Below are 56614 nucleotides of genomic sequence, written 5' to 3'. Positions count from 1 at the left end.
TACATTAAACTGAAGCCAGCTGAGTTAGCTAGCGTACCGTACATTAAACTGAAGCCAGCTGAGTTAGCTAGCGTACCTTACATCAAACTGAAGCCTGCTTCCCAAATCGCTTAAGGCAACCGCTATGCTGACTAAAATCAGAAAAATACTCGGCTTGGCTAAGCAACAACGGAAAAAAGCTGAGTTGCCTCAAGGTTTAATCGAACTAGAAGTTGTCAATGCCAAAGGTTGGTGGAATTAGGTTGTACCTGTTAGATGCGCTTACGCAATACAAAAGGGAGCAAAGCTCCCTTTTTGACATCTACCAGTTGCACAAACGCTGCAACAGGCTAAAAACATCAGCTACGCTTCTAGCTTGAGCAAGTCACCACAAGACTTTCTTAGCAATCCAGCACAACGCCAAAGCCCAAGTAAAGCCACCAGTATTGCACCACTGAGAGGGGCTAACCACCACCATAAGTAATGTGCCGACACTTGCAGTTCAAAGATCTGTGTTTTCAAAATCCATAATGCAAATTCAGCAACGGTTACTGCTAGTACGCCAGCAACGCCGCCGAGAATGGCAAATTCGAGTGTAGTCGCCCAACGAAGTAGTCCACCGGAGGCACCGAAAGTTCTCAGCACTGCCAGTTCTTTCTGGCGACTCGCCATGCCCGCTTCAGTCTGTGCGATCATCACCAATGCACTCGCCAAAATAACCATCACCAACACTAATGTCAGCGCCAACGACACCTGCGAAACGATGCCACGCAACTGTTCCATCATGGCGCCGATATCAATAATCGATACCGTTGGAAATTGTTTGATCAGCGCCAGCACCACATGCTTTTGCTCGTCGGCCAAATGGAAACTCGCCATCGAGGTAAACATAAACGGGGCCAATGCTTCTTTGGAGAAAATCATAAAGAAGTTAGGTTGTAATGTTTCCCATTGCACCGAACGGATACTGGCAACTTTTACATCAACCGCTTGGTTATCGATGATAAAGGTTAACTTGTCTCCCAGCGAAATGCCTAAACGCTCTGCGACGCCTGACTCGACAGACACTTCATCCGCACTCTGATTAAAGTGCCCTTCTAAAATGTCGTTGTTTGGCGGTAAAGTGTCTCGCCAGGTCAGATTGAGTTCACGCGAGATCCCTAATCTGCCGCGCTCGCCCTGCTCTTGCTGCTCGCGGGTAATCACTTCTTCATCATTGATGGCACTTAATCGACCACGGATCACCGGATAGATATCCGTTGCAACAATTTGATGGCTATCCATAAACGCCTGTAACGGCTCAACTTCTTCAGGGGCGATATTGACTAAGAAATAATTGGGCGCATCTTCAGGCAGCTGTTTTTGCCACTCATTGAGCAGATCTTGACGTAACGCCAAAATCGTTAGTAACAACACTAATGCGCTGGAAAAACCAACCAACTGGATTGAGTTTTGCCGCGCGCGCCGACGCAACCCCGCCAGCGCTAACGACACAGGGCTGGTCGTTTTCATACCCACCGAACGACCTAAGCGGATCAGCAGATACCCCATCAACACCAACAACAAGCCCAATAACACCACACTCGCTACGACGGTTAACGTCAGTGTTAACGAACGCGAGTACATCCAGCCCAGTAACGCCATTGCGGCCAAACTGAGTAGTGGATGTAACCAATTAGCAAACTTGGACGTTTCTAAGTCGCGTTGTAATACACGCAGCGGCGGAATGGCGAGCAACTTCATCAACGGGAAGGCAGAAAACATCAACGCACTGATAAAACCCGTCGCAATGCCCAGCAGCACTGGACGCCAAAGCGGCGCTTCGTATGCCGCAATTTCAGCAGGTAATGCGGGCGTGATCGCCATATCAAGTAGAAAACCGCCAAATAGTCCGAGTACCACGCCAACACATGTCACCAACAGTAGATGCATACCAAACAGTGAGCGGATCTGTTTTGCCGATGCCCCAAAGGTTTTTAACATGGCAACTACGTCGTAGTGACGTTGGCAATAACGTTGGGCTGCAATACCAATTGCCGCGCACGCTAAAGCAATCCCCAACAAACTAGCTAACAGTAGAAAACGTTCCGCACGATTTACCGCTGATGCTATTGGAGAATCGCCAGATTGCACATCAACCCAGCGTTGTGAATTACTCAGCAGCGGCTTGGCATACTCTTCAAACGCGGTTAACGCATTCGCATCACCAGCAAATTGATACAGATAAGTCACCCGACTTCCCGGCTGCACTACGCCGGTAGCAGGCACGTCATCCAAACGCATCATCACCACCGGTGACGAAGCAAACAGGTTAAAGCCACCATCGGGCAGGCGCAAAATTTCGGCGGCCATTGTTAGCCTACTGTTACCTAACTCCACTTGCTGTGGCGAATTGAGTAATCCCGCCAGACGCGTCTCATACCAAAGCTGCCCATGCTGTAGGATTTGCCCCTCACCAGCAGCTAACTCCACTTTACCTTTGAGTGGATAGTGCTCATCTACCGCACGTACGGTCACTAATTGAAACGCTTCGCCCGCGTACACCATCGAGTTAAACTGCAAGCTGCGCGACAATTGCAGCCCAAGCTGCTCACTCTGAGTGAGAATTTTCTCGTCTAGTGGCTGCGGTGAGTTGATGATGCGATCTGCGGCGATAAACTTGGCCGCTTGACCGTTGATTGCCACCTGCAATCGCTCACTCACTCGCGCTAAGCCGGTGACAGACAGCACCGCTAACGTCAGCGCCAGAATAATCAGCAATAGTTGTCCTTGCTTTAATTCGCGATTAAATAGCCGCCAAGCTAATTGCCATTCCATCAGCTTACCTCCTGCTCCTGCGGCGCCAGTTCAAATAGCTGACCATCGGCCATCTCAAGTTGGCGCTGACAACGCTTGGCTAATTGCAAATCGTGTGTCACTAGCACCAAGGTGGTGGCGCTTTCGCGGTTCATGGTAAATAGCATGTCTGCGACACGATCGGCGTTGTGCTTATCAAGATTTCCGGTTGGTTCATCGGCAAACAGCACTTTGGGCTCCGCGATAAACGCCCGGGCAATCGCCACTCGCTGCTGCTCACCACCGGACAATTGCTTAGGCAAGTGCCCCAAGCGGTGTGCAAGCCCGACCCGATTAAGCATCTGTTCCGCTTTGGCGCGCGCATCTTTGATGCCGGCCAATTCAGCGGGGAGCATGACGTTTTCTAACGCCGTAAGCGTGTCAACCAACATAAATGATTGGAAGATAAAACTGATTTTCTGCTTACGCAGCGCGGCCTTTTGCTCTTCATCTAAGCCAACCAATGATACGCCGTCTAAACTGATTTCACCTTCGCTTGGCGAATCTAACGCGGCTAACAAACCCAGCAGGGTTGACTTACCCGAGCCAGACGGCCCTAAGATAGCGACGCTTTCACCATGCTTGACATCCATATTGATGCCTTTCAGGATAGTCAGCTCACCTTCCTGTGTTGTTACTGTCTTAATCAGTTGGGAAACTTTTATGGCACTGTTGTTCAAAATCGCTTCCTTATGTTTTCGTCCTGTGGCGCTATTACCACTGTGTTTGGTGATGGTGTCTGTCTCTAGCCATGCTGCCACAATGTTGATTGTGGGCGATAGCCTTGGCGCAAGTTATGGCCTGAATGAAAAAGATGGCTGGGTTGAAGGGCTTCGTAAAGCTCTTCCTGAGCATACATTAGTCAACGGTTCGGTAAGCGGTGAAACCTCCGCAGGAGGTCTTAGGCGACTACCAGCATTGCTTGACTCTGCTGCACCTGACATCGTTTTAATAGAACTTGGTGGAAATGATGGGTTAAGAGGCTTTCCACCGCAACAGCTACAAAACAATCTTACAAAAATGATCGCCTTGGCTAAGCAATCTGGCGCACAAGTTATGCTCTCCGAAGTCATGGTGCCACCGAACTATGGCCCGCGCTATGAAAAAGCGTTTATGAATGTGTATCAGACACTTGCGCAAGATAGCGAAGTCACGTTAATTCCATTTTTTATGAAAGAAATTGCGCCCCATCCAGAGCTGATGCAACGGGATGGCATCCACCCCAACAAACAAGCTCAACCCAAAATCACCGAGTTTATGCTGCCTTACGTTGAAAAAGCGCTTAACAGCGTGAGTGCAAACACGGTAAATCACCCTAACCAGCAACAATTAAGCGCGAATTAAAAATTACAGCCATTTGTGGTAAATCTGCATTGGTCGCCCTAACAGCTCGCTCATTCCCATAACATGCATATGTAATTTTTGAGCGAGCTTAGCAGAACCAATATTATCCGGATCGATAAGTGCAATAACATCTTGGCAATGACAATAGTCTGGCATCACAGCTAACACTGCCAATGCCGCTTCATAGCCAATACCTTTGCCCCAATAAGGTTTGAAGTACCGATAACCAAGTTCCACCTTGTCAAAATCGGGGAGATATTTAGGCCCACAAAAACCAATCACTTCGCCATTCTGTTTATGTTCAACAGCCCAGCGGCCAAACCCCTGTTGCCGATAATCTTCTAAGATAACTTCGCGTAAGATTTTCTCAGCCTCCACAACACTGGCTGATGGTTTACCCGGAATAAACTGCATGATCTCTGGACAAGAATTAAGCGCATATAAGCTAGCAGCATCGCGTATTTCAAACTCGCGGATGACTAATCTTCCGGTTTCACAAATTATCACCAGATCTCCTTTCCATTAGAAAAATTAATACAAAGTAAAAGATACATGAAAAAATATCTCTCATAAATCATGCGCTAATCTATGTTTTCGAATAAGACTCAGGACTACAATACGCACAAAGTTTAACCGCCCCCTTGGAGTCAATATGTCACAGTCAAAACTTTATGTACCGCTTTCAACGCGTACCAACCAATATATCAGCGCTGACCTTAAATTGACCGACGAACTGTTGGCAAATTACACCGATGTCAGCCAATGCTACAAACAAATTGCCGAAGAATTTTTTAAGCTGACAGATGTGCACCAGTTATTCAATGTGCACGTTATTGCTAACGATAAATTGCCAGTAGTGCGTTTTCATACAGAGGCCTACACGCTGCAAACCGCTGAGCAGATCCTGTTTTTCTACGACCCAGAACATCACGAAGCACAGAACCTGTTCTTTGATGCCAACTATCGTGCCCGCAAACTGCGCTTTCTGTTCCTTGCTACTGGCAACGATATTCGCGCCAACGCCGCCGCATTCCACAATAACGTGCGCATGGTAATGAATAAGCTGATGGCGGTACTGCCAAAACAATCGCAGCCGTTAAAAGTGCGTGATCACCAACAGATGTCATATGACCTGTTCGCAGCAGCGAAAGGTAGCGCTGAAACCTATGGCTACAAACTGCGTAATATCTACATGCGTTACAAATCACGCGGCTGTGAACTACCTGCTGACTACACGTCTACCGCACACGTAAAAGTGACGTTGCCATTGTCACGTCAATTAAAACAACGTTTACAAGCCGAAGCACACACAACCCAAGGCCTGTACCAATATTTGCAAGATCATTTCCTCACCGCAGTTAACCAACGTCATCTGAAACATGTGGCGATGGTAGGAAACGGTTTAACACCATTGGTGCGTAACAGTAAGTTTGAAAAACTGGGGAAAACCGCGGAAACACAGCACATTGGCTTTAATCCACAAGATAACGAGCCACAATTTCAAGCGTATTGGGACGGCAACCACATGGTGGAAGCGGTAGATTTTATCTTAGTGGCGACTCAGCAAGATTATGCCGAGCCAGGTTACTGCCGCTATATGAACCAAGTAGAAGCAGCATTAAAAGACTTTGCTAAATCTATTGGTTTGGAACCTAAAAAACAGGTGCTGACGGTTCGTTTCTATCAACACATCAGCTACTTGCTCTAAATTATTCCAACTCTCGCCATTGCAACATGTGGTGATTTAGAGTGAAAAGCAAAAGGCCAGTGAAATACTGGCCTTTCTATTACGCACACGATGAGTGCGATTACACTGAGCGGTTACGCGATATCAAACTATCTAAACAACTGTTCACCAATACTGACGCGCTATGTCCCAGTTTATCCGCCAGCTTCTTCTTAATTTGGTACTGCACTTTCACTACTTTGCGCTCACCCGCAAGCCGCATTAACAAATCATCGCTGGTGCCGATTTGATCAATTAAGCCTAAATCAAGTGCTTGTTGACCGAACCAATGTTCGCCGGTCGCCACTTTGTCTAATTCAAGCGTTGGACGATATTGACTAACAAACCCTTTAAACAATTGATGAGTCTGTTCCAACTCTTCACGGAATTTCTCGCGGCCTTCGTCAGTGTTTTCACCAAACATGGTTATCGTACGCTTGAATTGACCCGCGGTGTGCTGCTCGTAATCGATGTCATGTTTACGCAACAACCGGTTGAAGTTTGGCAACTGCGCCACCACACCAATTGAGCCAACAATCGCAAATGGCGCGGCAATGATGGTGTTAGCCACGCAGGCCATCATATAACCGCCGCTGGCAGCGACTTTATCTACGCAAATGGTCAGCGGAATATTGGCTTCACGGAAACGAACTAATTGGCTTGAGGCCAAACCATAGCCGTGCACCATACCGCCGCCACTTTCTACATTGACCACGACTTCATCATCTGGTGTGGCAATCGCTAACACCGCGGAGATCTCTTTACGCAGCGAGGCCACTTCAGCCGCCTCAATGCCGCCTTTAAAGTCCATCACAAATACACGTTGATTTGGCGTATCAGCTTTAGCTTTTTGTTTGTCAGCCGCTTTTTGTGCCTTTTCATATTGCTTAAACGCTTTCTTATCCATTAATTCAGCATTCAAGTGATGTTTTAGCGAATCAAGTTCATCAGATAAATCAGACAAACGCAGTTCACCTTTTTCAGACTTAGGCTTAACGGCGGCACCGACAATGATTGCCACAACAATAGCAACAGCCACGACTACCGTCGCCACCTTGGCAAAAAACAGCCCATATTCGTATAAAAATTCCAATGTTTTTATCCTGTTACTTAAGGCATAGAGGGTCTAATGGTCCGCCATTCTAGCAACTGTTACAGCGGATAAGAAAACTATTTCTGCGGACAAGGCCGGTTGAAAAGTAAATCGCCATAAGTCAGTCCAAATCGATAGAGAATCGCCATGAATAATTATGGTAATATGCCGCGAAATTTGATCTGGTTAACATATTGGAATCCCATGACTCGCACATTTATTCCGGGCAAAGATGAAGCCCTCGAAGTGTCCATCAACACCATGCAACAACGTTTGGTGAACTTAGGCTTTGACATTGAAGAGGCCTCTTGGCTGAATCCCGTACCGAACGTATGGTCAGTGCACATTCGCGACAAACAATCTCCAGCCTGTTTTACCAACGGTAAAGGTGCCAGCAAAGATGCGGCACTAGCGAGTGCATTGGGTGAATATTTTGAACGATTAGCTTGTAACTACTTTTTCGCTGACTTCTACATGGGTGAAAAAATAGCTAATAGCGAGTTTGTACACTATCCCAACGAAAAGTGGTTTCCAATTGCTGAAGGCTGGCCAGCGGGCTTGATGGATGATTACCTGAAAGAACATTACGATCCAGAGCAAGATGTGGCGATGTCACAACTGGTGGATGTGCAATCCTCTAACGAAGCACGCGGCGTTTGCGCCCTGCCGTTCGAGCGCCAATCAGATGGTCAACAGGTTTATATTCCAATGAACATCGTTGGCAACTTGTATGTGAGTAACGGCATGTCTGCTGGTAACACTAAGACAGAAGCGCGTACCCAAGCGCTGTCAGAGTGTTTTGAACGTTACGTGAAAAACCGCATCATTGCAGAGTGTATTTCACTGCCAGAAATTCCAGCGGAAGTATTAGCTCGCTACCCAAAAGTGGTTGAAGCGATTGCCAAGTTAGAAGCCGAAGGCTTCCCTATCACCTGCTTTGACGCCTCTTTAGGCGGCGAGTATCCAGTGATCTGCGTGACCCTGTTTAACCCAGTTAACGGTGGTTGTTTCGCATCATTCGGCGCTCATCCACGTTTTGGTGTGGCATTAGAGCGTACCGTAACTGAACTGTTGCAAGGTCGCGGCCTGAAAGATCTCGATATCTTCCCTACTCCTTCATTTAACAATGACGAAGTGGCCGACCACACCAACATTGAAACCCACTTTATCGATTCATCAGGTTTGGTCTCTTGGGATCTATTCAAGCAAGACAGTGATTATCCATTTGCAGATTGGGACTTCTCAGGCTCGACTCAAGAAGAATTTAGCTTCCTGCTGGAAAAATTCCGCCAGTTAGGCGCCGACGTCTATATCGCTGACTATGAACACCTTGCCACTTACGCCTGCCGTGTATTGGTACCAGGTTATTCAGAGATCTACCCAGCCGACGATTTGCATTTTGCCAACAACAACCGCGGTACAGCATTGCGTCGTTTAATGGATAAATGGCTCAGCGGCGACGCCGACAGCGAACTGGCAGCAACCATTCTCGAAGAAGTTGATGCACTCAATGTCGATGAGTTCCAACCATTAGATCAGTTACTTGGCATTGCGGTAGACAACAACAGCCCTTGGTCAACGCTGCGTATCGGCGAACTGCGTTGTTTGTTGGCGTTGGCTTTAGGTGAATTGGAAGACGCATTAGATTGGGCACAGTGGACGGTAGACTTTAATGCCTATGGTATTACAGCGGATCGCCAACCACGTTTGCGTTTCTACCACGCTGTGCTGGCTATTTTGCAAGCGCAGGAACAAGAATTGGACTTGGAACAGTATCTGCCGCAGTTCAAGCGTATGTTCACTGCAACGCATTTGGATGCTGCATTAGCGCACATCAACCAACAGGCTTATGGCTACGATCTACACTTAGCTAACGGCATTACCGGCTTTACTAAACATCAATCGTTGATTGCTGCTTATGACAAGTTACAACGTGCCAAAGCGGCTCATGGTAACTGGCCGAAGTAAACGTATGAATTAGAAACAAAAAAACCGGCAAAAAGCCGGTTTTTTGTAGTTTGATATTTACTTAGCTGATACAGCAGTGTTGACAGGCGCTGATTCAGTTTTGGTCGCTGGCACTTCTTGAGGATCGCGAGCACCAGAGAGTTTCTCAGTACCTAACAATCCCAGTCCAACGAAGAAGGCTCCACCAACGATATTACCCAAAGTCACTGGGATCAGGTTGGCCGAAATCACATGAGCAATATTCAGCGATTCCAGCACTTCGGCAGTATAACCATGCGCCAACAGTACATCTGTAGGAATAACTTCTTTAAATACTAAGCCCAACGGCAGCATGAACATATTGGCGATACTGTGCTCAAAACCTGTGGCAACGAACAGCGCGACCGGCAGGATGATCAGCATAGCTTTAGTGCCGGTATCTTTTGCAATGTACGCCAACCACACACCCAAACACACCATGATGTTACACAACACACCTAAGAAAAAGGCTTGGCTCCAAGTGTGATGCAGTTTATGCAGTGAAATACCAATCACATTGATACCCCACTCACCACCGGCCACTAAATTAACCCCCGCACCAGTCACCAAAGCAACTAAGATAAGCGCACCAACCGCATTACCTAAGTAAACTTCTACCCAGCATTTTAGGGTACGTGACCATGGTACACGGCCATGAACACAAGCAACGGTAGTCAGTACGGTACTGGTAAACAACTCCATGCCGAATAGCACAACCAAGATCAAACCTAAGCTAAATACTGCGCCGCCGACGAGGTGAACCATGCCCCAGTGTGCTTCTTTAGTTCCAGTCGTCACCGTCACATAAAATACGAAAGCCAATCCAATAAAAAAGCCGCCGTAAAGCGCTTGCGCAAAACGATGCAGCGAGTTTTTATTGACTTTGCTTTCGCCACTATTGATGGCGTTTTGCAAATGTTCAGAGAACTGTTTCATTTTTACTACCTCTTCAGAGCGTCAGCCGACTACCGGGGGCAAATACTCACTATCACCACCAATACAGAAACCGGCATGCCTAACGAAAAATAATGTTAAAAATTAAGAAACATCTGATTTACACACTGAAATTGCAAAACTACATCACCGTCAAGATCTATTTGGCACTCGAACCTAAAAAAAATCAATAAACACGCTGCAAGATGCTAGCTAGATCTCACTTCCAATGGAGTTTTTCGTTTTGCTCAATGCGTTATTCCTTGCACATGATCGGTTGATCACGCGCAAGCGAAAGTTGAAAAATCAGAGACCACATCGACCCCACCACACTCCAATCTATTTGAACGCTGCATATTTGGCCGTTTAGTCTCATAGAACTACCGACAGTCATAACATTAGCGATTACGAAACTACGATCACAGTTTTTGACCACATTCCTTACTAGGATGAATTGTCAGCTAGTAATGTGAGCGGTTAACACACTTGCCCTGTATTAACCCAATGCCAAAAGAACTACGCGATTCGCATCAAATAGATGAAGCGTCAATGTAAAGACATTAATAATCGATTTGGATTTGTATTATTTTACGATAGGTTTAACTTTATTAGCAATTGCTACAATAAGTTAGATGTAATTTAACTACAATTTTTACGAACAACTGGTTAATTACTCAACGGACCTAGCTCTTATAGCTGGCAAAATTGATACCTCAGTAACAATTTTGCCAATAAGTAGTATAAATAGTCCGGTTTAGGTGTGGCACGGCAACAGATTATGCTAATATCTTTATGGACAATTGGTCTTACCAATTCTGATTGCAGTGTTTATCGTGGCATACAATCGGAATGATGCAGATTGAACGGCAATTACATCCCGGTTTCATCAATCAAGCGAATCGGGGTTTCTGCTAAATAAGGGGTTAACGGCCCGTACAAACAGTCAGGCCCAGTAATCCCGCCCACTTTATCAACGAAAAGGTGAAGTACGATGACCGAAACAACTGATCTGTTCCAAAAAGCATGGGAAGGGTTTGTTCCTGGTGACTGGAAAACTGAAGTCAACGTTCGTGATTTTATCCAGAAGAACTACACTCCTTACGAGGGTGACGAAGCATTCTTAGCAGGTCCTACCGCTGCCACCACCACTTTGTGGGACAAAGTGATGGAAGGCATTAAGCTGGAAAACAGCACACACGCCCCAGTAGACTTCGACACCGACAAAGTCTCTACCATTGATTCTCACGACGCCGGTTATATTCAAAAAGATTTAGAAACCATCGTAGGTTTACAAACAGAAGCGCCACTGAAACGCGCTTTGTTACCTAACGGCGGTATTCGCATGATTGAAGGCTCATGCAAAGCCTATGACCGTCAATTAGATCCACAACTGGACTACATCTATTCCGAACTGCGTAAAACTCACAACCAAGGTGTGTTTGACGTTTACACTCCAGAAATTCTGGCATGTCGTAAATCAGGCGTATTAACTGGTTTGCCAGATGCATACGGCCGCGGTCGTATCATTGGTGACTACCGTCGTATCGCGTTGTACGGTATCGACTACCTGATGAAAGACAAATTCGCTCAATTCGGTTCACTGCAAGCGCAGATGGAAGCCGGCGAAGACTTACAAGCTGTAATTCAGTTACGTGAAGAAATTGCCGAACAACATCGTGCCTTAGGCCAAATGAAAAATATGGCCGCTAAATACGGTTTAGATATTTCTGGCCCAGCAACTAATGCCAAAGAAGCAATTCAATGGACTTACTTCGGCTACCTCGCCGCAGTGAAAAGCCAAAACGGCGCGGCAATGTCATTAGGCCGTACCTCTTCTTTCTTAGATGCCTACATTGAGCGCGATCTGAAAAACGGCGTAATCACTGAAGAACAAGCGCAAGAGATGATTGACCACTTCGTCATGAAACTGCGCATGGTACGTTTCCTGCGTACTCCTGAATATGATGAACTGTTCTCTGGCGACCCAATCTGGGCCACTGAGTCTATCGGTGGTATGGGGATTGACGGCCGTACACTGGTTACCAAAAACAGCTTCCGCTTCTTGCACACACTGTACAACATGGGCCCAAGCCCTGAACCAAACATCACTGTATTGTGGTCAGAAGCCTTACCAGAAGCCTTCAAAAAATTCTGTGCCAAAGTATCTATCGACACCAGCTCTATCCAGTATGAAAACGATGATTTGATGCGGCCTGATTTCGAATCAGACGACTATGGTATCGCCTGCTGCGTAAGCCCAATGGTCATTGGTAAACAGATGCAGTTCTTCGGTGCTCGAGCCAACTTGGCAAAAACCCTGTTGTATACAATCAACGGTGGTGTTGACGAAAAACTGAAAAAACAAGTCGGTCCTAAATGGGGTGCCATCACTGCTGACGTATTAGATTATGACGAAGTGATGACTCGCCTCGATAAAATGATGGGCTGGTTAGCTGACCAATACGTCACTGCATTGAACGTTATTCACTTCATGCACGACAAATACAGCTATGAAGCTGCACTGATGGCATTGCATGACCGCGACGTGCGCCGCACCATGGCTTGTGGTATCGCTGGTTTGTCTATCGCTGCCGACTCACTGTCAGCCATCAAATATGCCAAAGTGAAACCCGTACGTGATGCAGACGGTATCGCGGTAGATTTCGACATCGAAGGCGATTATCCAAAATTCGGTAACAACGATGCGCGCGTCGACGATATCGCATGTGACTTGGTTGAACGCTTTATGTCCAAGATCCGCGATAAGAAAATGTATCGTAACGCGATTCCAACTCAGTCAATTCTGACCATTACCTCTAACGTGGTTTATGGTAAGAAAACTGGTAACACACCTGACGGTCGTCGCGCAGGTGCGCCATTTGCACCAGGTGCAAACCCAATGCACGGCCGTGATGAAAAAGGCGCTATTGCATCTCTGACCTCAGTCGCTAAACTGCCGTTTGCTCACGCACAAGATGGTATCTCATACACCTTCTCTATCGTGCCAAACGCTCTGGGTAAAGATGATGGTGCTCGCCGTGGTAACTTGGCAGCACTGATGGATGGCTACTTTGCTCACAAACCTGGTCATGAAGGCGGTCAACACCTCAACGTGAACGTGATGAACCGTGAAATGTTGGAAGATGCGGTAGCTAATCCGGATAAATATCCACAATTAACTATCCGTGTATCTGGTTATGCAGTGCGCTTTAACTCACTGACTCCAGAACAACAACGGGATGTAATCACCCGTACTTTCACCAAATCCATTTAATCCCAAGGGCTGCAGTGATAACACTGCAGCCTTTATCTAGGAGAGTTGATGACAGTAGGTAGAATTCACTCAATTGAGTCTTTCGGCACCGTGGATGGTCCTGGTATTCGTTTTATCGCTTTTATGCAAGGATGCCTGATGCGGTGTAAATACTGTCACAACCGTGACACCTGGGATTTGGATGACGGTAAAGAGGTCACGGTAGCTGAGCTGATGGAACAAATCCTCAGCTACCGTTCTTTTTATGAAGCCAGTGGTGGCGGAGTAACTGCCAGCGGTGGTGAAGCAGTACTGCAAGCAGAGTTTGTGGCAGCATGGTTTAAAGCCTGCAAAGAAGCAGGATTTCACACCTGCCTCGATACCAACGGGTTTGTCCGCAAATACACCCCGGTTATCGATGAACTGCTCGACAATACCTCGTTAGTGATGCTCGACATAAAACAGATGGACGATGCCAAACACATCGATCTAACGAAAGTCAGCAATCACCGTACATTGCAGTTTGCAGAATATTTATCAAAACGCGGACAGAAAACTTGGATTCGCTACGTGGTTGTCGGTGGTTACACCGAAGACGAAGCCTCAGCAGAGCAATTGGCTGCATTTCTCGCGCCGATGCGCAATGTGGAAAAGGTAGAGCTTCTGCCCTACCACGAGTTAGGCAAACACAAGTGGGAAGCGCTCGGGGAAAAATACGAGCTTGATGGCGTCAGCCCTCCCAGCCGCGAAACCATGGAAAAGATACAAGCCGTATTTGCTGCACACGGCCTCAACGCCACTTTTTAAGCGTTAAAGTTCTTCCCAGAACTGTTTATCAAGGCGTTCGAAAGCCAATTTGAGTAGCAAAGCGATGTCCATATAACAGGCATTCATGCCAAGTGGACGACTACTGATCCCTAAGCCAGCCAGCTTAGCGTTCAGTTCATTACCCCAACCGAGTAGTGACACCGGCAATGGATGGCGAGCCCGCCAGCCTAACCACAACACTCCTTGCAGGGGCAAGCTAATAAAAAATAGCGTGGTAGCCAGTGCCTGTGGCAGATACGTCCAGCCCAGAAACAACAACTGTCCACCACCGGCTATCAGTGCTAGCAGGGGCAGCAGGTTTTTAGCCAGTTGTGTTGCGCGAATAACGCGATACTCAGGGAAAAAATACCCAAGCTGTGGCACCAATGGCCAGGTCCGCATATAACGCTGACCGTCCCTAAGGGTGTTGACGATATCAAGACTCAAATGGGCTCACCTGCTGAAATAGTTATTGCTTTTTACCATAGCACATTTACCGCTTTGCGCCCATATCGCGCCACGCCAGCAGTGTGCAAATACAGGTTCCATCGCAACGGTAGGAACCGGTCAGTTTACGGCAAAAGGTTAAATAAGATGTCAAATAAATTCGTGTTGGTTTTGAACTGTGGCAGCTCTTCATTGAAGTTTGCCGTGATGGATGCACTTACCGGGGAAGAACAAGTCTCTGGTCTTGCCGAGTGTTTTGGCTTAGAAGATTCCCGCATCAAATGGAAATACAACGGCGAGAAGCGTGAAGTTGCCTTAGGCGCTTATACTGCCCACCGCGAAGCAGTTGAGTTTATCGTTAAAGAGATCCTTGGTCCGTTGCCTGAACTGGCGGCACAGATTTTGGCGGTCGGTCACCGTATCGTACACGGCGGCGAAAAATTTACCCGCTCGGTCATCATTGATGACAGCGTTATCGACGGTATCGAAGAATGTGCCTCACTAGCACCATTGCACAACCCGGCACATCTCATCGGCATTCGCGCTGCTATTGCGTCATTCCCGAACCTGCCGCAAGTGGCCGTGTTTGATACCGCATTCCATCAAACCATGCCAGCCCATGCATATATCTATGCCCTGCCTTATAAACTCTATCGCGAGCACAGCATTCGTCGTTACGGTATGCATGGTACTAGCCACCTGTTTGTTAGCCGTGAAGCTGCCAAAGTGTTGAATAAACCGGTAGAAGACACCGCCATCATTTGCGCCCACCTCGGCAATGGTGCATCGGTCACTGCGGTAAAAGGCGGTAAGAGCGTGGACACCTCAATGGGCTTAACTCCACTTGAAGGCTTAGTGATGGGCACTCGCTGTGGCGATTTAGATCCATCCATCATCTACCACTTAGTGCACCAATTGGGCTACACCATCGATGAAGTCAACAACATGCTCAACAAACAAAGTGGTTTGTTGGGGATCTCTGAACTGACTAACGATTGTCGTGGCATTGAAGATGGTTATGCTGAAGGCCACAAAGGTTGTACTTTAGCGCTGGAAATTTTCTGCTATCGCTTAGCCAAATACATCGCCTCTTACACTGTGCCACTAGGCAGATTGGATGCCGTAGTATTTACCGGTGGTATTGGTGAAAACTCAGCATTAGTGCGTGAAAAAGTGCTGGATCATCTAAAAATCTTTAACTTCAACGTCGACGAGCAACGCAACTTAGCGGCTCGCTTCGGCCACGAAGGCATTATCACTAGCGACGACAGCACTGTGGCGATGGTGATCCCAACTAATGAAGAGTGGGTCATTGCCGAAGACGCGTTGCGCTTAATTCAGTAATTGCTAAAACCTTGACGACTGCCGCGGCGACAAATGTGCTCGCGGCAGTATAATGACGCAATCAACGACAGATTCACAAAGAGCTGACAATGGAAGCAGCTCATACAAGAGGTTGATATGTCCCGTAATATTATGTTGATCCCCATTGGCACAGGTGTTGGCCTGACGTCAATCAGCTTAGGGATGGTGCGCGCACTCGAACGCCATGGTGTAAAAGTGCAATTCTTTAAGCCCATCTCGCAAATGCGACCTAATGATAAAGGTCCAGAACGCTCGACCACCATTCTCAGCAAATCCCCTACTGTTAACCCGCTCGAACCTTTTGAGATGTCCCATGCAGAATCACTGATCCGCGCCGATCAGACTGATGTGTTAATGGAACAAATTGTGGCGCGGGCAGCGGATACAGCCAGCAACACTGAGACACTGATCATTGAAGGCTTAGTACATACTCGCAGTCACCATTTTGCCGATGACGTGAACTATGCCATCGCCAAAGCACTAGATGCTGATGTGATTTTCGTTGCTACCCCTGGTAACGACACGCCTAACGGTTTGATGAACCGCTTAGAGATTGCCTTCAACTCTTGGGGCGGCGCCAAAAACCGTCGTTTGATTGGTGCCATCGTCAATAAAATTGGCGCACCAGTAGACGATGATGGCCGTACACGGCCAGACTTATCTGAAGTATTTGACTCAGATCGAATCCAACGCAGCGACACAGCTGGCATGTTCCAACTGCCGGGTAAGAGTCCACTGCGCATTTTAGGTAGCGTGCCATACAACTTGGATTTGGTATCACCTCGCGCATCAGATCTTGCCAAACACTTAAGTGCACGCATCATCAACGCTGGTGAAATGCACACGCGTCGGCTACGCAAAGTGACGTTCTGCGCCCGCTCGCTGCCAAATATGGTAACTCACTTACAAACTGACTCACTGCTAGTTACCTCAGGTGATCGCTCTGATGTGATTGTTTCTGCCTGTTTAGCCGCGATGAACGGCGTAAAAATTGGTGCCTTGCTGCTGACGGGTAGCTATGAGCCAGAACCAGAGATCATGAAACTGTGCGAGCAAGCATTTGAAACGGGCGTGCCAGTATTCCTGATTGATAGCAATACTTGGCAGACTTCGCTTAATATTCAGCGCTTTGACCATGAAGTGCCGGTAGATGATGCCGTGCGTATCGAACTGGTACAAGACTATGTGGCTGGTCATATTGACCAAAGCTGGATTGAAAGCGTGACTGAAAATGCGGTTCGAGAAAATCGCTTATCTCCGCCCGCATTCCGTTACAAACTGACGCAACTGGCACGTGCTGCGAATAAACGCGTGGTACTGCCTGAAGGTGATGAGCCTCGTACCGTCAAAGCTGCCGCCATCTGCGCTGAACGCGGTATTGCCCACTGTGTGCTACTCGGTAAAAAAGACGAAATTCAACGTATTGCCTCACAACAAGGGTTGACCTTAGGCGAAGGTATTGAGATTGTCGATCCGGATGAAGTGCGCGAACGCTACGTTGCTCCTATGGTGGAATTGCGTCGTAATAAAGGCATGACAGAAGTGGTTGCCCGCGAGCAGCTGGAAGACAACATGGTACTTGGCACCATGATGTTGGCTGAAGACGAAGTAGACGGCATTGTGTCTGGTGCGGTGCATACCACCGCCAACACCATTCGCCCACCACTGCAGTTGATCAAAACCGCACCGGGTTCGAGCTTGGTTTCATCTATCTTCTTTATGCTGATGCCAGATCAAGTACTGGTTTATGGTGACTGTGCTATCAACCCTGACCCAGACGCCGAACAGTTAGCAGATATCGCGATCCAATCAGCAGAATCGGCTAAAGCATTTGGTATCGAACCACGCGTTGCCATGATCAGTTACTCAACAGGTAACTCAGGCACAGGTTCTGATGTCGATAAAGTGCGTGAAGCCACTCGAATTGCCAAAGAAAAACGCCCAGATTTAGTTATCGATGGCCCATTGCAGTACGATGCGGCCGTTATGCCAAATGTGGCGCGCTCAAAAGCACCTAACAGCCCAGTGGCGGGTAAAGCAACCGTGTTCGTCTTCCCAGACTTGAACACCGGCAACACCACCTACAAGGCGGTACAGCGTAGTGCTGACCTCATCAGTATTGGTCCAATGCTGCAAGGGATGCGTAAGCCGGTAAACGATCTGTCACGTGGCGCCTTGGTGGATGACATTGTCTACACCATCGCCCTGACCGCGATTCAAGCGACGCAAAACTAAGATTTGCTGCTAATTGCAACAAAGGCACCTTCGGGTGCCTTTGTTTTTGGAGACGCTCAATAAAAAGCATTTTTAACGGCACTTTTTGAGCACCATTTATTTAATACTAAATTCAGGATGTTAGCGAGTTCACCTAGAGTATTCAACAAAGTTGTCCACAGAAAATGTGGATAACCATCGAAGTTATCAAAGTGACTTATCAACGGCGGGATAAACTTGCGAAGTGCCGCCAAAACCAAGATACTCTAAGGCATCACTCATTTTCAACCATGTTATGAGATATCTAATACTACTCGCGTTATCGCTGACGATGTTAGGTTGCGGCGATGTGCAAGATGCGCCGATGTCACCTGAAGATGTCGCCAGAAACTTTTTGACCGCGATTTATGTGGATCGTGATGTCGAACAGGCGCTGCCCTATGTCACCCCACAAATCCAGAAAGTGATGAAAAGTTATCATATTGCCGCATCAGTACAGCGTTATATGATCGGCTTATCGATGACGGATGTCACCCTGACCGTTGAAGATATCGATATCGACTTTTTCCGCAAATTTTCTGATGAAACCACTGTAGTCATCAAGATGACCGGTAAAAAAGGTGGTCAAGATTGGATTGATGATCGCTCGCTGCGGCTTAAGAAAACCCGTCAGGGTTGGATTATTTCTGAGATTTTGCCCGATACAGGCAAAATCAACAAAGGTTCGTACTAACACGCTTATTTATATAGGTTATTCATGAAGCAATTCCTCGATTTTTTACCGTTAGTTATTTTTTTCGTTGTCTACAAGTTCTTTGATATCTATATCGCTAGCGGGGTGTTGGTAGCCGCCACCACATTGCAATTAATTGTCACCTATATCATCTATCGCAAGATCGAAAAGATGTTGCTGTTTACCTTCGCCATGGTCGCCGTTTTCGGCACCCTCACAGTGGTGTTTCACAACGACGCTTTCATTAAGTGGAAGGTCAGTATTATCAACTTGCTATTTGCTGCAGCGCTGGCAATAAGTCTATGGATGAAACAACCGCTGTTAAAACGCATGCTCGGTACCGAGTTCAAGGTGAAAGATGAAATCTGGGCCCGCATCACTTGGTATTGGGTCGGTTTCTTTATTCTATGCAGCGTAGCAAACCTCTACATTGCCTTTAACATGAGCCAAGAGCTGTGGGTGGATTTCAAGGTATTTGGTTTAACTGGTGCAACCTTGATTAACACCGTGCTTTCCGTCGCTTATCTGTTTAAGCATCTTCCAGAAGAACAACGTAAGGAATTCAAATAATGTGGTACATGATTTCATCGCAGGATGTTGAGAACTCATTGGAACAACGCATGGCGGTTCGCCCTGCTCACCTCGCTCGCCTGCAAACGCTCGCGGACGAAGGGCGCCTAAAACTTGCTGGCCCACATCCCGCGATTGATAGTCAAACACCGGGTGAAGCTGGCTTCACCGGGTCGCTGGTCGTGGCGGAGTTTGATTCATTGGAAGCCGCCCAAGCATGGGCTGACGCAGATCCATTTGTTACCGCGGGTGTTTACGCTAGCGTTGTTGTTAAACCTTTCCTGTATGTGCTGCCTTAAATGAAAATCGTTTCTTTCAATATCAACGGCATTCGCGCGCGTTTGCATCAGTTGCAAGCGCTAATTGATAGCCACTCACCAGACATTATCGGCTTGCAAGAGACTAAAGTGCACGACGAGATGTTCCCTGTCGCTGAAGTTGAAGCCATGGGCTACCAAGTGCATTACCACGGCGGCAAGGCGCACTACGGTGTGGCAATGCTCTCAAAGCTGCCAGCGGTGGAGATCCATAAAGGCTTTCCAACCGATGCTGACGATGCGCAACGTCGTTTGATCGTGGGCAAATTTCAGCAACCCAATGGCAAATTACTCACCGTAATTAACGGCTATTTCCCGCAAGGCGATAATATCGGTCATGAGGTGAAGTATCCCGCTAAACGTAAGTTTTATGCCGATTTGATGCAGTATCTAGCACATGATTTCTCGGCCGATGACGACATTGCCATTATTGGCGACATCAACATATCACCAGTCGACTTAGATATCGGTATTGGTGAAGTTAACGCTAAACGTTGGCTTAAAACGGGCAAATGTAGCTTTCAACCTGAAGAACGCGAATGGTTAGCTAAGCTGTTAGATTGGGGCTTGATTGATACTTTCCGTCAACTGCATCCACAACGTAGCGAACGCTATTCTTGGTTTGATTATCGCAGTAAAGGTTTTGATGAGAACCGCGGACTACGGATTGACGTAATTTTAGCAACTAAGTCACTGGCAGCGCGTCTGACTGAGTCTGATGTTGATTATGCGCTACGCGGAATCGATAAGCCTTCTGATCATGCGCCGATCTGGAGCTGCTTTAGCGACTAAGCTAATGGCTATAAAGCTCAAATTAAAAAGCCCGATGAATTCATCGGGCTTTTTACGTATTGCTAGTTCGGATTAGTTACAGCTTTGTACGACACTGCTGTTATTCACCATAATCGTTGCCGTACCTGCTGATGCCGTCGCCGCGAATGTCGCTACTTGAGCTTGCATTTCGGCAGTAGCTTGCGCCGCCATACCATCGGTCATACCGGGCACTTCTGCCGGGCTAACAATCGAGCTGTGGTGCCCTTTCGTAAAACGGACCACACCACTACCAACAGCGGTTCCGTCCACACAGGTCAATCCCAATGCGCTGATCAACGGTTCGGTGCCCGACAATGGGAAACCATCCACGCGATTTGGCAACGTTTGATCGCTCAAGTTACCTGCACCATCACCCACCACTTCAATCAAATGAACCGGTAAACCAGACGCCGCTAACTGTGCCGCTTGGTTGATAGGATCACCCGCTTCAATCGCTGTTTGTACCGCAAAGGCAAAGGTCGGAATAAACTGCTGATAAACGGTTTGCACCAATGCGTTGTACTCATCAGAGCCCTCTGCATAACCAGCCGTGTTTGCCGCTGCTACCAACTGTTTAAAGGTCTCAGATTGGGTCACATTAGTGAACAACACCGGACTAAATGCAGCTGAGCCTGCGAACGCGCCCGCTAAACCACCAGCAGGAACGACTAATGACGCCCCTTTCAACTCAAATGGATTTGCCAAGGTGTTACCGGTGGTTGGGTCTACCACGCCAGTGCTGGCATAGGTCGCAAAGTCTGTACCGACAATACCACCTAAGCTCATGCCTTGTGCTGTTACCTTAGTTGCATCAACTAAATCAGGTACTGTTGTCGCCAATTGGTTGATTGCTTGACGTAAACCTAACTCATCTACCGTCGCTTGATGGAAGTTATCGCGCACGGTCAGCGTGCTGGCAATATTGACAAATACCAATGGGGTGCCCGCAGCAAACGCATCAGGAGTGCCAACCACGCGGCCAAATGATGGGTCGGTGGCAGAAATCTCATACACACCATCTTTGTTTGCATCAAACGAACGCGCACCATGCAACGGCATATCAATCGCAATAACGGCTTGACCAGCGGCAGCATAAGCTCCTGCATAGGCCAGCGCCATCTCTTTACCCCCACCTAAACCATGCATTGCAATCGTCGTTGGCCAACCATTAGTTGGTGCAGTAAATGGGCGATTTTGTGCTGCATTGAATGCCGCTAACTTAGTAGCATTTGGCACACTCATCATCACTGGAACGTCTTCATAACCTTGCACAGCGGGCAATGGGTTATAGCGGGTCAAGTGGCGTGTTTTATCCACGGCAGTGCCATTGTCCATCAACCATTCGCGACCAGCTAACAGAGATGGGTTGCTCAGCGCTGCGCTAGGGTCAATGCCATAGTTTTGCGCTTGTGTGGTGTAGTTAGCCATGCTGAGTTGGCCAGTTTGCAGTGCTTGCAATACCGCCACTGGGCTATCACCTACTGCGACCCAATGCGTGTCAATGCCGGAACAAGCCGCAGATGAACAGCCGCCGTAAATTGGCAACCGTAAAGTACCCACATACAAATCGGCTAAATTAGCCAACACATAAGCGGTACCGCTGTCAGCAGTTAACCCTGCTGCTTGCGCGATAGTCATGCCTGTAGCTGTTGGTGCTTGTACCCACTGAGGAGCGTAAGCATCATTGGACAACATGGCTAACTTCACTGCTTCATAAACATTGCTGATCGACTGTGTGGTAAACATGCCGCTGTAAGTGACGCTAGTAAGATCCACACCATGCGTGCTCGCCATACCCTTTTCGTAACTGTTGATAACACGTTGTAGCCACAACGTTGATGCGGTATTGATTGGCGCAGTATTAACATCTTGACGATATACACTGTAGCTTTCAGACGGCATCACCGGCTCACCGGCACTATCAGTGATCAGATTGGTGGTGGCGTAGACATATGATGTATCAGGCTTTAACGGCTTTAATGGCACGATGGCGATGCTGTTACCGGAAGCGGCAGTAACAAAATCCACGCCCCACGTCAGCTCCGCACCAACACTACATGCACTGGCGGTTGGCAAGTCTTGGCAATCAGCGTCGCTGGACAATGGGCCAGCGTTAGTCGCTTCAAATACACGCACTGCACCGGGCTGAACAACAGAGGATGCCAATAAGGTACGAGCGACGCCGTCGTCACTGGCAAGCGCCACATCAATAGAGATCGGTTGGGTGGTTGACCAGCCATCTAATGCACCAATGGCGATCGTCGGATCGGTATAATCACCAGTGGCTTCATTCGGCATGGATAAGGTACCATCGAAACTGCCGTTTAACAGTAGGTCGTTTGGTACCGGAACTTGAGACGCGGTAGGATTAAATACCAGATGAGAATATGTCACTTGCTGAGCATTATCACCGCCATCGTTGTTGCTATCGCCACCACAGCCAGTTAAGGCGAGCACCGATGCCGCGATTGCACTCAAATAGAACTTTTTCATGTTTTACCCTTAGTCTTGTTGTAATAGTGTGTTCCATCGAAATTACAGCCTAGATACCCCAATATGCAGGCATTCGCATTAGCGGAACGCTAAATATTCATGTTCAAAGTTAATCCATGAATCGAAATTTATCTACATCACAATAACAAATGAATCTTAGTAAAAATATCGTTATTTATACGAGTGTTTAAAACCCGTGCAATATATTAGTAAAATAGCCGATATAAAAGGTTTTTCGCGTAAAAGGACCCAAATTACATGTTCGAATATCAGCCATCTCAGGCATTGCTCGCCAATAAAATCATTTTAATCACCGGGGCTGGGGATGGCATTGGTAAGCAAGCGGCGCTAAGTTACGCCGCTCACGGCGCGACAGTGGTCTTACTTGGTCGCACAGAGCAGAAACTGATTCAGGTTTACGATGAAATTGTCGCTAATGGTGGCGCCACACCAGCAATCATTACCTTGGATTTGCAAACAGCAACCACGGCGCAGTATGCCGAACTGGCACAGCTTGTTACGCACGAGTTTGGCCGCCTTGATGGCCTGCTTCATAATGCGAGTTTGCTGGGCAGTCTCGGGTTAATTGAGCAGATGGATATTGATTCGTTGGAAACCGTACTCAAAGTCAACGTCACCGCTCAAGCGGCACTCACGCAAGCGGTTATGCCGTTACTGCGCGCCGCACCAAGCGCCTCAATTATCTTTACCTCCAGCAGTGTTGGCCGTAAAGGCCGAGCCTTTTGGGGCGCCTACGCGATTTCTAAATTCGCCACCGAAGGAATGATGCAAACCCTTGCCGATGAACTTGAAGACAGTAATATTCGCACCAACAGCATTAATCCGGGCGGCACTCGCACCAGCATGCGTGCTAGCGCTTATCCCGCGGAAGATCCAATGACACTCAAAACACCAGCAGACATCATGCCGGTTTATCTCTATTTGATGGGTGATGATAGCCTTAACGACAATGGCAAAGCGTTCAACGCCCAGTAATCATCACGATGTTCGACACAGGAAACCTTATGCAACATTATCCAATTGGCACGCCCGGCACTCCTTGGGGCGATGCAGAAAAACAACAGTGGCGTGCCACACAAACCATTAAACGTAGCTACCAAACAGAAGTCGTTGAGAAAATTATCGCGCTGGCACCGCAGTTCGATATCGTGCAATACGGCGCCCTGAGTTATGACACCACGCGCTACCCACTATTTGCGTTAAAATCCCCCAATTGGGATAACAGCAAACCGAGTATTTTGGTCACAGGCGGAGTGCACGGCTACGAAACTAGCGGTGTACAAGGTGCATTGTTATTTGCTAAAAACTACGCAGCGGATTATTTTGCTGACTTTAATCTACTGATTGCACCGTGCGTTAGCCCTTGGGGTTATGAGGTGATTAACCGCTGGAATCCATTAGCGCTCGATCCTAACCGTAACTTCGTGGCAAACTCCCCTGCCGAAGAATCCGCGGCACTGATGCAGTTAGTTGCTGAGCAACAAGTGCAGTTTTTAGCGCATATAGACCTGCACGAAACCACCGATACCGATGAAACTGAGTTCCGTCCCGCGTTAGCCGCCCGCGATGGCAAATATATTGCTCCCGGCGAAATCCCAGATGGCTTTTATAACGTCGATGATAGCGCTAGCCCGCAGCCAGCATTCCACAAAGCGATTATCGACGCCGTTGCTAAGGTGACGCACATTGCTCCCGCCGACAAAGATGGCAACATTATCGGTTCACCAGTAGTGCAACCGGGCGTGATCGAATATGCGCTCAAACAGCTAGGCTTATGCGCCAGTATTACTGGTGCGGCCTACAGTTGCACCACTGAAGTGTATCCTGATAGCCCTAAAGCAACTGACGATATCTGTAATCAAGCGCAAGTGGCGGCGGTGAAAGGTGCGTTGGACTTTCTGCTGCAACGCTAAAGCTGATTGGGCGCTTACTGATAAGCGCCCTTTTTATTCGTTGGCGTGCTGTTATTGCCCAAGGTTGATACGCGCAAAGTAGATCGCCGTTTTGCCTTCATGGCTGGAGTAATAACTCACCAGTAGTTGTTCATCTCGCTGCACAATGCCAGCGTAACTGGTATCACCACCAGAGGGTAAGCTAAGCAGTTCAATGATGGTTTGCTTAACCGGGTCAACTTCAACGACCGCTGTTCGTACCCGTTGATCGTACAAGCGTACAATAGCAATCAAACGCTCGCCACATCGAACCATCGCCGGCCCACCGATGCGCTGATCTAATTCACACCAGTGCCATTCGGAATAAGGATAAACAGATTGGCCAAACAACGCATTACGTTGGCTATCCCACACAGGATCTCGGCGTAACAAGCACACCGCTTGATGCTGCTCAAACAACAAGGCAGATTCGTTAACATAACCATCTGCTTGCAGCGGCGCCAACAATGGCATAAACACCAACAACTTATCTGCATGCGGCAAGTCACTGCGATACAAACGGGTATCACCATCAGCCCCCGCGCGATAACCCACACCGTAAACGCCATCAGCAGCAACCGTTAGCCCCCACAACCAATAACCGCGCTCGCCAACTTCCGTCGTTTCACTCCAGTCGACGCCATTATCTGAGTACCACATCAACGACTGTAACGGCGTTTTATCATGCATTGCCGCCGCACCAAACACCCATAACCGACCGTTGGCGACTAACAGTTTGCCGTCTCTTAAATCCGCTATCGGCGAGGTGAAATGCGCCACACTTTGCCAATGTTCACCATCATCGTTGCTACTGAGTAATCTGAACGCACCATCAGGTGATATGTGTTCCGCACCTTCTCTAAACACGGTGTAAAGATGGCCGTTAAACTCACAAAGATCAGTAAACGCATTGTGATTTGCCTGATCCCATATGCGCTGGCAACTCAGCAGTTTCATGGTGTGCTCCGACGTTTTTTCCATTTATATAACACAAAAGGCCGCAAATGCGGCCTTTTGTTGGAACAAGCAGCGTCGTAACCTTAGCTACGGGTACGAGTTGGCGCTTTGCGGCCATTGCTCGCAGTGCCAGTGGTTTTGTGCTTACGCACCGCACGGCGCACCTTAGCGCTACGCACTTGAGCACGCGCCACACTGTGTTTGTCCATCCCCAGCAGTGAACGCTCTTCCGCTTGTAAACCAGCGATTTGACGCAGATAGTTTACTTGGTCAAGCGGCAACTCCAGCCAACCGCCGCGAGGCAAGGTTTTTGGCAACTCGATCATGCCATAGCGCACACGGATCAGGCGGCTAACTTGCACACTGACGGCTTCCCACAGACGACGTACTTCGCGGTTACGCCCTTCACGCAGCACCACGTGCCACCATTGGTTGATACCTTCACCACCTGCCGATTTGATCGCATCAAATTGAGCTGGACCATCTTCCAAGGTCACGCCGGTACGCAGTTGCTGTACGGTAGCGTCAGTCACTTCACCAAACGTACGTACGGCGTATTCACGCTCAACTTCGCTAGATGGGTGCATCAAACGGTTAGCCAGTTCACCGTCAGAGGTAAACAGCAACAGCCCTGAGGTGTTAATGTCTAAACGACCTACGGCAACCCAGCGGCTGTCTTTGGTACGTGGCAAACGGTCAAATACCGTTGGACGACCTTCAGGATCTTTACGGGAGCAGATCTCCCCTTCTGGTTTGTGATAAGCCAGCACACGACAAATCACTTCATCGGCTGACTTGAGCGATACCAGGCGGCCATCGATACGCACTTTGGCGTCGGCTTCGATACGGTCACCTAATGTGGCGATCTCGCCTTCGACACTCACCCGGCCTGCAGCAATCCATGCCTCCATCTCACGACGGGAGCCATGGCCTGCTCGGGCCAAGACTTTCTGCAATTTTTCACTCATGTAAAATTCACTTATTTGATAAATGTTTATCGGTTACTGCTTCCATCAAAAGATGATTGGCAAAGGGCGGAATCACTCAGCGGCCAAACAGCAGTAAGGCAGCCCGCGATTATACATGAGGAATGCTTGAGCTGATAGAAATTCGCTCAACGATGCATGAAAAAATCCTACAAAGTGGACAAGGCTTGGCGGAACAATCGTCATCAGCTGCTATTGAAGCGGCGTTTCTGATACTTCCGGCTCTTCTGGCACATTTTTCATGCCGGAGAATACCGCATCTAACGATTCGGCATCGGTCAGCGGTGGCAGATCACGCAAGGTGTCTAAGCCAAAATAGCCCAGAAACTCAGCCGTTGTGGCATAAAGTGATGGCCGACCGGGCACTTCTTTGTGACCAACGGCTTTAATCCAGCCGCGATCAGCCAGATTTTTAATGATTTGGCTGCTTACCGCCACACCGCGTACCGCTTCAATTTCGCCGCGTGTTACGGGTTGACGATAAGCAATAACCGCCAGCGTTTCTAAGGTGGCACGGCTGTATCGTGGTGCTTGTTCTTGCCATAAACTCTGCAGCGCAATACTCAAACTGTCGCGAGTTTGAAAGCGATAACCACCAGCAACTTTGACTAACTGCACGCCGCGTTCTTGGTAATCTACCACCAGTTCATCCACGACCGCTTTTAAGCGCTCGCGTGATACGGCATAGTCAGCCAGCACGGTTTCGCGCAGGGTTTTAAGCGTTACCGCCTTGCCTTGTACAAAAATTGCAGCTTCAACCAACTGTTTTAATTGTAGATTATTAATTTGCGCCACGGCGTCACATCCTAAAATGCTTTCAAATAAATTGGCGCAAACGGTTCGGTCTGCACCAACTCCACCAGCAACTCTTTGACCAATTCCATCAACGCTAGAAAACTCACCACCACACCAGCACGGCCTTCACTCAACTCAAATAACTCAGTAAATGGCGTGTAGTGCTCACTAGAAAGTTTCATCAAAATCTGGCTCATGCGTTCGCGGGTGGATAACTGCTCCTGCCGCACTTGATGGTCGCCACTGGCTTCGATACGTTTCAGCACTTCGCCAAACGCCAGCGCGATTTCACGTAAACTCACTGACGGCGGAATTTGCTTGGGGCGAATGTCGGGGGCAGGCACCGCGGTGGCAGCAAATACATCACGTTGCAATCGAGGGAGTTCGTCTAAGTTGACGGCGGCGTCTTTAATGGTTTCATAGGCTTTCAACTGACGGATCAATACCGCCCGCGGATCTTCCTCTTCTTCTTCCATTTCCAGCTCTGGCCGCGGCAACAGTAAGCGCGATTTAATTTCCGCTAGCGTGGCCGCCATCACCAAATAATCCGCCGCTAACTCGACCCGTGCGCCCTGCAACATCTCAATGTATTCCAGATATTGCGCGGTAATCTGCTGCAACGGCAAATCCACCACATCGAGTTTTTGTTTACGGATCAGATACAACAAGAGATCGAGTGGTCCCTCAAAGGCTTCCAAAAATACCGCTAGGGCTTCTGGCGGAATAAACAGATCCGCAGGCAGTTCGGTAAACGCTTCACCGCGCACCACTGCCAGAGGCAAACTTTGCTGTATTCCTTCACTCGATAACGTCATGCTGGCGTGGTGCTACCTTACAAAAATGGCGTAACGTCGCCAGAGCCTTCACGCAAAATGGTCATGCTGTCATCCGACATATCAATCACTGTCGTTGGCTTCTCGCCGAGATAACCACCACTCAAAATCGCGTCGACTTGGTGTTCCAATTCATCACGGATCTGCTCAGGATCGGATTCGGTAAAATCGTTGCCCGGCAGAATCAAACTGGTCGACATCAGCGGCTCTTCCAATGCTTCCAGCAGCGCCAGCGCAATCACGTTATTTGGCACACGAATACCAATAGTGCGTTTTTTCTCGTTTTGCAGACGACGCGGCACATCTTTGGTGGCTTTGAAAATAAACGTGTATGGCCCCGGCGTGTTATTTTTTAACACGCGAAACGCTTGGTTATCAACGCGGGCATAGGTAGATAGCTCGGACAAATCACGGCACATTAAGGTGTACTCGTGGTTTTCTCCCAGTTGTCGAATGCGTCCGATGCGGGTCATAGCGTTTTTATCGCCAATCATACAGCCCAACGCATAGCCGGAATCGGTCGGATACACAATCACGCCGCCGTTGCGCAAAATGCTTACCGCTTGGTTGATTAAACGGGGTTGAGGATTCACCTCATGTACATAAAAAAACTGACTCATAAATTTACCTTCCATTGCGGGGACTGCCACACCCACTGCAACCCTTTTGGACGTTTTAAATTACGCCCCAACTCCAGCCAACGGCCGGGAAAATGAAAATCGCTGCCGACAGAGGCATATAAGCCGCGCTGGTTTGCCAACGCGCCCAGTTGTACTAAATCGTCGGGAGACTGCTGCCCGAGCACGACTTCAATGGCGGTGCCGCCCGCTTCAGCAAAGTCGTTCACCAAGCGTTTTAACCACTTGCCACTTAATTGATAACCGCTCGGATGAGCCAGTACTGCAATGCCGCCCGCATTATGAATCAGGCTGATAGCCGTTGCCATATCGCCCCAATTATTTGGTACATATCCGGTTTTACCGCGGGCTAAATACCGTTTAAAGACTTTGCCGATATCATCGACGATGCCCTGTTCCACCAAGAAGCGGGCATAATGCGCGCGGCTAATAGCAGCCTCGCCTGCGAGCGCCTTGGCCCCCTCATATGCGCCAGCAATACCCGCCTTTTCGAGCCGAGTACCAATCTCTTTGGCACGGGCTTCTCGTAGTTCGCGTTGGTTTTCCATAAACGCCAGCAGCTCTGGCTGTTCGCGGTCAAAGCCTAACCCAACAATGTGAATGTCATAAGCGTGCCAGCGAGTAGAAATCTCCACGCCGTTGACTAACGTCAGTGGTGTTGCTTGCTGTTGATTGAAAGCGTGCGCTTCAGGCAAGCCTGCAACTGTATCGTGATCAGTAATCGCCAACACATCCACGCCCTGCGCCATGGCACGAGCCACAATGTCAGCGGGAGAAAGGTGACCATCTGATGCTGTCGAGTGACAGTGCAGATCTATTGATGTAAGTTCTGTGATCATGGCGATATTGTACTGGCATTCCATCACAAAAAGCGATGCTGACATGTGTAACACAATTAATTTTCAATATTTATACATTTGCCGTTGACATTCATGCCAGAGTCGGGTCTTCTATTAGCCACTAACTGAAAGGAAATTTTTGATTTATGTACGCTATTAACTTCGCTTCATTACACACTGTTTGGTGGTGGCACTTCCCTTAACGCGGGTGGTGTGAAGCGCTGTATATGTAAATCAGCAAAATTCAACGAGAAGCCCGCTTAATGCGGGCTTCTTCGTTTCTGCGACAGAAGTTCTCAGTAAGCAGGCAAAGCAACTAGCATCAACAGGATTGTGAAATGAACATCTCTCAGATTGCGCGAGTCCAATATCAACGACAAGCGATGACGTACCACGATGATCCGCTACGGCTATATCATCTGCTCACTGAAAACCGTCCTAATACCATGCTGTTAGAATCAGCCGAGATCGACAGCAAAGACAGCCTGAAAAGCATCATCCTGAGTCACGCAGCGTTAACCATCTCCTGCCTCGGTCAAACCGTCACCTTCAGCGCATTTACAAAAAATGGCGTGGCGTTACTGGGAGGCGTTGCCGATTTCTTCCAACCGCACGCCAAAGTCATTCGCCAACAACGTGAAGTGATTGTCACCTTCAAACATCCGAGTGGCCTGCTCGACGAAGATGCGCGTCTCAAAGCGTTATCGCCGTTAGAAGGGTTACGCTTGTTGCAGCGCGGCATCAAAATGCAGGGGGAGCAATGTTTTGAAGGCCTGCATTTGGGCGGCGTGTTAGGTTATGACCTCATCGCAGCAGTTGAGCCACTGCCGAAGGTGGAGCAAGCCGAAAACACCTGCCCCGACTACCTGTTCTATCTGGCTGAAACCTTGGTGATTGTTGACCATCAGCAGCACACTGCCGAAGTAGTTACCCATCAATTTACTGACAACGCCGAAGTTGCCGAGACGCTAAATACGCGTCGCCAAGAGATCATTAAGCTAGCACTTAGTCTACCTAAGATCCCTAGCTTGGTCGGCGTGAGAGAAGAACCGCAGGCCAGCGTCAGCAACGAAGAATATGCCGCGCAAGTGGAAACATTAAAAGAGCACATTCGCGCTGGCGATATCTTCCAAGTCGTACCTTCACGTTGTTTCAAAATGCCATGCCCAAACCCCATGGGCGCCTATCGTGCGCTGCGTATGACCAACCCAAGCCCCTACATGTTCTACATGCGCGCTGAAGACTTCACGCTATTTGGTGCATCGCCAGAAAGTGCCATCAAATATGAAGCGTCTACCAACCAAGTGGAGATGTATCCTATTGCTGGCACCCGCAAACGCGGTAAAGATGCCGATGGCAATATCGATGACGATTTGGATGGCCGTATCGAACTTGAGTTACGCCTCGATAAAAAAGAGCTATCTGAACACATCATGCTAGTCGATTTAGCCCGTAACGACATCGCCCGCATTTGCGAAAGCGGTACCCGCAAAGTGGCCGAGTTGCTGAAAGTTGACCGCTACTCACACGTGATGCATCTCGTGAGCCGCGTGACCGGCCAACTGCGTAAAGATCTCGATACCCTGCACGCCTACCAAGCCTGTATGAATATGGGCACGTTAGTGGGCGCGCCCAAGGTGCGAGCGGCACAACTCATTCGCGAAGTAGAACAAACTCGTCGTGGCAGTTACGGCGGCGCCGTGGGTTATATCAACGGCTTAGGTGATATGGATACCTGTATTGTTATCCGCTCAGCATTTGTGCGTGACAACAAAGCCTACATCCAAGCTGGTGCCGGTGTCGTTTACGATTCTGAGCCGATGTTAGAAGCCGAAGAAACGCGCCAAAAAGCGCAAGCAGTGATCAGCGCCATCAAGATGGGGGGCGGACTATGAAAATCTATCTACTCGATAACTTTGATTCCTTTACTTACAACTTAGTGGATCAATTTCGCAGCCTCGGATTCGACGTAGTAGTTTATCGTCATAACATCAACGCCGATTACTTAGCGGATTTAATGCTCAATGAACCCGGTAAAACGGCATTAGTATTGTCTCCAGGTCCGGGAGAACCGAAAGATGCTGGATCGATGATGGAGCTGATTGCCAAAGTTGCCGGCAAACTACCGATTCTAGGTATCTGCCTAGGCCATCAAGCATTAGTTGAACACTATGGCGGCAAAGTGAGCCGCGCACCACAGATCGTTCACGGTAAATCCAGCGCGGTAGAACACAATGGTAAAGGCGTATTTGCTGGCTTACCATCGCCGCTGCCCGTAGCCCGTTATCACTCATTGGTGGCCACAAAAGTGCCAGATTGTCTTGATGTGATTGCGACCTTTGAAGGGATGGCGATGGCGATTGAACACCGTGCGGATCGCGCCGTAGGTTTCCAATTCCATCCCGAGTCAATCCTGACCACCATGGGCAGCAAACTGCTAGTACAAACGTTGCAATATTTAACGCTGCCACAGGGAGAACAAGTGCATGTCTGATGTACAAACATTACTTGAACAGCTGTATCGTGGCGAGTCACTGAGCCGCGAACAAGCTCAACGCCTGTTTCAACCTTTGGTTGCAGGAGAATTGAATGAAATTACCATCAGCGCCCTGCTGACCGCGCTGAAAATCAAGGGCGAAACCATCGACGAGATCAGCGGTGCCGCCGATGCTCTGCTGGATGCCGCCAAGCCGTTTCCCGCCGCTGGCACCGGCGTGATTGATATTGTTGGCACCGGTGGAGATGGTTATAACACCATCAACATCTCAACCACGTCATGTTTTGTAGCTGCGGCCGCAGGCGCCAAAGTCGCCAAACATGGTAATCGTGGAGTATCGAGTAAATCAGGTGCGTCAGATCTATTGTCAGCCCTTGGCATCAATCTGACTATGGAGCCAGCAACCGCAGCACAGTGCCTAAATGATTTGGACATCAGTTTTCTGTTTGCACCGCATTATCATGGCGGTGTACGTTATGCGGTGCCGGTGCGCCAAGCATTGAAAACTCGTACCATCTTTAACGTGCTTGGGCCGTTGATTAACCCGTCAAAACCGGATTACATGCTGCTTGGCGTGTATAGCCCCGCATTGGTGACTCCGCTGGCAGGCGTGCTAAAAGCGCTTGGAGTAAAACGCGCCATCGTGGCTCACGGTAGCGGTTTGGATGAGATTGCCGTCCATGGCGAATCACTGCTAGCGGAGCTGAAAGATGGTGAAATTCGTGAATACCGCATGCAACCAGAGGATTTCGGCGTCGAACGCGCCGAGTTAGATCAACTGGTGGGTGGCACACCAGAAGACAACGCCGCCATCACCAAGCAGATTTTGGCTGGCACGGCCACAAGCGCGCAAATCAATGCCGTGGCGGTTAACGCTGGCACCGCGCTGTATGTCGCAGGTATCAGTGATACCATCCCTGCGGGGGTGGCACTCGCCAAACAAGTGATCGCCTCAGGCAAAGCCTTAAATTTAGTTGAACAGTTGGCGCAAGCGTCAAACCAAGGATAAGCGTCAATGAGTAACGTATTAACCAAAATTGTCGATACCAAAGCAGCCCATATTGAAAGTCTGAAAGCGCGTTTTCCAGAAGAAAGCCTTAACCCCAAAATCTCTACTCGCAGCCTATACCAAGCACTGAGTGGCGACAAAGCGGGCTTTATTTTGGAATGTAAAAAGGCCAGTCCTTCTAAAGGCCTCATCCGTGATGATTTTGATCCGATCGCCATCGCCGAGGTCTACAGTCATTACGCCAGCGCAGTATCTGTGCTCACCGACGAAGAGTTTTTCCAAGGCGATATGGCGTTTCTCCCGATGGTGCGGACGAAGGTCGACCAGCCAATCCTGTGCAAGGACTTTTTCGTTTCTCCTTATCAAGTCAAACTGGCCGCCCACCAAGGCGCCGATGCCATTTTGTTAATGCTGTCAGTATTGGATGATGAGCAATATCAACTACTCGCCGCCGAAGCTGCGAAATATCAGTTGGATACGCTGACCGAAATTTCCAACGAAGAAGAACTCGCGCGTGCTATCGCGCTGCAAGCACCGATTGTCGGCATCAACAACCGTAATCTGCGTGACTTGAGCACTCACATCGAAACCACCGAACGTTTAGCGCCACAATTGCCAGACGGCATGTTGGTGATCAGCGAATCTGGCATCTACACCCATCAAGATGTACGCCGTTTGAGCCCGTTGGTGAATGGCTTTTTGGTGGGAAGTTCATTGATGAGCGAAGATGATTTAGATTTGGCCTGCCGCAAACTGCTGTTGGGCCACCACAAAGTTTGTGGCTTAACACGCGCAGAAGATATTGCTGTCGCCGCCGATGCCGGTGCGATATACGGTGGCCTGATTTTCGCTGAAAAATCACCGCGAAAAGTCAGCATCGACCAAGCCAAAGCCCTAGCCGCTGCCAATAGTGCACGCCAACGCAAATTGCAATTGGTGGGCGTGTTTGTTAACGAACGCGCCGAAGTCATTGCCGAGCTAGCTGCCAGCTTAGATCTTGCCGCAGTGCAACTGCATGGCGAAGAAACTGAGCACGACATTACCGCTATCAAACAGGCACTCACCAAAGCGCGTTGCTTAAACACCGAGGTGTGGAAAGCGATTCCGGTTAGCACTGAAGCAACCACTGAGATCGCCGCAATCCCAGCCAACGCCGACCGCCTGCTGTTCGACAGTAAAAACGCCAGCGGTTTTGGGGGCACCGGTGCCCGCTTTGATTGGTCGCAATCATTACCATATAAAGCACAAGCGATGCTGGCGGGAGGTTTATCCGCCGCCAATGCTAAAGACGCGGCTAACGCTGGCTTTTACGGCTTAGATTTTAATTCTGGCGTGGAAACCGCCCCCGGCATCAAAGATGCGCCACAGATTATCGCCGCGCTGACGGCTGTCAGAGCGTAAAAAATTAGGCCGACGAAAACGGCCACAAAGGAAGTTATCATGAGTGAAATGCAACTTGATCCGTTTTTTGGCGAATTTGGCGGAGCTTATGCCCCACAAATTTTGATGCCAGCGTTAAAGCAGCTTGAAGCCGCATTTATTGACGCCCGCCAAGATCCAGAATTCATCAAAGAATTTAGCGATCTGCTCAGCAACTACGCTGGCCGTCCAACACCGCTAACGCTGACCCGCAACTTGTCACCGAATCCTAAGGTAAAAATTTACCTCAAACGCGAAGACTTGCTACACGGTGGCGCCCACAAAACCAACCAAGTGATTGGTCAAGCGCTGCTAGCCCAGCGCATGGGTAAAAAAGAGATCATCGCTGAAACCGGCGCCGGTCAACACGGTGTGGCTACTGCACTGGTTTGTGCCCTACTCGGCTTGAAATGCCGCATCTACATGGGTGCCAAAGACGTTGAACGTCAAAGCCCGAACGTATTCCGTATGCGCTTGATGGGTGCCGAAGTTATTCCGGTCACCTCAGGTTCATCCACCCTGAAAGATGCCTGTAACGAAGCGATGCGCGACTGGTCAGGCAGCTACGAACGAGCGCACTACCTGCTCGGCACCGCCGCGGGACCACATCCATTCCCGACCATTGTGCGCGAATTCCAAAAGATGATTGGCGAAGAAGCCAAGCAGCAAGTACTGGAAAAAGAAGGCCGTTTGCCGGATGCGGTTATCGCTTGTGTCGGCGGCGGCTCTAACGCTATCGGGATGTTCGCCGACTTCATTAAAGAAGAAAGCGTCAAGCTCATCGGTGTTGAACCTGCGGGTAAAGGCATTGAAACCGGTCATCACGGCGCACCGCTGCGCCACGGTAAACTCGGTATTTACCTCGGCATGCGCGCACCATTGATGCAAGATCCAGATGGTCAAATCGAAGAGTCTTACTCCATTTCTGCCGGGTTGGATTTCCCATCGGTTGGGCCACAACACGCCTATTTGTACAGCATCGGCCGCGCCCAATATGAATCCGCCACCGATGATGAAGCCTTAGCCGCGTTTGAAAAACTGGCGCACTGCGAAGGCATTATTCCGGCGTTGGAATCATCACACGCCCTCGCCTACGCGTTAAAATACGCCGCCGAATGCACCGAAGAGACCATTTTGGTGGTTAATCTTTCTGGCCGCGGCGACAAAGATATTTTCACTGTGTCTGATATTTTGGAAAAGCGTCAACAGGAGGCCAAATGAGCCGTTATCAGCAGTGTTTTGCCCGTTTAGCTGAACAAAAACGGGGCGCATTTGTGCCGTTCGTGACCATTGGTGATCCTGATTTAGCGCAGTCACTAGCCATTATCGAAACTTTGATTGCCAACGGTGCCGATTGCTTAGAGCTGGGTTTTCCGTTCTCCGATCCTTTAGCTGATGGCCCAGTGATCCAAGGCGCTAACTTGCGCTCACTGCACGCGGGCACCACCCCAAGCAAATGCTTCGAAATTATTGAAACCATTCGCGCCAAATATCCAGATACCCCAATCGGCTTGCTGCTGTATGCCAACTTGGTGTTTGCTAACGGCATCGACAACTTCTATCAGCGCGCTAAAGCCGCGGGGGTCGATTCGGTGTTGATTGCTGATGTGCCAGTTGAAATGTCCGCACCATTTGTTGCCGCCGCTAAAGCCGCTGGCATTGCGCCGATTTTTATCGCGCCGCCAAATGCAGATCACGATACGCTGGAGCAAGTCGCCAAAGCGGCTGAAGGTTACACCTATCTGCTGTCTCGTGCGGGGGTTACAGGTGCCGACAACGCTGCCGGTATGCCAGTTGATGAAGTGCTGAAAACCTTACAAGCATTTGATGCACCACCGCCACTGCTCGGTTTTGGTATCGCTAAACCTGAACAAGTAACAGCGGCGATTGCCTCAGGCGCAGCCGGGGTCATTTCAGGCTCGGCAGTCGTGAAAATCATCGAAGCTAATTTGGATGATAACACCGCCATGCTGGAGCAACTGGCCAAGTTTGTTGCCGACATGAAAGCGGCTAGCTAACGCACACCGCTGATTGACCAAAACGCCACAGTATTTGCAACTGTGGCGTTTTTTATTGCCCAATCATATGCGCTATGCGTCAGATGATTCAACGGCAACTTGCCGCTGCTTTAACACTTGGAACAAGCGGCCGATGCCAATTAGGGCCAATCCCAAGCCCAAGAAGCTCACAACCCGCCATGCGCCATCTAAATGGCCGATATCCGAGAGGAATACTTTCAACGCGGCCACACCCAACAGCGCTAACCCCAGTTTTTGCAGCAGCGCATGCTGCTGACGAATGCCCGTAAAGGTTAATGCACAACCGGCCAAAATCAGCGTTACTGAATAAGTGAGCCATTCCGCCATAGTGGTACCAAGCTCAACATTCAGCGAGCCCGGTTGCCAGAATTGACGAATCGACAAAACCAGCCAAATCCCCACTAAGCTGCCACCTATGGCATAGCGTGCCGATTTCAGTTGTTGCTCATCCACGGTCGGTATATTTGGCAACCAATTACGCTGCGTCGCTATCAGTAACAACACTCCTGGGATTAACCAACCTAACGCCAGCGGATTAATTACCGGCCAGTCAGCACCTGTGACACTGTCGCTCCATAGCGGCATAAACTGCAGATTGATCAGCAGTACACAAAATACCGCCGCTAGTTGCAGCACCTGACGGTAACCGAGATAAAATTTCTGCATCGCGGCGTGCTGGCAACGTTGTTGGCGGTAGCCATACACCACACACAAGCCCAATGCTTCAATTAACCAGAAACTACTGCTGACCAGGTCAATATCGCTAAACACCAGATAACTACCGGTGACCAGATAATGGCTTTCAATAAACAGCAATAGCGCCGCAATATGGATTAGCGCGCCTTCTAGCCAATCGGCCAACAGCAGCTTGGCCCGCTGAGCGATGCGCATGGCAAATGCCAACACCAACAATGGTGGAATGCAGGTGACCAAAGCTAACGACCACAGCGGCCATGAACCGATGTGCCAATCAGGCATGAACGGCAGCAAGGTCAAGCGCAGCAGCAATAACGATACCAACGCTTTAGGCACTAACGCATGCATCACAGGTAGCTGTTTGGCCGTTTGCCACACAATCACTAACACTTGTAGAGCGAGCAGTAAGCCAAAGGTTGGACCATCAAACCACAGCACCGAGTTAACCAGCAGTAATGCATGAATTGCGGCAGAAAAATCTGCCCGCAGACGGCCAATTTTCACCGCAGCGACAAACAACATCGCCATAACAACCGCACTGAGCAGTGAGCTTAACCACCACTGTTGCAGTAGATGGTTATGGGTATACACCAACAAACTGGCAATCAATAATTGCGGCCCGGCAATTAGCCACCAGTAACTCACCTTGTTGTTATCGGCGCGATTGGCTAAATACGCTTGCGCCATAGTGAGTAGCCACCAAACGGCCATGATCCCCACCAATAAGGGTAGCGCAATATGATGGTGCACTAGCTGATATTGCGAGCTTGCCAACACAAAAGTGAACCACGCCGCCAACGCTGGCGCATGGTAACGATGGCGTTGCGGCATGAGCATGGGTTGCCATAGCAACAGCGCCAAGATCAGCAACACAATTCCCGTTGAGAAATTGCCACTAGGTAGCAGTTGCATGTTGCTACTGAGCAACAACATCATGCTTAACAACAACGGCGCAAAATAACTCTGGAAGCCACGACAAATAATGGTTGTGCCGCGCAATGTCCAGCCTTGTACTGGCACGGTACTCAACAAATAGGCACTTAGCGGATAGAAGATGATCATCCACCACTGAATATCCGTCCCAAAGACGGTGATCAGTGCCATCCACAGCATATGACCAGTAAATACGCCCCATAAAAGCCACGGCAATTGGCAGCGTTTGAGCACATATAAACCGACAGCCGACACAGCACTGACATAGCACGACAGCGTAAAGTAAGCACCTGAACCAGAAGACAACCACAATGGCGCAAGATAGCCACCAATCAAGCCCAACACCGCCATTAAACTGCCGTAGCGAATGCCGGCAAACAGTGATAAAAACGCAGTGGCCGCAATAAATAGCATCGCTACCGAGGTACTAAGCAGTTGGTAACTTACGGTAGCAAACACCAAAGAGGCATACACGCCCGTGGTCCCCGCCGCCACAATAGCCGCAGGAATGTAATCCTTGCCGAGCTTGCCCGTAACGGCTTGCCCATTATTGAATTTACGATGTAACCATTCGCCGACACCGACAATGGCCAGAGAAATGAACAGCGCAATGCCGATGCGAGTCGTCGGCGTGGTATTAACGCGATGTGCAATAAATTGCACCAGATAGCCCAAACCAAACACCAAGGCTAAACCGCCACACCATACCAACCAGTTATCTTTAAAATGTTGGATCAGGTTAAGTTGCCATTGTGGCGTAGTGTGCACATAAGCTGGCTGACGTGGTTGTGGCGCTGGTGAAGATGGCGGAGTTGGGGCAACTTTTACCGTCTCAGTATTTGCCGTGGCAGACATTGCCGCGGGTACATGAGCCGCAGTAGCTGCTGGTATTGGCCCGCTATCGCTTGGTATTTCTCGCTTAGACCAAGCGTCGTCTGCCGTTTTGGCGGCGGCACTGTCATGCGCAGTGGCATCTGAGGCAGCCACAGTCTCAGATTGAGATGCGACCGGCGCAGCGTCTTTTGCTGCGGCACTGAGTGCTTCTAACCGCTGATAAAGATATTTATTCTGCGCAGCGATTAAGTTAACTCTTTTAGCGAGTTGTTTGGCCTCGGAATAGGCCAAGATTGCCAGCACTGCCAACCCTAACACCAGCAGTATTAACAGCTCTTCCATAAACGTCCTTGTGATTGCAATGGCAAACGAAATTAGCGCGAGCATAACACTGCACTAACTTTTGACCAAATTACTCCAGCAAATCTGTGTTAACCGACTGGCTTACATCATCTTTTTGTAGCCAGTCGGTTAACAAAATTCGTTTAACTGACAGTTGGATATCGCTTACCGTATTTAGGCGGCAAAACGTTGTTGCAGATAGTGTTTAATGGCGTCCGATTCATACAGCCACTGAGTGGCGCCGTTTTCCGCCACAATTTTCAAACATGGCACTTGCACCTTGCCACCCTGCTGCTCCAATTCGCTACGCGCCTGCTGATCTTTAAGCACATTCGCCAGTTCAATAGGCAATGCCAGACGGTGGATCTCTTTTTTCACTTTGATGCAAAACGGACAGGTACTGTATTGATACAGAGTGAGTTCGCGGCATTGTTCATCCACTTTGGCCTGTTCACTGGCATCGCGTTGAATAGGCTTAGGTTTAGAAAGCTCCGCGTAAATCAGCATAAATGGCGTCAAAATTCGGCGTAACAATTTGAAAAACAGTCTAATTACAATACGCATGGGTTTCCCTTACAATCAAAAACTATATTAGCGTTCAATAAATTGCGCGTAGTTTACCAGTCTGGCTAGGTGGGTGGCGAGGGATTAGCACGTGGATAACATCGATTTGACGACATTCGTTTTGTCATATCAACGACGTAAATGTTGTCGCTATTGATCGCACTCGCCAACCCCGCTAAAAACCATCACATAGCAACACTCCACCTTACATTGACGCACCAATTAGCTAAGCGACTTCTAATTTATTGCTATATCGGGGTAACTGATAATCACTATTCGTTCTTTTTCAGTTTTTAGAGCGCTACCTACACTTTACTGGCGAGTGTCAATATTTTGTTCGCTCGCTACTGTTAACAGCATGGTGAGGTCAAATATGAGTAACCACATTCTTGGGTTGTTGCTGCATCCCGGACGGGAGTGGCATCAAATTAGCGCTGAACATGAGACAGTGTCACATCTCTATATGCACCACATTTTAGGCTTGGCTGCGATTCCGGTTGTCGCCTCCTTTATTGGTACCACCCAATTTGGTTGGACCTTTGGCGGTGATGAGTCGTACAAAGTATCGTTAATCAATGGTGTCGCACTTGGCATCGCCTTTTATGCATTAATGCTGGGTGCGGTATGGATTGTCGGCAGTTTAATCCATTGGTTAGCAAGACATTATCCAAGTCGCCCACCGCGTAGCGAATGCGTGGTGTTCGCCGGTTATACCGCCACGCCGATGTTTTTGAGCGGCATTGTGTCCATCTACCCCATTTTTTGGGTGTGTTTGCTGGCGCTCGGCGCGGGAGTTGGTTACACAGGTTATCTGCTGTACAAAGGAACACCAAGGTTCTTGGGTATTAGCCACGATAAGGGCTTCATTATCTCGGGGATGACCTTAGGTTGGGGAGTATTACTACTGGAAATCTTACTGGCCGTGGTGGTGATGCTGTGGAGCATGGGCTCCAACAACAGTGTGATGTGGACCTTTTTTAAATAGGGTATCAAAGTTGAAGATTAACTACTGGCCAAGGACGGCTGTGCTACTGTCAGCGTTCTACATCTTAATATCGCAGTGACTGGCACGTCCCTGTGCCAACATCTTAATCCCGGAAATTACAACTCAATCGTGGCGAACACTGGACGATGGTCTGGACGTTGGTTGTCATCAATACAGTATTCTGCTTCTGGGAACAGGATCGCTGAACTCGCCGACTGATAACTGCCATGAATAAAGACAAAATCTAAAATGCTGTTGTATTGCGGATCGCAATTAGACTTGAGCAAAGTGCTTGGCTTGACCCAGTGCCACTCGCCACTGTCCATAAACAGATTAAAGGCTTTGTTGCCTTTGCCTGCAGGCAGTTCATAGTCAAAGTTGTAGTCGCCGAGCGCAATCACAGTACCTGATTGCTTCTTCGCCCACGCCACCAATTTTTTGGCTTGTAGCTGACGTAGATCGGCTTGACCGCGCATCAAATGATTGCCAACAACTTTAAAAGTTTTGCCTGTCGCCTTCTCTTTCAACGTAGCAATAATCGCTGGACGCTCATATTTGTGCACGCCAAACACCAGCTCAGTGTTTTCAACTAAGCTAAAACGCTCGCTGTTATAAAAAATGCCCAAGGCATCGGTGGTTTCAACCGCATTTTTAGACACGATATATTTAAAGCCACCCATGGTTTTAGCTAGCGGTGCCGCCCATGAAATTGTCAGCTCGCTCAACATATAGATGTCAGCTTTGGGTGCCTGCTGAATATATTGGCTTACAGTTGGTTCTGTCGCACCGGGCAGATAACCACCTTCCACGTTATAGCCCATCACAGCAATAGGAGCTGCATTAACGGCACCGATAGCCGCCAAACACAGCGCAACACTCGCCAGTAGACGAGACAGTGAAATTAAACGCATAAGTTTTACCTGAATGAAAAAGTCGCGCTATCTTACTGAAAATATCTTTGAATTGTTACTGCTGAGACTAAGGCTGTTGACCTTTGTTGCATCCAGCCAAGGTCAACAGCCCTTAGGTTTTACCACCGCAATATCCAGTGATACTGGTTAACTGGCAAATACGCTAAAAGAAAGCAGCTGTTTCTGCAAAAACTCACGCGTTGGTTCATCAACCAACTGACCATCAACCACTTTACTGGCAACTTGGCCGATCATCGCTTCAGGCTTATTCATCACTTTGGCATCAAAAAACACTAAGATCTGGCGCAGATGATATTGCATGCGCGCCCCGCCAATTCCGCCGGGCGATGCTGAAGTAATCATCACCGGTTTACCTGCAAACGGCTGGGGCGATACCCGTGATAGCCAATCTAGGGCATTTTTCAATACCCCGGGCACCGAGTAGTTGTACTCAGGCGAGACAATAATGACACCATCGGCGGCGGCAATTGCCTTGGCCATCTCGGTCACAGCATCGGGAAAGCCCTGCTCTTCCTGTAGATCTTGGTTATATAGTGGAAAATCACCAATTGACCCGAGCTGTGTCACTTTACTATTGGCTGGGGCCAATTGTGCCAGCGAATTGGCAATAACGGCATTGAAAGAGGCTTTACGTAAGCTTCCAGTTAACACCACAAACTGTTGTTTGCTGTCACTCATAGCGTCACTCCTTGTCACAGATATTGTGTTGACTACCTTGGGCTAACTTTAGCAAAGTTGCAAGTTGCCTCGTTCACTCTAATTACGGTTACAAACTAATCGATATTACATCAATCACTTGCCATAAGGTCATAGATTATGGCGATGACTCGCCTCAATCTTCTCTCACCAGAGTTTATGCTGATAACTGATAACGACGTTTCATGCGCAATGCCACATTCACTAAGGCAATGAGCACCGGTACTTCCACTAACGGCCCAATCACTCCAGCAAAAGCTTGTGGCGAACTAAGACCAAACACGGCTACCGATACCGCAATCGCAAGCTCAAAGTTGTTACCGGTTGCAGTAAAGGCGATAGAGGCATTTTTGTCATAGGCAATGCCTAAGCGTTTACCAATGAAAAAGCTGGTAAAAAACATCAGCAGGAAATAGATCACTAACGGAACGGCCACCCGCAATACATCAAGCGGCAGTTCGATAATCATCTCCCCCTTCAAGCTAAACATCAGCACAATCGTCGCGAGCAGTGCTATCAGGGTAATCGGTGAGATGCGCGGCAAATACACTTGGGTGTACCAAGCCTCACCTTTGAGCTTGACCAACCATATTCGCCCCATAAACCCCGCCAGAAATGGCACACCGAGGTATAACGCTACCGTTTTGGCAATCGCTGCCATAGTGATATCTACTGGCGAACTTTGCAGGCCAAAGAATGGCGGCAGCACCGTGATGAACAACCAAGCCAGTACACTGTAGGTTAAAATTTGAAAGACGCTATTGAGCGCGACCAGCATGGCGCCGTACTCTTTATTGCCGCCACCGATATCGTTCCACACCAGTACCATGGCAATACAGCGGGCTAAGCCAATCAAAATCACGCCAACCATATAACCCGGTTGGTCGTGCAAGAAAATCAGCGCCAAGGCAAACATCAAAATCGGGCCGATAATCCAGTTCATCAGCAGCGATAAACCGATCGCCTGCTTATCGCGAGTGACGGCACCTAATAAGCGATAATTCACCTTGGCTAGCGGTGGATACATCATCAGAATCAATCCAATCGCCAATGGCACGTTAGTGGTTCCCACGGAAAGACTGTCTGTCCACGTCGCGGCTTGTGGAAATAACACACCAATCGTGATGCCCAACGCCATCGCAAGGAAAATCCATAATGTTAGATAGCGATCAATAAAACGCATCTTCGGTAATGCGGGAGTCTTATTTCCCAAAGTCATCGGGTTCATATCCACCTCCTAGGGGCAGCTTATCTTTGGAGTTTAATTTTTGTTCAAATCAAACGCCTTATGAACAAGGTGCAAACGTGTTTTATACGTGCTTGACGTTGAAATCCCGCATTCAGATACACGGCGCAATTAGCGCGGCCTTAAACTGCCATCACTTCCACATCCAGCATGTCGCAGAGACTTGTTCGTACTGCCCTCGCTGTTGCTAGCTCCGAGATACAGCGCCTATGGTCGATATAATCAGCCGCCGTTACGACCTCAAATTTTACGGCCAGAGCACATGTCCCTACCACGTTTTCTCCTGCATCAATACCTTAAAAACCATATGAATCGCACGAAAATTGTAAAAAATGGAGTATTTGCTCCACTTTTTATTCTTCAGCTATTCACACAAAAAATATTTTATATATGATGCACGCACGATGTGGAGTTTCATCAGTTAATGTCATCAACAATTAGCGTAATTATGTGGCATCACAAGAATATGAAGTGTTAACCACTGAATAACTGTGTGAGTTATTCGGTGGTGTTACCCCAAATAAATATGCGCGTTTTCCATCGCACCTTTTTTAGCGACACATTTGACGCAGCAGATAATAAATCCACTCAATACAAATTTAAAATCAATAAGTTAGTTTAAGTTTTATTTAACTCATTTAAAGCAGACTCATCGTTAATTAATAATAAGTTAAGTCGCTAGGAGCGATTACGCTATGCAAAATGTCGAGCTAAAACGAACGCTAATCCTATCCATCGCGTTTTTGGTGGCATTGTCAGTATCTATATCAAGTTACCTGCTGTTTTTACAGCAAGAGCAGTCGCTGACACATTCAATCTCAGCCCAAAGCAATAGCTACGTTGACGGGCAAGGAGAATTAATTGAAGCCACCATTAACCAAAGACTCGCTGGCATTAATAATTTTGCTGCTCATCTAAATAATTATGGTTTAACAAATTCGGCAGATGTGGCTGTCAATCAAGCAATGATTTTAGCTAACACCTTGAACACGCCGAGCGCGATGATCGGTTTTGATAATGGTGATGGCTATTGGAACCTACAAGATAGCCAGTTTCCCAATCACAAATACCAAGGCGATATTCGCACTCGACCATGGTACAAAGAAGCTAAACAAGCCAGCAGAGGGATCATTACCAAACCTTACCTCGGAACCGATGGCCAACGTTGGGTCACTATCGCCAGTAAGTTTAATGGCGGGGTAATTTCCAGTGATTTGACACTGAGCTTCTTAAATCAATTGCTTGATGCCAGCAGCATTTCAGCCAGCAGCGTCGCGCTGATTTTTGATGATGAGAATCAAGTGCTGGCATCTTCTTCTAGCGTCTTCAAAGCGGGAGATGATGTCACCAAGTTTGCGTGGTTTGCGCCAGCCATTGCCCAAGCCAAAAAGCACGAGAACACTTCATCAACTTATCTGCTAAATGGTGAAGAAAAGTTGCTGTTTAGCCACAAAATTAACCTTGGCGACCATCAGTGGTACTACGCGGTTGGCTTAAGCAAGGCAGAAGCCTTTGAAGCACTCACTACATCGCGCAATATTGCGTTAATGATTACTGTGCTCGCGTCAGTGATCAGCGTGATTATCGTGGTTAGCCTCATCCAATTTTTGTATCGCCCCATTGTTTTGCTACGCGATACTATTGTCGGGTTATCTAATGGTAATGGCGACTTAACGCAACGCTTGCCGGTCAATACACAAGACGATATTGGCAAAATATCTGCTGGCGTAAATGCCTTTATGGGCAATTTGCAACAGATGATGCGTGAGGTTCAAGACGTCACCAAAGAGCTGCACGGTAACGCCGTCAATCTAAAGCACAACAGCCAGCAAAATCACACGATTCTGCAAAAACACGTACAAGAAACCGAACAGGTGGCAACCGCCATTGAAGAGATGGACGCCACAGCAAATGCAATGGCAACCGATGCAGCCAATACCGCGAGTTTAACGGAGCGTGCCACGAGCGTGAGCCATGAATCCCGCCAAGTAATGGCCCGTTCTGAGAGCACAATTCAGGCGCTGATGGATGAAGTCGATATCGCGGCTGCCGACGTGCAGCAGATGAGCCAACAGACACAAAGCATCAGTAAAGTGCTGGGAATGATTGAAGATATCGCCGAACAAACTAACTTACTGGCACTCAACGCCGCTATTGAAGCCGCTCGCGCCGGAGAGTACGGCCGTGGCTTTTCAGTGGTCGCCGATGAAGTCCGCGCGCTCGCCAGCCGTACCAAAGAAAGCACCAGTGAGATAGAAACAGTCATCAAACAGCTAACCAGTGGCTGCAGCAAGGTAGAGCTGTCGATGGCGGAAACTAAACAGCGTTGCGCAAACACCGCTGAACAGTCTGAAGAAGTCGCCAATAGCTTGGCTAAACTGATTGATTATGTGAATGAAATTAATCAATTGAGCGAGCAAATTGCCACTGCAGCGGAAGAACAAAGCTGTGTGACCAAAGAAGTCAGCGCCAACATGAGTGCCATTAGCGATATGGTGGTTAAACTGGACGCCAGCGGCCAACAAACGCATAACGACACCATCAGCCTAGAGCAGATCAACAGTAAGCTAAACGCCATCGTCGGCCAATTTAAACTGTAATAATGCTCAACGACTCAGCACCTGCGACGAATATGGCAAGGTGCTGAGTTTCTTCCTCATATTATCAACGCTCGGTTGATAATATTTCCCCATCGATACCGTTAATTTTCGCCGCATTACCGCCTATGCTGGCGCAAAAACCACGTTATAGGAATTCACATGAGTAAAAAGGTCGCAATCTTACTGCATGGTGTGGGCAGTAATGGCGCAGATATGGCCCCACTTGCTAGCCACTGGCAACAGCAAGTCAAAGATGTATTGTGGTTAACTCCCAACGCCCCGTTTCATTCCGATATGGGTAATGGTTATCAATGGTTTAGTCTGCAAGGCATTACCAATGCTAATCGTCCTGAGCGCATTGCTGCGGCACGTAGCGCCTTTGATGCACAGCTAAATACCCTGTTTAGCCAATACGATATCGATCCACGACACGACCGAGTTGTACTGGTTGGCTTTTCACAAGGCGCCATGATGTCGCTAGATGCACTGGTCAGCGCCCGTTATCCGCTCACAGGCGTGGTCGCCTTCTCTGGCCGACTAGCATCACCGATGCCCTACCAGATCAAGCAAGCAGTTCCCGTGTTACTGGTGCACGGTTTAAGTGATCCGGTGGTACCTCATACAGAATCAGCTAGCGCCGCCACCGCATTAACAGCCCTAGGCCATAAGGTTTCCAGCCAATTTGAACCTGGGATCCCCCACACGATTTCGGCATCAGGTGTCACCGCTGCGGCAAGCTTCATTAAGCATTGTTTTGAATAGGATGGCAGATATTTACTGAACATTTTTACAGCCCAAAAGAGCGTGATGGAGGCAAAGCAGGTGCGGCAATCAGTCCCACCAACAGCAGCTAACGCTGGATAAATCACGTTCTTTGGCTGTCCCAACTGCGGCATCCCCCCCTAATTGTCGTCACATCCAGCGTGCTTAGTTGACTTAACATCATTAACAGCAATTCGTTGGTAATGTGCCTAATCTAAAAATCAGACACTAAAGCTCAACGGCCCATAAACCCAATTAGATTCATACCTTAGCCGCGCCCCGCCAGACAGCGTATACATGCGGCGGAATGTAGTAAGATTCGTTGCTGGAATTTTGGTTGAGCACCACGACACAATGCGAGCAGCTTAGAGTGCGTTCACCGTTGGCACTCATGCCATGCCAGCGCGCATTGGCTCGATCAAATCAGCCCCCCCCCCTATCAATGATGTTGCACCATTTTTCACCGGGGTTTGATGGGTGCCATAACGTCACCCAGTATCACCGCACGAACTATCTAAGTACGAAAACTTACTAGACGACCGGTCTAATCACTGTTAGTCTCACCGCCATGAACAGTAAAACACATGACACAAAACAGCATATTCTCGATGTGGGCCATCAATTGGTTGTCACCAAAGGCTTCACTGGTATGGGTTTGTCTGAACTATTAAAGAGTGCCGACGTGCCGAAAGGCTCGTTCTATCACTACTTTGCCTCAAAAGAACAATTTGGCGTGGTATTGGTAGAGCAGTATTTTGCTCGGCACCTTGCGGCGCTACGGCAAATATTTGAGCAGCCGAGCATCGGTGACTATGAAAAACTGCTGCAATACTGGCAAAAGTGGCATGAACACAACAATGCACAATGCCAAAACGGCCGTTGTTTAGTTGTCAAACTGGCGGGTGAAGTATCCGACCTATCTGAAGCCATGCGCCAAGCATTTTTGATCGGCACAGAGCAGATTATCAGCGCCCTCACCTCAATGCTTGAGCAAGGCAAAGCCAATGGCACCTATCCGATTGACGATGCACGCTATTGTGCCGAAGTGCTGTACAACCTGTGGCTTGGAGCCAGCCTGCTAGTAAAAATTAGGTTAAATGACAGTAGCTTACAACACGCGTTACAAGCCACGGCTCAACTACTTGGCCGCCAATTGCCGCATTAACGGCTAGGTTGGTTTGACGCTATAACCAGATTTATTCGCGCTTATTAAATTAAGCTTTTGTAAAACGAGGAAAGTGCAAACAGCCCCTTGGCTACAGGGTGACCATGATGTATTTGCGTACAGTGCTGTTTTTATTGCAGGCAGATGCAAACCGCAGTAGCAGAGTTACAAGGTCACGCACTCAACAAAATGAGTAAGTCGCAGTATTTGGCTGTGAGCTATATATTGGGTTCCCCACGTTAGCTACGCAGCGTGACGAACACTCATCGAGAGTAACAAGTGGGCTTTTTACATAACCCTTGCTAGACGACCGGTCTAATAATTCACTAAGGACATTTAATATGACTGATACCAACCAACGCATCGTACTGGCTTCACGTCCAGTAGGTGCACCGACCGCCGCTAACTTTCGTTTAGAAAATGTGGCAAAGCCTGTGGCCGCCGAGGGGCAAGTGTTGCTGCGCAATATCTATTTGTCGCTTGACCCATACATGCGTGGTCGTATGAGCGATTCAAAATCTTACGCAGATCCTGTTGCCATTGATGATGTTATGGTCGGTGGTGCTGTGTGCCAAGTGGAAGTATCCAACCATCCAGATTATGAGGTTGGCGAATGGGTATTGAGCTACCAAGCAGGTTGGCAGCAATATGCCGTTACTGATGGTCAAGACTTGGTGAAACTCGGTAAACAGCCAACGCTGCCATCTTATGCATTGGGCATTCTTGGTATGCCAGGCTTTACCGCCTATGTTGGTCTACTGGATATCGGTGCACCAAAAGCCGGTGAAACGGTGGTGGTAGCTGCCGCGACCGGCCCTGTAGGCGCTACTGTAGGCCAGATTGCTAAAATCAAGGGCTGCCGCGCCATTGGTATCGCGGGCGGTGCCGAGAAATGTCGTCACGCGGTGGAAGTGCTCGGTTTTGATGCCTGTATCGACCATAAAGCGCCAGATTTTGCCGAGCAACTCGCCGCAGCCTGTAACGATGGCATCGACGTCTATTTTGAAAACGTCGGCGGCAAAGTATTTGATGCCGTTATGCCGTTGCTGAACGACCATGCCCGCATTCCGCTATGCGGTTTGGTATCACAATACAACGCCACAGAGTTACCAGCAGGTCCTGACCGTATGGGCAGTCTGATGGTACAACTGCTGGTGAAACGCATCAAAGTTCAAGGGTTTATTATCTTCGATGGTAACCAACACCGTTACCCCGCTTTTGCCAAAGATATGCAGCAATGGTTGAGCGAAGGCAAAATCCAATACCGTGAACAGTTGGAACAAGGCTTAGAAAATGCGCCGCAACAACTGATCAACCTGTTGGAAGGTAAGAACTTCGGCAAAGTCGTCATTCAAGTAAATCAACCGCTGTAATCGTGGAACGACATTTGGCTAACTAGCGCCTCGGCCATAGCTATCACGATGTTTACTGCACCATAAAATCGATAGTTATGGCCTGACTGCTACCGCAACACTTAGGGCGCCTGAAAAGGCGATATTGGCACAAGAAGCGATAAGCACAGACGTCCGCTCACTCTCAGCGATTAATGCTGTATCGTAATCGGCGTTTCGGTCCTAATCCCATCACTCGCAAAAGCTACGATGCTTCAATAAGATTGTTTTGGTCCAAATAGCGGCACCATTTCAGTAAAATGTCATTCCACAGCGCTACCAATGCTTGCCTAAAAACACATCAACTATGTCTCTAGCTATACATTAAAACTTAAATCAACAAATAGTTACAATATTAAAACAACCTTAATACTTTAAGCGGGTTATATTTTCTCCAAAATGATTCATCGTCAATTTGGATGATGTGTAATTGTATAAGGAAATTGAATGAAAAAAGTATTACTAGCCACAGCACTGTTATGTTTTAGTTCTGCGCCAGTGCTAGCGGAAGGAACGCACTATACTGTTACCGGTGGTATCCCCTATTTTGTCATACCTGAAATCTCCTACTCACCCAATGCTGAACAACGTTGGTTTGCTAATTATAAGCTCGGCTTAGATGATGGGTTTTCTGCCGGTTTTGAACAAGCCGTTAGTGACAATAATCGCCATGCACTTGGTATTTTTGGAGGCGCTTTAGGGGTAAGGCGCAGCCATGTAGTACGCTGCAATAATGAATCTCAGAATGGTGAACAAGAAAATATAGGTGATGCATTTGATGAACTCGGATGTACTCTAGCCGTTGAGGTCCTAGAAACGATTTATAACAATCGGACCGTCAATGGCGTGGGGCTAAGTTACAGCTATAACCGTCATGGTCTTAGCGAGCGCGGTTTGCGCGTGCGTCTAGAGTTTGGTTATGGCCGTATTGAAGATGCCAATTTTGATAAAAATGGTGTCACTGGTGGCATAGCTGTCGGCTACCAATTCTAATATCTTCTAGGGAAGGTGGACTGATCATTCACACCTTCCCTCAAAAAGCCTATCTGTTGGCTAGTCTTCCTGTACCAATCAACACACATCCCTATTTACCTTGTCAGCCGATTATTCTTGCGATACGTCAATTAACCCTCGTTCTGTGCCTCTTCGAGCCAACGGTATAACGTGCGGCGAGTGACCCCGAGAATTTGGGCGGCATGGGCTTTGTTGCCCTGCGTTTTTTCTAGCACGTAATGCACATAGTCTTGTTGCAGTGACACCAACGGCGGCAGAGCTTCCGACGATAGTCCCTCAAACACGCTTTGTACCGCAGAATCTTGTGATTGGCGCAAACGCTGTGGCAGATGCTCCGGCTTAATCTCTTCGCCCTCACAAAATACTGCCGCTCGCTCCATCGCATTTTGCAATTCGCGCACGTTGCCGGGAAAGTGGTAATTGAGCAAAATTTGCCACGCGGCCTGACTCAATTGCCGTGCTTGCGTTTTGCCACTTTGCTGTTGTTGGGTTAAAAAGTAGCGCGTGAGTAGCGCGATATCATCACCGCGTTGGCGCAAAGGCGGCACTTGCAAGGTAAAGGTTTCTAGCCGAAAGAATAGATCTTCGCGGAAGTCATTTTCTGCCACCATCGCTTCTGGGTCGCGGTGTGTCGCAGCAATAATGCGCACGTCCACTCGCACCTCTTTATCGCTGCCGACAGGTCGCACGGTGCCTTCTTGCAATACCCGCAATAACTTAGCTTGCAGTGCCAATGGCATTTCGCCAATTTCATCCAGCAGCAGCGTACCGCCCTCGGCTTCTCGCAAAAGCCCTTGGCGGGATTTGCCAGCGCCGGTGTATGCACCGGCTGCGTGACCAAAAAATTCACTTTCTAGCAGTTCACTGGGGATACCAGCGCAATTGACCGCCAAAAATGGTCCCAGTTTGCGCTCACTTTGTTGATGAATCGCTTTAGCAACTAACTCTTTACCAGTGCCACTTTCGCCCAACACCAAGACGGGCCCATCAGCACGCGCCACCTGCTCAATACTTTTAAACAAACTCTGCATCGCGGCACTTTCGCCGAGCATACCGTGAAAGCGGCGACCGCCAACGCTGGCTTTTAGCTGCCGATGCTCCAACAAGCGCCGCACAGTCAATAAACAATGGTCCATATCAAACGGTTTGGTGAGAAAGTCATCAGCGCCCGCTTTTAATGCTTGTACTGCTTGGTCGACTGAGCCAAAGGCAGTGATCAATAACATCGCAGGCGCATTGTTCATTGCTTTCACCACTGGCAACAGCGTGATGCCATTACGACCAGGCAGGCGCAGATCGGAGATCACTAAATCGATATTATGTGTTTCGAGTAAGGGTTCGGCAGCTTCCACCGAGTCAACCGCCTGCACTTGATAGCCTTCCGCCTCCAGCTCTTCACAGAGTAATTCGGCTAACGCCGCATCATCCTCGACCAATAAAATATTCATGATGTTATCTCCTCAGGAAAACGCAGCGACACTTGTAGACCACCCGCATCGGCGCGGCTTAACCGCAGTTCGCCGTGATGATCGCTGACAATGTTATGCACAATCGCCAGCCCTAAGCCTGTGCCCTGCCCTTTGGGTTTGGTGGTAAAAAAGGGTTCTAGTAGTTGTTGTGGTTCAATATCGGCGGCAATGCCTGCGCCATCATCCCAGATCGACAGACTCCAACCATCAGGCTGTGTTTGGTAGACCACGCCAACGTGCGATTCCGCCGCCTGACACGCATTACGTAGCAGATTGACTAGCACCAGTTCAAAGCGCGCGGGATCGACCGTCACCACAGCGTTGTCGGCAATATCCAGCGTGATCTGTGGCGGCTGCGGCGCTAGTTCATGTTTGACTGAATCCACCGCGGCTTGCACCATTTCCAGCAGTTGCAGGGTTTCGCGCTGCGCACCACTGCGAGAGAAATCCAACAACTGATGCACAATACGCGTCAAGCGCTGCACTTGACCGCGAATTGCATCCAGTTCGCGCAAGGCTAGTGGGTCATCATTGTTGCGAGTTAGCCTACGAGCGCGCCCATCAATCACATTGAGCGGTGCGCCGAGTTCATGGGCGATACCGCTAACTAACCGCCCAAGCGCCGCCATCCGCTCCTGTCGTTCGAGCTGTTGATTGAGCTTGATCTCTTGTGCTTGGTGCGCAGCAATGGATGCTTGCGCCCGTGCCATATCGTCCAACATCTGGTTAAATGCTTTAGCAATAGTACCCAACTCAGTAGCGCTCGATTGCGGCGCACGCACACTGAGTTGACCACGGCCGACATCGGCCATCACCGCAGTTAAATTAGCCACCTGACGCCCAACCGCCTGACGATAGCCCAGCAATACAATGCCGAACGTTAACAACCCCACTATGCCCCAACTGCCCCAGGCCCAATAGGCAATACGGTCCATCGTGCTAGAAAAATCACTGGCGCGACGCGTCACTTCAACCATGCTGGAGATCTTGCCAGTTTCATCCGTCACTGGCACAAAGTGGGAAAACACACGGCGGCCAGCTTGATGTTGATAGGCATCGCCGTCTTGTCCAACGCGCACCATCTGCTGTGCCAGCGGATTGTCTGCGGTGTCTTCTTGGCGGGCAATTCCCGCCGCCGCAATACGCTGCCCCTCGCCGTTATACACCGAGGCGCCATAAACCTGCCCCAACGAAAACACCGCATCCAAGGTGCGTTGTACCGTCGCTAAATCGCCTTGGTTGATAGCTTCACCAATCGGTACTCTAATGGCTCGTGCGATCAGCTTGATGTCGTCTTTAAGCTTACGCGTCTGCTGCTCCGCCATGTAGTGGGTGCCAATACCGATGGAGGCGCCAGATAACGCCCACAGCGGGATAAACACCAATAGCAGTATGCGCATTGCTAATGTCATGCGGTATTTTTTCGTCACAATAGCTCCTTGTCACCCGTGATACTCGCTTTATTTAGCGAACGACATAGTGATGATGTGCCTCTACGCCTCAGCGATATGTTGACGTTTCAGCAGTTACTCAAGGTGTATACATTTGTCACTACCACCGTTTTTCACCGTATCATAAGTAGACACTCGTGCTCAAAGGCCGTGCTAAAACCAGCCGAACAAAATAGTAATTAAGTTAATAAATACAGTGAGATGAAAACAAAATTTACAAGTTGGCAGGCTTCTCGCAATAGTGATAGCGATTTTAACAAAACGGAAGGAAGTCTCATTATGCGTAAACTAACCATTACCGCTCTGATGTCTGCAATGTTAGCCACCGTACCCGTTGCCTCCGTACTTGCTGCACAACAGCAACAAGCACCCGCTGCGGCAACACAGCAAGCTCAACCGGTTAATGTCAGCGACGAACAGTTAGAACAGTTTGCTGGCGCACAGGAAACGGTGAATGAGATCCGCGTGGATGCAATGGCTAAACTTGAAAAAGTTGAAGATCAAAACGAGGCGCAAGAGATCCAGCAGCAAGCCAACGAAGACATGGTGAGCGCCGTCAAAGACAGCGGTCTGTCGGTTGAAGACTACAACCTGATTGCTCGTGCGGTGCAGAGCGACACCAAACTAGCTGCACGTTTAAAAGAGATGGGTAACGGCTAGTTGCTTAAGTGGCGTGTCTATGGGCACGCCACGCTCTTTTGCGAGTTGCGAGTTGCGAGTTGCGAGTTGCGAGTTGCGAGTTGCGAGTTGCGAGTTGCGACAACATACAACCACCGAACTACTCCGCAACAGTAAAATTAGCCCACCATCAAAAAAGCCGCCATGGATAAACCTGACGGCTTTGTTCTGACGAATCTGCGGTTACAAGCTCAACGTTAAGCCCACAAACACCGCACGCCCGGGCAGTATCACTTCTACGTCGTCAGCGTCTTCATTTGGCTGTTCATTGGTAAAATTGGTCATACCTGCACGTAATTTGATGTGATCATTAATGCGGTAGCTTCCACCAACATCAAATTGCGAATAGCCGCTACGACGAATTTCGCTGCTATCTAAGTAGGTGCCATAATAGTTGCCTGATGCATACAACATAAACGCATCGGTCACGTGCCAGTCCAATTTCAGATTTGCCGTATGACGGGGACGGTTATTGAGCTCATCGCCAGCACCAGTCTCGGTGTCCAAGTAGGTATAGTTGGCTTTTAAGCTGACATCGTCAGAAAGATCCACGCCGCCCGTTAATTCGACACCTTGCAGGGTTACTTCATCTTCATTGTAATAAGTACGTGTAGGGCTTACGCGGTCCCATGCACCAACGGTAATCATGTCTTTTACTTTGTTGTGATATACCGTAGCGGAGAGTTCATAAATACGCTCACTCCACATGGCGGATAACTCATAGTTGACACTGGTTTCGGGGTCTAAGTCTGGATTACCAGTCAAATTACACCGACCACCGCAGCTCACGGAAGCAAATGTTGGTGACGATTCAAACAGTGATGGCGCACGAAATGCCGTTCCCACCCCACCTTTAATCACCAAACCGTTAGTCGCATCGTAAACCAAGTATGCACGCGGGCTAAAGTGACTACCATACACTTGGTTATCATCATAACGACCGCCGAGGGTCACACTATATTGACTGCTGATATCAAACTGATCTTGGATAAAAGCAGCCGTTTGCTCAATGCTATCGCCGCCGTCAATGGGATATTGCACCGGATCATCGACTTCAGTCTTGCGGTATTCTGCGCCAATAGTCCAATCTTGATATAAGGCGTTAAAAAATGCCGAACCGCGATAAATAGAGTTGGTTTCCTGAATATCGCGTCCTAACGGTGGCTGTAAGCGATATTGCGTGTTGTAATCATAAATGTCAGATTTTTCGCGATAGGCCATCAATTCAGTGCCACCCCAGCGCCATTCACCTCGGTGTGTAAGGCTAAAGGTATTACGCTCAACTTTTTGCTCACGCTGTGCGGTGGCGGAATAGTTATACAGCGGCGTTTTGTCCTTATCGTAACGGTAATCAAGCTCTAAACTTTGGTTATCGGCAACCTGCCAATCAAATGAGGTGTACAGTTTAGTGGTTTTGCGTTCCTCAATCGTGACATAGTCTGGCGTTAAAGAGGCTTCATTCCATGCGTCCTGCTCGGCAGTTTCGGCGGTGAACATCACCCCTAAGGTATCGGTCAGTTTACCTGCGCCAAAGAGATTGGTACGTGTGCGATCACCGTCATCCCCTTCAGTTTTTGCACTATATTCGGTATCTAATGCCAGTGCCCACTCGTCATTGGGGGTTTTGGTAATGACGTTAATCACCCCACCCACCGCATCAGAGCCGTACAGCGCTGACATCGGTCCACGCACAACCTCCACCCGAGCGATCGCATCCACAGGGATAGCGGTAATATCAAAGTCGCTACTCCCCCGCCATAATCCATTTGATGAAGAAACGCGTTTACCGTTAATCAGCATCAATACATAGCCACGGCCCATACCACGTACATAAATATCGTTACGACCTGATGGGCCGGTGGTTACGCTCACCCCAACACTTGAACGCAGCACATCGCCTAAATCCTTGACCGGCATTAACTTGATTTCATCGGCATCAATCACCGAAATCGATGCTGGCGCAGTACTCAATTGCTGATCCTTG

47 protein-coding genes and 1 other annotated feature (1 of these 48 only partly in view) are annotated in these 56614 nt (G+C 48.7%); of the genes, 26 read left to right on the top strand and 21 right to left on the bottom strand.

Annotation, left to right across the window (positions count from 1 at the left end):
- Positions 1-342: 342 nt before the first annotated feature.
- Positions 343-2796 carry an ABC transporter permease gene (locus L9G74_RS04885; protein WP_238895153.1) on the bottom strand — a complete coding sequence of 818 codons (2454 nt, stop codon included), beginning with the start codon at positions 2794-2796 and terminating at the stop codon, positions 343-345.
- Positions 2796-3497 (bottom strand): ABC transporter ATP-binding protein, encoded by a 702-nt coding sequence (locus L9G74_RS04880; RefSeq protein WP_238895177.1) that lies wholly within the window; start codon positions 3495-3497, stop codon positions 2796-2798. Before L9G74_RS04880 ends, L9G74_RS04885 begins: the two co-directional genes overlap by 1 nt.
- Before the next feature lie 49 nt (positions 3498-3546).
- On the opposite strand from L9G74_RS04880, the gene L9G74_RS04875 reads away from it, so the two are divergent.
- Positions 3547-4158, top strand: coding sequence for an arylesterase (locus L9G74_RS04875; RefSeq protein WP_238895152.1), 612 nt, complete (start codon positions 3547-3549; stop codon positions 4156-4158).
- A gap of 3 nt (positions 4159-4161) precedes the next feature.
- Here L9G74_RS04875 and L9G74_RS04870 read toward each other — a convergent pair whose 3' ends face one another.
- Positions 4162-4665, bottom strand: coding sequence for a GNAT family N-acetyltransferase (locus tag L9G74_RS04870; RefSeq protein ID WP_238895151.1), 504 nt, complete (start codon positions 4663-4665; stop codon positions 4162-4164).
- 145 nt (positions 4666-4810) lie between these two features.
- On the opposite strand from L9G74_RS04870, the gene L9G74_RS04865 reads away from it, so the two are divergent.
- Positions 4811-5866, top strand: coding sequence for a DUF3083 family protein (locus L9G74_RS04865; protein ID WP_238895150.1), 1056 nt, complete (start codon positions 4811-4813; stop codon positions 5864-5866).
- 100 nt (positions 5867-5966) lie between these two features.
- Here the strand turns inward: L9G74_RS04865 and sohB are convergent, their stop codons facing one another.
- A complete protein-coding gene (gene sohB / locus L9G74_RS04860; RefSeq protein WP_238895149.1) occupies positions 5967-6977 on the bottom strand; it encodes a protease SohB in 1011 nt (336 codons plus the stop codon).
- A 204-nt stretch (positions 6978-7181) separates the two neighbouring features.
- Here sohB and ycaO point away from each other — a divergent pair, with 204 nt between their 5' ends.
- Positions 7182-8945, top strand: a complete 1764-nt coding sequence (ycaO, locus tag L9G74_RS04855) for a 30S ribosomal protein S12 methylthiotransferase accessory factor YcaO (RefSeq protein ID WP_238895148.1) — start codon at positions 7182-7184, stop codon at positions 8943-8945.
- Positions 8946-9002: 57 nt separating this feature from the next.
- Here ycaO and focA read toward each other — a convergent pair whose 3' ends face one another.
- A complete protein-coding gene (gene focA / locus L9G74_RS04850; protein WP_238895147.1) occupies positions 9003-9899 on the bottom strand; it encodes a formate transporter FocA in 897 nt (298 codons plus the stop codon).
- Between the two features lie 988 nt (positions 9900-10887).
- On the opposite strand from focA, the gene pflB reads away from it, so the two are divergent.
- Positions 10888-13170 carry a formate C-acetyltransferase gene (gene pflB / locus L9G74_RS04845; protein ID WP_238895146.1) on the top strand — a complete coding sequence of 761 codons (2283 nt, stop codon included), beginning with the start codon at positions 10888-10890 and terminating at the stop codon, positions 13168-13170.
- A 45-nt stretch (positions 13171-13215) separates the two neighbouring features.
- Positions 13216-13956, top strand: a complete 741-nt coding sequence (pflA, locus tag L9G74_RS04840) for a pyruvate formate lyase 1-activating protein (RefSeq protein WP_238895145.1) — start codon at positions 13216-13218, stop codon at positions 13954-13956.
- Between the two features lie 3 nt (positions 13957-13959).
- Here pflA and yfbV read toward each other — a convergent pair whose 3' ends face one another.
- A complete protein-coding gene (gene yfbV / locus L9G74_RS04835) occupies positions 13960-14403 on the bottom strand; it encodes a terminus macrodomain insulation protein YfbV (RefSeq protein ID WP_238895144.1) in 444 nt (147 codons plus the stop codon).
- Positions 14404-14550: 147 nt separating this feature from the next.
- Between yfbV and ackA the strand changes: the two genes are divergently transcribed.
- The 6 genes from ackA to xthA all read left to right on the top strand — a co-directional run bounded on the left by ackA (position 14551) and on the right by xthA (position 20394).
- Positions 14551-15747, top strand: a complete 1197-nt coding sequence (gene ackA / locus L9G74_RS04830) for an acetate kinase (protein WP_238895143.1) — start codon at positions 14551-14553, stop codon at positions 15745-15747.
- 117 nt (positions 15748-15864) lie between these two features.
- The gene (pta, locus tag L9G74_RS04825; protein WP_238895142.1) at positions 15865-18003 is read left to right on the top strand and encodes a phosphate acetyltransferase; all 2139 of its coding nucleotides are present in this window, start codon (positions 15865-15867) and stop codon (positions 18001-18003) included.
- A gap of 274 nt (positions 18004-18277) precedes the next feature.
- Positions 18278-18715, top strand: a complete 438-nt coding sequence (locus tag L9G74_RS04820; protein ID WP_238895141.1) for a nuclear transport factor 2 family protein — start codon at positions 18278-18280, stop codon at positions 18713-18715.
- Between the two features lie 24 nt (positions 18716-18739).
- Positions 18740-19285: a septation protein A gene (locus L9G74_RS04815; RefSeq protein WP_238895140.1), complete on the top strand. Its 546-nt coding sequence runs from the start codon at positions 18740-18742 to the stop codon at positions 19283-19285.
- Positions 19285-19584: a YciI family protein gene (locus tag L9G74_RS04810; protein WP_238895139.1), complete on the top strand. Its 300-nt coding sequence runs from the start codon at positions 19285-19287 to the stop codon at positions 19582-19584. Before L9G74_RS04815 ends, L9G74_RS04810 begins: the two co-directional genes overlap by 1 nt.
- On the top strand, positions 19585-20394 hold the full coding sequence (xthA, locus tag L9G74_RS04805) for an exodeoxyribonuclease III (RefSeq protein WP_238895138.1): 810 nt from the start codon (positions 19585-19587) through the stop codon (positions 20392-20394).
- A gap of 72 nt (positions 20395-20466) precedes the next feature.
- Here xthA and L9G74_RS04800 read toward each other — a convergent pair whose 3' ends face one another.
- Entirely contained in the window at positions 20467-22908 is a 2442-nt protein-coding gene (locus tag L9G74_RS04800) for a VolA/Pla-1 family phospholipase (RefSeq protein WP_238895137.1), read from the bottom strand.
- A 258-nt stretch (positions 22909-23166) separates the two neighbouring features.
- On the opposite strand from L9G74_RS04800, the gene L9G74_RS04795 reads away from it, so the two are divergent.
- Both L9G74_RS04795 and L9G74_RS04790 read left to right on the top strand, forming a co-directional pair.
- A complete protein-coding gene (locus L9G74_RS04795; protein WP_238895136.1) occupies positions 23167-23904 on the top strand; it encodes a YciK family oxidoreductase in 738 nt (245 codons plus the stop codon).
- 29 nt (positions 23905-23933) lie between these two features.
- A complete protein-coding gene (locus tag L9G74_RS04790; protein ID WP_238895135.1) occupies positions 23934-24842 on the top strand; it encodes a M14 family metallopeptidase in 909 nt (302 codons plus the stop codon).
- Between the two features lie 51 nt (positions 24843-24893).
- Here L9G74_RS04790 and L9G74_RS04785 read toward each other — a convergent pair whose 3' ends face one another.
- The 6 genes from L9G74_RS04785 to rnm form a co-directional block, all read right to left on the bottom strand.
- The gene (locus L9G74_RS04785; RefSeq protein WP_238895134.1) at positions 24894-25817 is read right to left on the bottom strand and encodes a glycoside hydrolase; all 924 of its coding nucleotides are present in this window, start codon (positions 25815-25817) and stop codon (positions 24894-24896) included.
- A gap of 83 nt (positions 25818-25900) precedes the next feature.
- On the bottom strand, positions 25901-26785 hold the full coding sequence (gene rluB, locus L9G74_RS04780) for a 23S rRNA pseudouridine(2605) synthase RluB (RefSeq protein ID WP_238895133.1): 885 nt from the start codon (positions 26783-26785) through the stop codon (positions 25901-25903).
- Between the two features lie 210 nt (positions 26786-26995).
- The gene (gene scpB, locus L9G74_RS04775; protein ID WP_238895132.1) at positions 26996-27598 is read right to left on the bottom strand and encodes an SMC-Scp complex subunit ScpB; all 603 of its coding nucleotides are present in this window, start codon (positions 27596-27598) and stop codon (positions 26996-26998) included.
- Positions 27599-27609: 11 nt separating this feature from the next.
- The gene (locus L9G74_RS04770) at positions 27610-28413 is read right to left on the bottom strand and encodes a segregation and condensation protein A (RefSeq protein WP_238895131.1); all 804 of its coding nucleotides are present in this window, start codon (positions 28411-28413) and stop codon (positions 27610-27612) included.
- A 17-nt stretch (positions 28414-28430) separates the two neighbouring features.
- A complete protein-coding gene (locus L9G74_RS04765; RefSeq protein ID WP_238895130.1) occupies positions 28431-29051 on the bottom strand; it encodes an L-threonylcarbamoyladenylate synthase in 621 nt (206 codons plus the stop codon).
- On the bottom strand, positions 29048-29908 hold the full coding sequence (gene rnm / locus L9G74_RS04760; RefSeq protein ID WP_238895176.1) for an RNase RNM: 861 nt from the start codon (positions 29906-29908) through the stop codon (positions 29048-29050). Before rnm ends, L9G74_RS04765 begins: the two co-directional genes overlap by 4 nt.
- 176 nt (positions 29909-30084) lie before the next feature.
- Positions 30085-30187, top strand: a sequence feature (Trp leader region).
- Positions 30188-30246: 59 nt separating this feature from the next.
- Between rnm and L9G74_RS04755 the strand changes: the two genes are divergently transcribed.
- The 6 genes from L9G74_RS04755 to trpA are packed head-to-tail and all read left to right on the top strand — an operon-like array spanning position 30247 to position 36851.
- Complete coding sequence (locus tag L9G74_RS04755) at positions 30247-31803, top strand: anthranilate synthase component 1 (RefSeq protein ID WP_238895129.1); 1557 nt, start codon at positions 30247-30249, stop codon at positions 31801-31803.
- A complete protein-coding gene (locus tag L9G74_RS04750) occupies positions 31800-32402 on the top strand; it encodes an aminodeoxychorismate/anthranilate synthase component II (RefSeq protein ID WP_238895128.1) in 603 nt (200 codons plus the stop codon). Before L9G74_RS04755 ends, L9G74_RS04750 begins: the two co-directional genes overlap by 4 nt.
- Positions 32395-33414, top strand: a complete 1020-nt coding sequence (gene trpD, locus L9G74_RS04745) for an anthranilate phosphoribosyltransferase (protein ID WP_238895127.1) — start codon at positions 32395-32397, stop codon at positions 33412-33414. The genes L9G74_RS04750 and trpD overlap by 8 nt, the downstream gene beginning before the upstream one ends.
- Before the next feature lie 6 nt (positions 33415-33420).
- On the top strand, positions 33421-34815 hold the full coding sequence (gene trpCF / locus L9G74_RS04740) for a bifunctional indole-3-glycerol-phosphate synthase TrpC/phosphoribosylanthranilate isomerase TrpF (protein ID WP_238895126.1): 1395 nt from the start codon (positions 33421-33423) through the stop codon (positions 34813-34815).
- Between the two features lie 39 nt (positions 34816-34854).
- Positions 34855-36054 carry a tryptophan synthase subunit beta gene (trpB, locus tag L9G74_RS04735; protein ID WP_238895125.1) on the top strand — a complete coding sequence of 400 codons (1200 nt, stop codon included), beginning with the start codon at positions 34855-34857 and terminating at the stop codon, positions 36052-36054.
- On the top strand, positions 36051-36851 hold the full coding sequence (gene trpA / locus L9G74_RS04730) for a tryptophan synthase subunit alpha (RefSeq protein ID WP_238895124.1): 801 nt from the start codon (positions 36051-36053) through the stop codon (positions 36849-36851). The genes trpB and trpA overlap by 4 nt, the downstream gene beginning before the upstream one ends.
- Before the next feature lie 72 nt (positions 36852-36923).
- Here trpA and L9G74_RS04725 read toward each other — a convergent pair whose 3' ends face one another.
- Positions 36924-39677, bottom strand: coding sequence for a DUF2339 domain-containing protein (locus L9G74_RS04725; RefSeq protein WP_238895123.1), 2754 nt, complete (start codon positions 39675-39677; stop codon positions 36924-36926).
- A 174-nt stretch (positions 39678-39851) separates the two neighbouring features.
- Positions 39852-40241, bottom strand: a complete 390-nt coding sequence (locus L9G74_RS04720; protein WP_238895122.1) for a glutaredoxin domain-containing protein — start codon at positions 40239-40241, stop codon at positions 39852-39854.
- 373 nt (positions 40242-40614) lie between these two features.
- Here L9G74_RS04720 and L9G74_RS04715 point away from each other — a divergent pair, with 373 nt between their 5' ends.
- Positions 40615-41226, top strand: a complete 612-nt coding sequence (locus L9G74_RS04715; RefSeq protein WP_238895121.1) for a Yip1 family protein — start codon at positions 40615-40617, stop codon at positions 41224-41226.
- Positions 41227-41342: 116 nt separating this feature from the next.
- Here the strand turns inward: L9G74_RS04715 and L9G74_RS04710 are convergent, their stop codons facing one another.
- From L9G74_RS04710 to arsB, 3 genes are all read right to left on the bottom strand, one after another.
- Positions 41343-42137 carry an endonuclease/exonuclease/phosphatase family protein gene (locus L9G74_RS04710; RefSeq protein ID WP_238895120.1) on the bottom strand — a complete coding sequence of 265 codons (795 nt, stop codon included), beginning with the start codon at positions 42135-42137 and terminating at the stop codon, positions 41343-41345.
- 147 nt (positions 42138-42284) lie between these two features.
- Positions 42285-42836 (bottom strand): NADPH-dependent FMN reductase, encoded by a 552-nt coding sequence (locus L9G74_RS04705; protein WP_238895119.1) that lies wholly within the window; start codon positions 42834-42836, stop codon positions 42285-42287.
- A gap of 175 nt (positions 42837-43011) precedes the next feature.
- On the bottom strand, positions 43012-44082 hold the full coding sequence (gene arsB, locus L9G74_RS04700; protein WP_275297241.1) for an ACR3 family arsenite efflux transporter: 1071 nt from the start codon (positions 44080-44082) through the stop codon (positions 43012-43014).
- 713 nt (positions 44083-44795) lie between these two features.
- Here arsB and L9G74_RS04695 point away from each other — a divergent pair.
- From L9G74_RS04695 to L9G74_RS04675, 5 genes are all read left to right on the top strand, one after another.
- Positions 44796-46700, top strand: a complete 1905-nt coding sequence (locus L9G74_RS04695) for a methyl-accepting chemotaxis protein (RefSeq protein WP_238895118.1) — start codon at positions 44796-44798, stop codon at positions 46698-46700.
- A gap of 159 nt (positions 46701-46859) precedes the next feature.
- Complete coding sequence (locus L9G74_RS04690; RefSeq protein ID WP_238895117.1) at positions 46860-47462, top strand: alpha/beta hydrolase; 603 nt, start codon at positions 46860-46862, stop codon at positions 47460-47462.
- A gap of 568 nt (positions 47463-48030) precedes the next feature.
- A complete protein-coding gene (locus L9G74_RS04685) occupies positions 48031-48627 on the top strand; it encodes a TetR/AcrR family transcriptional regulator (protein WP_238895116.1) in 597 nt (198 codons plus the stop codon).
- 341 nt (positions 48628-48968) lie between these two features.
- On the top strand, positions 48969-50000 hold the full coding sequence (gene curA, locus L9G74_RS04680; protein WP_238895115.1) for an NADPH-dependent curcumin/dihydrocurcumin reductase: 1032 nt from the start codon (positions 48969-48971) through the stop codon (positions 49998-50000).
- 465 nt (positions 50001-50465) lie between these two features.
- Complete coding sequence (locus L9G74_RS04675; protein WP_238895114.1) at positions 50466-51011, top strand: hypothetical protein; 546 nt, start codon at positions 50466-50468, stop codon at positions 51009-51011.
- Positions 51012-51142: 131 nt separating this feature from the next.
- Here L9G74_RS04675 and L9G74_RS04670 read toward each other — a convergent pair whose 3' ends face one another.
- On the bottom strand, positions 51143-52480 hold the full coding sequence (locus L9G74_RS04670) for a sigma-54-dependent transcriptional regulator (protein ID WP_238895113.1): 1338 nt from the start codon (positions 52478-52480) through the stop codon (positions 51143-51145).
- A complete protein-coding gene (locus L9G74_RS04665) occupies positions 52477-53931 on the bottom strand; it encodes a sensor histidine kinase (protein WP_238895112.1) in 1455 nt (484 codons plus the stop codon). Before L9G74_RS04665 ends, L9G74_RS04670 begins: the two co-directional genes overlap by 4 nt.
- Before the next feature lie 300 nt (positions 53932-54231).
- On the opposite strand from L9G74_RS04665, the gene L9G74_RS04660 reads away from it, so the two are divergent.
- Complete coding sequence (locus L9G74_RS04660) at positions 54232-54612, top strand: DUF4168 domain-containing protein (protein WP_238895111.1); 381 nt, start codon at positions 54232-54234, stop codon at positions 54610-54612.
- A gap of 201 nt (positions 54613-54813) precedes the next feature.
- Here the strand turns inward: L9G74_RS04660 and L9G74_RS04655 are convergent, their stop codons facing one another.
- On the bottom strand, positions 54814-56614 hold the 3' portion of the coding sequence (locus tag L9G74_RS04655) for a TonB-dependent receptor domain-containing protein (protein ID WP_238895110.1). 107 nt of this gene lie beyond the right edge of the window; 1801 of the gene's 1908 nt are visible here — the last part of the coding sequence; the start codon falls outside the window, past its right edge — the gene reads right to left on this strand; its stop codon occupies positions 54814-54816.

The sequence above is a fragment of the Shewanella electrica genome (assembly GCF_022321485.1).
GTDB classification, from domain to species: domain Bacteria; phylum Pseudomonadota; class Gammaproteobacteria; order Enterobacterales; family Shewanellaceae; genus Shewanella; species Shewanella electrica.
This window is presented reverse-complemented; position numbering and strand designations above follow the sequence as displayed.

What these genes read in the sequence shown, in the direction of transcription:
- L9G74_RS04885 (WP_238895153.1), bottom strand. Translation starts at nt 2,796, where the DNA reads ATGGAATGGCAATTAGCTTGGCGGCTATTTAATCGCGAATTAAAGCAA.
- L9G74_RS04875 (WP_238895152.1), top strand. Translation starts at nt 3,547, where the DNA reads ATGGTGTCTGTCTCTAGCCATGCTGCCACAATGTTGATTGTGGGCGAT.
- L9G74_RS04865 (WP_238895150.1), top strand. Translation starts at nt 4,811, where the DNA reads ATGTCACAGTCAAAACTTTATGTACCGCTTTCAACGCGTACCAACCAA.
- ycaO (WP_238895148.1), top strand. Translation starts at nt 7,182, where the DNA reads ATGACTCGCACATTTATTCCGGGCAAAGATGAAGCCCTCGAAGTGTCC.
- focA (WP_238895147.1), bottom strand. Translation starts at nt 9,899, where the DNA reads ATGAAACAGTTCTCTGAACATTTGCAAAACGCCATCAATAGTGGCGAA.
- pflB (WP_238895146.1), top strand. Translation starts at nt 10,888, where the DNA reads ATGACCGAAACAACTGATCTGTTCCAAAAAGCATGGGAAGGGTTTGTT.
- ackA (WP_238895143.1), top strand. Translation starts at nt 14,551, where the DNA reads ATGTCAAATAAATTCGTGTTGGTTTTGAACTGTGGCAGCTCTTCATTG.
- pta (WP_238895142.1), top strand. Translation starts at nt 15,865, where the DNA reads ATGTCCCGTAATATTATGTTGATCCCCATTGGCACAGGTGTTGGCCTG.
- L9G74_RS04820 (WP_238895141.1), top strand. Translation starts at nt 18,278, where the DNA reads ATGAGATATCTAATACTACTCGCGTTATCGCTGACGATGTTAGGTTGC.
- L9G74_RS04815 (WP_238895140.1), top strand. Translation starts at nt 18,740, where the DNA reads ATGAAGCAATTCCTCGATTTTTTACCGTTAGTTATTTTTTTCGTTGTC.
- L9G74_RS04810 (WP_238895139.1), top strand. Translation starts at nt 19,285, where the DNA reads ATGTGGTACATGATTTCATCGCAGGATGTTGAGAACTCATTGGAACAA.
- xthA (WP_238895138.1), top strand. Translation starts at nt 19,585, where the DNA reads ATGAAAATCGTTTCTTTCAATATCAACGGCATTCGCGCGCGTTTGCAT.
- L9G74_RS04800 (WP_238895137.1), bottom strand. Translation starts at nt 22,908, where the DNA reads ATGAAAAAGTTCTATTTGAGTGCAATCGCGGCATCGGTGCTCGCCTTA.
- L9G74_RS04795 (WP_238895136.1), top strand. Translation starts at nt 23,167, where the DNA reads ATGTTCGAATATCAGCCATCTCAGGCATTGCTCGCCAATAAAATCATT.
- L9G74_RS04790 (WP_238895135.1), top strand. Translation starts at nt 23,934, where the DNA reads ATGCAACATTATCCAATTGGCACGCCCGGCACTCCTTGGGGCGATGCA.
- L9G74_RS04785 (WP_238895134.1), bottom strand. Translation starts at nt 25,817, where the DNA reads ATGAAACTGCTGAGTTGCCAGCGCATATGGGATCAGGCAAATCACAAT.
- rluB (WP_238895133.1), bottom strand. Translation starts at nt 26,785, where the DNA reads ATGAGTGAAAAATTGCAGAAAGTCTTGGCCCGAGCAGGCCATGGCTCC.
- L9G74_RS04770 (WP_238895131.1), bottom strand. Translation starts at nt 28,413, where the DNA reads ATGACGTTATCGAGTGAAGGAATACAGCAAAGTTTGCCTCTGGCAGTG.
- L9G74_RS04765 (WP_238895130.1), bottom strand. Translation starts at nt 29,051, where the DNA reads ATGAGTCAGTTTTTTTATGTACATGAGGTGAATCCTCAACCCCGTTTA.
- rnm (WP_238895176.1), bottom strand. Translation starts at nt 29,908, where the DNA reads ATGATCACAGAACTTACATCAATAGATCTGCACTGTCACTCGACAGCA.
- L9G74_RS04755 (WP_238895129.1), top strand. Translation starts at nt 30,247, where the DNA reads ATGAACATCTCTCAGATTGCGCGAGTCCAATATCAACGACAAGCGATG.
- L9G74_RS04750 (WP_238895128.1), top strand. Translation starts at nt 31,800, where the DNA reads ATGAAAATCTATCTACTCGATAACTTTGATTCCTTTACTTACAACTTA.
- trpD (WP_238895127.1), top strand. Translation starts at nt 32,395, where the DNA reads ATGTCTGATGTACAAACATTACTTGAACAGCTGTATCGTGGCGAGTCA.
- trpCF (WP_238895126.1), top strand. Translation starts at nt 33,421, where the DNA reads ATGAGTAACGTATTAACCAAAATTGTCGATACCAAAGCAGCCCATATT.
- trpB (WP_238895125.1), top strand. Translation starts at nt 34,855, where the DNA reads ATGAGTGAAATGCAACTTGATCCGTTTTTTGGCGAATTTGGCGGAGCT.
- trpA (WP_238895124.1), top strand. Translation starts at nt 36,051, where the DNA reads ATGAGCCGTTATCAGCAGTGTTTTGCCCGTTTAGCTGAACAAAAACGG.
- L9G74_RS04725 (WP_238895123.1), bottom strand. Translation starts at nt 39,677, where the DNA reads ATGGAAGAGCTGTTAATACTGCTGGTGTTAGGGTTGGCAGTGCTGGCA.
- L9G74_RS04720 (WP_238895122.1), bottom strand. Translation starts at nt 40,241, where the DNA reads ATGCGTATTGTAATTAGACTGTTTTTCAAATTGTTACGCCGAATTTTG.
- L9G74_RS04715 (WP_238895121.1), top strand. Translation starts at nt 40,615, where the DNA reads ATGAGTAACCACATTCTTGGGTTGTTGCTGCATCCCGGACGGGAGTGG.
- L9G74_RS04710 (WP_238895120.1), bottom strand. Translation starts at nt 42,137, where the DNA reads ATGCGTTTAATTTCACTGTCTCGTCTACTGGCGAGTGTTGCGCTGTGT.
- L9G74_RS04705 (WP_238895119.1), bottom strand. Translation starts at nt 42,836, where the DNA reads ATGAGTGACAGCAAACAACAGTTTGTGGTGTTAACTGGAAGCTTACGT.
- arsB (WP_275297241.1), bottom strand. Translation starts at nt 44,082, where the DNA reads ATGAACCCGATGACTTTGGGAAATAAGACTCCCGCATTACCGAAGATG.
- L9G74_RS04695 (WP_238895118.1), top strand. Translation starts at nt 44,796, where the DNA reads ATGCAAAATGTCGAGCTAAAACGAACGCTAATCCTATCCATCGCGTTT.
- L9G74_RS04690 (WP_238895117.1), top strand. Translation starts at nt 46,860, where the DNA reads ATGAGTAAAAAGGTCGCAATCTTACTGCATGGTGTGGGCAGTAATGGC.
- L9G74_RS04685 (WP_238895116.1), top strand. Translation starts at nt 48,031, where the DNA reads ATGAACAGTAAAACACATGACACAAAACAGCATATTCTCGATGTGGGC.
- curA (WP_238895115.1), top strand. Translation starts at nt 48,969, where the DNA reads ATGACTGATACCAACCAACGCATCGTACTGGCTTCACGTCCAGTAGGT.
- L9G74_RS04675 (WP_238895114.1), top strand. Translation starts at nt 50,466, where the DNA reads ATGAAAAAAGTATTACTAGCCACAGCACTGTTATGTTTTAGTTCTGCG.
- L9G74_RS04670 (WP_238895113.1), bottom strand. Translation starts at nt 52,480, where the DNA reads ATGAATATTTTATTGGTCGAGGATGATGCGGCGTTAGCCGAATTACTC.
- L9G74_RS04660 (WP_238895111.1), top strand. Translation starts at nt 54,232, where the DNA reads ATGCGTAAACTAACCATTACCGCTCTGATGTCTGCAATGTTAGCCACC.